This is a genomic window from Faecalitalea cylindroides (genome assembly GCF_028321995.1).
GTDB classification, from domain to species: Bacteria; Bacillota_I; Bacilli_A; order Erysipelotrichales; family Erysipelotrichaceae; genus Faecalitalea; species Faecalitalea cylindroides.
The window spans coordinates 1-57,671 of record NZ_JAQLXG010000015.1 but is presented as its reverse complement, the minus strand read 5'-3'; the positions used below and the strand labels follow the sequence as shown (position 1 = coordinate 57,671).

The following is a 57,671-nucleotide window of genomic DNA, read 5'->3' as shown; positions in this document are numbered from 1 at the left end:
GAAGAAATGAATGCAGCAACACAGGTGCGAATTTGGCAAGTACATTTTGGCGATGTGATATCAAATATTCCGGCAGACATTCAAGCCCGTATTGATGTGATCAATGAAAGAATTCGTAAGATGAATACATCTTTATCATTTGAAAATCAGACTGTGGAATTAAACGGATATGGTGAAAAATATGCAGTCACTCTTGAAGACACAAATGGGATTTTATCCGACTATGTCTTAAATTCATCGATTGCAGGTGTGCATGTTGAAAAAAATGGAAACACATTAAGATTATGGGTGGAAAAAGGAAGTGCAGAATCAGGTACAATCACATTTGATGGATTGTATTCTAGAAATGAAGCAAACAATAATTGCATTGCATATTTTAATCCACAAAATCAAACGTTGGCTTCTTTTGGTAAAACAACTCCTAGGCAGGCGTCATTTAATTATCGTGTAAAAGAAACTGAAGGAAGAATACAAGTCAACAAGATTGGAGAAGCTTTAAAATCCGCGACTGTAACGACTGAAGAAAAAAAGACAAAAACGGCTTTTGAATACGAAGAAATCGGTCTGGAAAACACGCAATTTGAAGTGATTGCGGCTGAAGATATTAAGGATCCAGCTGGCGATATAGTGTATAAACAAGATGAAAAAGTTGATACGATCACTACAGATCAAACCGGTGTTGCCTTAACCAAAGATCTTCCTTTTGGAAAATATATTCTAAAAGAAGTGCAGGCTACTGTAGGCTATGTGCAAAATAAAGATCCAATTGAAGTAGAGCTGCAGATTAGTGAAGATGGTCAAACCGTTGTTCAAAAGGACATTAAAAATGAGCGTGTCAAAATTGCGCTGGATTTAGAAAAAGTATCTGCTTCGACAAAGAAACCTCTTCAAAATGCACTGTATGGTTTGTATCTTAAAGAAGATTTAAATGGAGTAGATGGCATTGTTCTTCCAAAAGATACTTTAGTTGAAACAAGTTATTCAAATGAAGATGGAAAAATTTTCTTTGATGGTGATTTTCCTCTCGCATTGTATGAATTAAAGGAAATTGAACCATGCCCTGGTTATGCACTAAATACAGAAATTATTGAAATTGATGCAAGAAATCCAAAAGATACGGATACGATTCATATAGAGAAGGTTTTAGAAAATGATTTTAATACGATATCTATATGTGTAAATAAAGTCGATCAAAATAACAATGTGATCAAAAATAACCGTTTTGAATTTGGTTTGTATAAAGATAAAGAATGTAAAGAGCTGATTGAATCAAAAATTAATGAAGATAATGCAGGTTATGTTCAATTTAATGATCTTGATGTAGGTACATACTACATCAAAGAAATAACAGCACCAAACGGATATAAGTTATCCGATGAAGTTGTTTGTGTTCAAGTAAAGGAATATGGTCAAGTATTGATCAATGAAAAAGAAGTTAAAACTGATGAAGAGAGAGTGTATTCTTTATCATATAAGAATGAAAGAATACCTGAAATTCAAACAGGGTTACAAAACAATACAACATTGTTTGTTGCCTTGATTGCTATATCAGGAGCGACAATTTTGATCTATTTGGTTCGTAAATATAAGGCGTAAGTTTATCTTACGTCCTTTTTGTATGTTTTAGATTGCGATACTTGCAATTTTACTGAAAATAAACTAAACTTTCTTATATGAACGGTGCTGAAAAAAAACGTTCTTTTTTTAAAGACGCTGCTTATAACATAAAACGTACCATGGAATTAGATCCAGCTGCACATTCAAAATTAGAAGTATTTTGGTTATATCCCCATATCAAAGCTTTAGGTTTTCATCGTATAGCACATTGGTTTTGGGTTAGAAACCATACTTTTATTGCACGTTGGATTTCAAATATTGCTCGCAATTGGACGGGTATCGAAATTCATCCTGGAGCTACAATAGGCCGTGGATTGGTTATTGATCATGGCATGGGCGTTGTCATCGGAGAAACGGCTGTTATCGGCGATGACTGCCAGCTTTATCATGGCGTTACGTTAGGTGGAACAGGTTCTGTTCATGTTAAAAGACATCCCACTTTAGAAGATGGAGTTTATGTTGGTTCTGGGGCAAAATGCCTGGGTAATATAACGCTTCACAAAGGAGCTAAAGTAGGAGCCAATGCCGTTTTATTAAAAGATGTGCCGGCTTATGCAACGGCTGTTGGCGTTCCGGCTAGAATTATTGAAAAGAAGTAGTGAGGATTCTATGTGGAAATATCGTTGTAAAACGCATTTGTTATCGCTTCTAGGAGCATTTATCGTAGGATGTGTGGTAACAGCTATCTTTTTCTTTACAAATACTGAAACATATTTACAGATATTGCCTGCTGATGTATATAAGTTTATTTCTGAGAATATTTGGCTTACATGTGCAGCAGGAGGTTTATCTTTTGCCGGTGTCATTAATATCATCTTGATTGCTCAGATGTTGATGTCACTGTATAATCTAAATCCTTTTATCTTTATTATTTTGATCATGTTTGCCGCAGAACCTTTGGTAATTCTAGGAATTGTATTGGTCGTTCCAGCGATTATTGTTTGTATCTATGGTATGGTCAGCTTGTATAAAGAACGTGGCAAAGAGATGAAAGCCCACAATTTTTCTCAAGATGAAGAACTTGTAAGAATGTATAAATTGCATCATAAATTGGATGAGAACGTTAAATCATTAGCTGAAAATTGTCGCAAGAATGTCAATAAGATGACATATCTATACATTTTAGGGATTGTCGCCTTGTTCTGTGTTTTATTCTTTATTCAGAATATCATGATTGCAACTCTGGCTTTTTTGTTCTATATGTTTTTATTCAATATATTGTTGCGGTATCGAGCTTCCTGCTTGATTCCAATAACTTCTCTATTATATGACAAGTGTGATCCTGAGGCCTGTGCTTCAGCAATTATCTACTATTCAACAAAGAACAAAAAAGTAAAGCTTAAATCTCAAACATTGTTTGCTCAGTGTCTAATTTATTTAGATGATCCACAATTAGCTCAGGATATTTTGATCAATTATCCACGAAAAGATGCTGCGAGCTCTTTATCATACTGGTCTTTGATGGCAAATATTTATTATTTAATGAAAGATGAAGACGGATTGAACCGCTGCAAAGAAGAAGCTCAAAAAATTCAACTTGGTTTTGGTCAGACCGGTGTCATGATCCAAAATGAAGAATTGGCTTCTATTCAAAATAAAATCGATTTGATGAATGGAGAATTCAGCACTTGTAAGAAATATTATCTAGATTCGTTAAATAAAGCTCGTTTTACTTTCCAACAAGTTGATTCTTGTTATTACATCGCATTGATCTCATTTGTAGAACAGGATTATCCACTTGCGAATATGTATTTCGATCGAGTAATTAATTTAGGTAATAAAATGTGTTATGTTTCAAAAGCTAAACACTATCAGTCCAAGATGGAAAATATGAATCTTGATATCAATGAAGGCTAGAAAGCCTTCTTTTTTTATGCATTTTTTACATACCATATACCTAGGTATAAATTGATCAAAGTCGAAAACAAGATTTCACTTAGTGAAGTAACATGACCTAGTCCAAACAGAACTAAGGTGCAAATTGAAAATAATAAAAATAAATATTGAAGGTGTTTTTGTAAAGAAGTATCTACATAACACGCAGGATCAAAATAAGCTCGAATCCATTCTAAAATAAATAAGAAGACAGCAGCTACAGCTATCCATACATGCAAATCATTGATCCAAAATACCAGTGTATCCGAGTAGGGAATAATACAGGATATGCACATAGCTAAACAGATGATCTTATGGAGATGCTTGTGATAATAAATACGATATTTATTCCAGATATGTTTAGAATAGAAATAAAATCCCAAAGCACTTGAAATGGCCCATAATACAAGATAGATGGTATGGCCTAATTGGTTTCCTATATAGCTTTGATTATCGTAAGATACATCGATCCAGAAGAAAGGAAGGATGTTTAATAACGGATTGATAATCAAAAAATGAAGATAAACGTAAGATTTTTTAAATTTCATGAAAAAATTTTACGTTTTTTTTGTCATTTTGTCCAATTGAAGTGTGATAGAAAATAGGAGCGCAAAAAAGGAGGTGTTTTGATGCAAGATTGGGTGGACGTAATCGAAAGAAATGATCAAAGAATGAAGTTGAGACTTAAATCGAACAAATTGTTGGATGTATCACTGTTTGAACGATTTGAACATGACGATCTATGTTTAAGATGTGTTTTAAATGATACCGCTTCTGCAACGATAACTTATGCTATACAGGATTTTCTTTCCCTTGATGATTTTTTAGATCAATATACATTCAAAAAAGAAGAAGGATATACATTTTTAGAGAATCTTTTTACCAGTGCCGTTGCGGTCAATCGCAATAAACCTGTATTGGTAGATCCTGAGTTTATATTTGTGTCAAATGTTGGTGATCGATTTGCCTTTGTTGGCATTCCTCTTGTGATTGATGAATGGTTGATACAAAAAGATGTATGGATCGAAATCGTAAAATATTTGATCAATCACTTTAAGAGTGAACATGCCTATGAAATCAATGGATTCTTGATCAAATTTGTAGAGTCATCTGAATTTTCATTGCCCAATCTCATTCTTGCAATCAAGGCTTTACATGATTCGTATTATCCTAAAAAGCTGTTTCACTTTAAACGCAATAACAGTTTCGTGTTAAAGCGTCCCTTAATACCTAATACGATCATCAAAGAGTGCGTACAAGAGTATGGTCACCTGCCACAAGAAGAAAAAACTCAATTAATAGGCTCATTTGATGAGTATAAGGTGTATTTAAGTGATGGGACGACAAATTATCCTTTGATAGGAGAAACAGTTCTTATAGGACGTTCTATGGCTTGTGATATTCGCATTGAATCTTTAGAGATATCTTTGAAACACGCAAAACTGACTTGTGTCGATGATCGATGGTATATCCAGGATCTTAAAAGCAAGAACAAGACATATTTAAATGAAAAATTGGTCCAGCGAAAGATGCGATTAAAAGATGGCATGGTCATATCTTTTTCGCAGAAACAGTTTACCTTTCATGAAAAGTAATCATGATCTTGAATGATAGATATTTAATTCAGGAACAGATTCAAAAATCATCGTGGATCAATGTATATGTCGTAGAAGATCAGTTGACATCCAAGTTGTATATTGCCAAAGAAGTCTTAAAAGAGGCAAATCCAATCTTGATTCACCAGTTTCACGTTGAAGTTGATGTTTTAAGTCAACTTGAACACAAACACTTTCCTTCAATAATCGATGTGTTCGAAACGCGAAATAGTATGATCTTGATCGAAACCTACTTTAAAGGTATTGATCTGGGTCAATGGCTTTTAAAACATGACAAGATATCTCAAAAACTAAAGAAAAAGTGGATCTTAGATTGTATAGACATGTTACAACATATTCACGAAAAAGGATTTTTATATATCGATCTAAAGCCCGAAAACTTGATCATTGTGGATGAAGAAATTTATCTGATTGATTTCAATGCCTGCCTTGAAAAGACTTCTCATCAAGCAATCTTAGCTTCCAAGGTTAATATGGCTCCAGAATTTTTAGAAACAGGATATTTAGATCAGACCAGTGACATATATGGAATGGGAGGGATATTATTAGCATTATACTCACGTGGTCCTTGTAGAAAGCTTGCACAAAAATGTCGAGATACACTTCCTTCTAAACGTATTCGCTCAATGAAGCAATTAAAGCGATGCTTTCTGCTATGTTGTAGAGCTAAGTATATCTTAAGTATTATCATTTGTATTTTGTTGTCTGTCTTTCTATTTAGTTTACTTTTTAGATATACATTAGCTACTCCATTATCTAAATATCTGGATACTAAAAATTCATCAGATTTGATCAGTGCCTATCAATTCACACTTAATCAGGCAGAGGGAACTTATCAACAAAAAGTTCAAGATACGCTTTATTTATGGATTGATAATGGCTGGATCTCAACATCTGTATTAGAGGATGAGAAAGTGGCTCGCTTTCTTTTGAAACAAGCTATTCAATCACAAAACATCTCCTGGTGCTCCTATATCTTAAACTTGTTGAATGATGATGTGAAAGATCAATTGATTGACTTGGTCTTGTTGACAAACGTCTATATTGAACAGACCCAGAACATTCAATATGAACACATCCATAGATTTTTGAATGATCTAAAGACAAAAACACTAAGTACATCGCAAAAAATGGAAAATATGTTTTTGATATTGAATGTCATCAATGAATGCGAAATTATTTTGAAACAACAGGATCTGGATATTCTGTATAAGCTTCAATCCAATCTGTCAGATCAACAAAATGAGATCTTACGTTCTTTGGCAAATGCGTATCTTTCTTATGGATTGATCATACAAGATGAAGATCTAGAATTTAAGATTCCTTCGTTTTATACAGAATTATTTAAAGATGATTTAGAAAAGTTAGAAATAATACAATTTTTAGGAGGATAAGTATGATTGAATATATGTTCTATTCTACGATCGCACTCTCGTATATCGAACTGGATAAAGATACATTAACCGAACCAGACGATGTCTATGTAACACTTGATTCTTCGATCGATATTGAGAAAAGCTCGTTTTGGTATCAAGGAGAAAAGATTCGACCACAAAATGGCAAGATCTTCTTTCATGTGTATGAAGAAGATGGGTCTATATTTCGCTATATTCTAAAAGATAGTAATGGAAATGTATTAGAAGACTCCAGTAAAACGATTACGCTGGATTCAATCAATCCTGAAATAGAAGTAAAAGTGAATGAGCATTTAATAGAGGATACTCTTTATCTTGTTGATAAAACACCATTATCCATTACTTGTACGGATACACATCTTGAGAACTTTGATGTTTATGTGGATGATGTGTTGATGGAAGAAGATGATCAATTGGAAGTTGAACCAGGTGCTAGACAAATTAAGATCGTTGCATCCGACAGTTTTGGACACGAGACGATTCGTTTGATTGATGTTAAAAGGATTAATGTTCCAGTCATTGACGTTAATCAAGATTATGATGCTTATACACTAGATCCATCTTTTCATTTTGATTTTAATGAAGTGATAAAAGAATCTTTTTCCTTGATCATGTATGTGGACGGGATCAAGACTCGAGAATTCGATTGCAAAGATCTAGAAGAGTTAGAAATTAAATTGGATAAGACGGGAGATTATCTATTTCAGCTTGTTCTTCCACAAGCTTTGTATTTAAATTTTCAGATTGAGGATCACGATCAATATCTGATTCATTTTTCCAATGATGAATTGTATTTGAATATGATTCCTGATACATATCAAACAAATGAAACTGTGTTCGTGAATATGAATTGGAACCCTCGTTATGTAAAAAATACATATTTAGAAATATGGAATGGTCGATATTGGATTCGTCGTGATATTATTGATCAAATTGTTTTTGCTGCCATTCCAGGTCAAAGTATTCAATACTATGCTAGAGCTTATGTTGAGGATATGTTTTCTAGGAAAGTAGAGAAAGAAGTAAGTGTTTTGGTAGATTGCCAACCACCAGAAATCTCACTGCAAGGAAATGGACAGATCTTAAAAGAAAATGAATTAAATATCTTGGAAAAAGATACGATCATAGAATATTTATCCAGCGAAAAGACAAAAGTAACCATGAAGTTTAAGATCAATGATCAAGAAATGCAAAATATCACTTTAAATCAGGCCTTTTCACAACTAAAAAAAGACGATGTGCTGTATGTGGATATTCTCGCAAAAGATGAAGTAGGGAATCTGAGCAGTAAAACATATCTTATTAAAAAGGAACCAATTGTATTAACAAATCCAATCATAACAACATCTTATGAAACCTCCTCTTTTGATCCGTTTAATCAAGATATTGCTCATATTGATCATATTTGGAAAGTCGATGAATCTAACAATTTGATCCAACATGAAACTGTTAAAAAAATCAATGATATGACCAAACCGACAATTCGTTTTATTCGTAAAAATGATAATACGATTCGAATCATCTTGATGAAGGGAGCCGAGTATTCAAATGATTGCTTTCAAAAAATCATGATCGATGATAAACCTATAGACTTATCGCTTTTAAAGAAAGATAAGTTTGGTAACTATTACTATGATCATGTTTTTCATACTTCGCATTGTACGATAAAAGCTATTGCGACAGATGCTTCTGGAAATAAGACCAGTTTACAGGAAGAGTTTACCTTTTCGCTATATCAATGGCTCATTCCAGCTTGTTTGATTACTTTTGTGACATTATTAAGCTTGATCGTTTATCAAATCAGGAAACGTATTCATGGCTAGAATCTTTTTGGTTTTTAATTGTACTTGTTCTCATTATGAAATAAAAAATAAGTTATATATCAAAGATCTAAATTTTGAACTGAAAAAGAATATTTTGAATTTATCTTACCAAAAGGAAACATATCAACTTTTAGATCAAGAATCGATTCGTCTTGGACCATATGTTATTGTATTTGATTTAGCTAAAAAAGAAACATGGTTTTTATACCCTTTAGAAGATGAATGTTTGATTGGTCGTGATGATAGTTGTGATATATGCATCTTATCTTCAAGGGTATCTAAAAAACATTGTCGCCTTGTGCAAAATGAGGATCTATTTGTGATTCATGATCTGAATAGTACGAATGGGATCTTTGTGAATCGTAAAAGGATCAAAGAAAAAACATTACAGGGTGGAGATGAAATCATCATTTATGATATTTTGATATATTTTGTCGAAGGGTATTTGGTAATTAATAAAAAACCAAAACATGAAGTAAATAAAGTAAGATCTCAATTCAAGAAGGATCAATCTTTGAGTTTGAAAAAAGGCCTATGTAGATTTCCGCAAGATATCAATTCTTTAACAGTGCGTGTAGAGATGCCTATCATAAAAGAACCAATCAAAAAAGCAGGTGTTTTTGCAAGTATCGGTTCTTCGATTTTGATCTTGTTTTCTAGTTTATTATCTTGTATAGCTTTAAAACTGTTTTCTGATATCGCTCTTGAGAGCATATTTTCAACAATGTTTACAAGTTTATCAATGAGTGTAGCTTTCTTTGTGTATGGCTTGATCAATCGTCAACTCACCTATAAGTCCCAACAAAAGCTGAATAAAGATGAAGAGAAGCTGTATTTGGAATATTTAGAACAACTAAAAACAGAATTGGATGAATTCAAAGAAAAAACAGCACATCAAATCATACAGGATCAAAAAATATTTACTGGTTTTTCAAAGAATTCTTTTGGGATTTATGAAAACAAGGAACTTTTGATGGCGGTTGGTATGCAGAAAAACAATGTAATTGATTTTGAAAAACAAGATGCAAGTTATTTGTATAAGATGCAGACATTATTTAAAAAAAGAGAACAGTTTATCGCAGATTATGATGTTCAAATAAATAAGAACGTATATTTCAATGAATTTAATAAGCTTTGGATACAAAGGAAATGGGATCAATCAATCCTGGATATGATCATGATGCAATATAGCTGGTTAAATCTTAATCATTTTAGAAAAATCGTTTTTCTAGTTCATGAACGAAGTGAAGTGAAACGATATCTAGATCATCCAGCAATCATTAAAGACAAAAGGCGTCTTATTGCAACAAATTCAAAAGAAATCAAGGAACTAAGTTCCTTGATCAAGGGATTGCCTTATATCTATATCGTATCCAATGAAAAATTGATCGTAGATATTCCTTCGGAACATTTTTCTTTGATTTATATAGGAAATGAACCATCTATATATCCATATGATCGCATATACACAGATGATTTATTAACTATTGAATTTTCAAGAGATAAAATTCGCAGTTCAATAGAATATTTTTATCAAAATAAACCAACATATAGAGCTGATGATCTACATCCTGATTTTGAACATGATTCAGTTTGTTTAAAAGTGAAGATGGGATTGGATGACAATCAAGAAATCATAACAATTGATTTTTCCGAGAAAGCACATGGACCACACGCTCTGGTAGCGGGTACAACTGGATCTGGAAAATCTCAATGGCTGTCTTATCTATTGATGATGTTGATCGTACAAAACTCACCAGAATACCTTCAATACATCTTGATTGATTTTAAAGGGGAAGCATTTGGACAAGCCTTTTTAAAGTTTGATCATTGTGCGGGTATTATCAGTAATCTTGAAGAAAACGCAATGAATCGCTTTGTCTTAAGTATGGAAAGTGAAATTAAGCAACGACAGCTGTTGTTGAAGAAAATGATGAGCGAGTATCCAACAAAATTAAGCCATATTGATGTATACAATGAAATTTATCAAGATAAAATTTCGCATTTATTTGTAATTGTGGATGAATTTGCCCAATTAAAATCTCGTTTTTCACAACATTTACATTCTTTGATTGAAATGGCACGAATTGGACGTTCTTTAGGCATTCATCTGATCTTATCGACACAAAAACCTTTAGGTATCGTTGATGATCAAATTTGGGCCAATGCCAATCTTAAAGTTTGTTTAAGAGTGAACAGCGAAACAGACAGTCGTGAAATTCTTCATAATGATCATGCATCCAAGTTGGTTGAACCTGGTGAATTTATCATGCAGGTTCAAGATGCAGAAAGAAAAGGAAAAGCTTTTTATCTATATGAAGAGATATCAAACAACAGAGATTTTACGATCGTAGATAGTATGGATCATGTTCTTTATTCTAAAAACGAAAAGAAAGAAACTTTATTTCAATATTTATCCAATCAATTGTTGAAACAGGCAAAAGGACACCATTGGATCGTGTGTCCTGATTTGAACACATACCAGAAACTTAATGAAGGCTTTCTATTGATTGACATGCCACAGAAACAAAGTCAAAGAATTTTTGATTTCAAGGATCCTTTTTTGATCTATACCAAAAATATAAATCAAATTATGCAGTCAATTTTATCTTGTATTCAAAGTAAGAATGTTTATCTAAAGGGATTTGATGTTTATAAAGAGTATGTTGATGAAGTATTGGATGAAATCGGTTTTTGTATTAAAAGTCCTCTATTAAAGGAGAATGACTTTTTGATCATCGATAATCTAGAAGATTTTAAAGAAGTAAATGCACTGCAATGCATTGTAATCGTGATTATTGACCAGTTGAATTTTAAAGATATTTCATTGATCAAATCTTTTACAGAACGTATGGCATATCAGATCAATGATATCGAAAGTCTACGATATTTCTTTGATGGCTATCCAATTCATCAAAACACACAACATCCACAAATTCTATATGAACATGCGGTATATGAATGTGTCTTAAACAAGGGACATCCTTTGAAGAAGAAAAATAAAAAACAAATCTTAAAACTAGAAAACTCAGATAGATTTTTATTGGGATTTGATGTTGAAACAAAAAGACCAGTGTTTCATAAAAACGATAAACAGATCTTGTTTTGTTACGAAAAAGTAGAGGCGATAGAAGTAATAGAAAGAATTTTGTCGCAATGGAAAAAATCAAATGATCAGCTGACCATTAGTAAACAATTAGATGAAACTGCAGATGTATATGTATTAAAGAGTTCTACGATGAATTTGGTTACGTTTGAGAAGATACAAAACAAAATGAATCTTGTATGGGTAGGAAATGACTTTATAGAAAAAGGATTTATGATCAAGAGAAAATTTCCGTTGTTTCAAGGAGAACTGTATTTTTGGCATGAGAATGAAGTATTCAATGTTAGAGAGGTAAGACAAAATGGAGTTGATTCATATTAAAGTTTTTAATCAAGAAAAAGCGTATGACGTATGGATCGAAGAAGACTGCAAGGTCAATGACTTTATTGAAGATGTCATTCAGTTGTGGTTTAAAGAACAATACGCCTATGAACATTTCCTCTATCACATTGATGAAAAAAAGATATTGGTTTCTCATTTAAGCTTTAAGGAAAATCATGTAATACATTCAGATCAATTGATCTTATTTTGAAGAAAGGAATAGACAAATGCAGATAAGAGTAGATTATGAACAAGTTCATCAAAGTGCATCCATGATCAAACAAAAGGCTGCACAATATGATGAAACGATACAAAAAATATATTCACGTATGTATCAAATGCAAAGTGTATGGCAGGGAAGTGACAATCAAGCCTTTATCGATAAGCTTGAACAGTTTAAACCTCAATTAAATCGTATGACAGAGATAATTGAACAGTATGCTTTGTATTTGCAGAAGAGCGCTGATAATTATCAAGCTTTGTTGCAGGACAGGATCATGAAAGCTAAGAATTTAGCATAGAAAGGGTATTTATGAATAATGTACAAATTTCAAGTGATGATGTTTTACAATATGCAAATCAATTAAGCATGATGGAGCAGGAAATACTACAAATTTTCCAGGAAATTAAATCGAAAATGACGTATGTAGAAACGATTTGGTCATCGCCTGCCTCAAAGAATTTGATGAATCAATTTCAACGTATGTATCCTGTTTTTGATCAATACGTGCAGGCTTTGGGTGAATATGCTCTATATCTAAATCAGACGGCATCCAGCTATGCAGAAAATGAAGCTAATTTGACAGCGGCAATGAGTGCAAATGGATAGTTCTTTGATGTATTATCAAAATTTGAAACAGTCTTTGAATGCTTTGAAAAGTAAAATTGCAGATACTGTAAGTGATGTCAATGAAAGAAGTTATGTGCTTCAAGCTATCGATGAATTGTGTTTGTTATGTGATCAACAGATTCAGGAGATAAACATACATGTTCATCAACACAGATAGCTATCGTATGTTAGGTTTGCGATTTCAAGCTTTAAGAAATGATTCGATTCACGGAAATTATTCCAGGCAAATTTTGATTCAAAACAAATTAAAGGCATTACAGTCTTATTTTATAGAGACTGCCAATCTATTTGAAGAACACGAAAGTGGAAATACCAGTTTGTTTACAAATGGTCAGCTTAGGACCTCACACTATGAAAATATTAATATTCCAGCCATATTAACGAAACAAGATAAAAAGTCGTATTTTGGTTTTGGTGCGCAATACAATATCAAGGAAGCCACTCTTGGTTATCATAATGACTTAATTGATGCCAGTTTGCGCATGAACATAGGAGATGCCAAAGCAAATGTGGATGCCGAATTTTCATTGTGGAAAGATAAAAAATGGAATCCTAGATTTGAAGCGGAACTGGATGCAGATGTTGCATTAGCCAGTGCCAATCTTCAGGCTAAAGTAGGTGGTTCTAAGTTAAATGCGACTGTAGATGCAAGAGGAGCTGTAGGAGCCTTGTATGCAGATGCTACCTGCGTTTTATCGATGGAAGAACAAACAATCAAGGCAGGTGTTGGAGCCTGCGCGCTTAGAGGGGAAGCAAGTATCGCATTTAATATTTTTGGTGTAAAAGTAACGCTGACCGGACAAGGTTCGCTTGGAAGTGCGGAAGCAAATTTTGAATATAGCCATCGTAACAGAGAATGGATCATTGGATCAAAACTTGGCTTTATCGCAGGCCTTGGTTTTAAGATACGAGTAAATTATTAGAAAGGAAATTTATGAGAGAATTATTACCACTTGGCAGTGTAGTGGCCTTATATAATGGAACAAAGAAGTTAATGGTCATCGGACGCATTCAAAAGGCAGTAGAATCCGATGAGGTGTATGACTATTCAGCTTGTCTTTGGCCTCAGGGATATATAAACAAAGACTACGTCTATTTATTTAATCAGGAAGATATACGCTGTCTATATCATATTGGACACCAGGATACAGAAGAGTTTAATTTTCGCTTTATACTGGATGAAGAAATGAAAAAAATCGAAAAATAAAGAGTCAGTCGTTATGACTGACTCTCATCTGTTTTGGATAATTCAGGAAATTCAACTAGATATTCTGGATTGTTTTCTCTTAAGTAATCAAATACAGTTTGATCATGAACTGTAAAATTATATTTGTTTAGATAGTATACAAGACACTGTGTGCTAAAGTCTGAACTTGAGCTTAGATTTTCAATGATCTGATCTTTGATGTTCTCGTAATCGTTATCCACTAAAATAGCTACATAAGCTGTTGTCGTTCCACTACCGCTCTCAGATGTGAAAACTTCATCGGCAACACCAGCATCTTTCTGTTTATACATTGTGTTGATCAAACGTGTTGGAAGATCTGTGGACTGCGTTGTAATAAGAACTTCTTCATTTGAATAGCTGGCAGAATCACTGGAATACTCTTCGTAGACCTTATCCAGTTCTGTTCCATCTTGAACCGCTTCAAGTGCTTTTTGGGCTGTTTTTTCATCATCGCACTGAATGATCTTTACAACACTTGGTTTGTATTCACTGCGAATATCTGATTTTGCATCATCAAAGTATTTTTCGGTTAATTTCTCATATTGGGCATTTGGAATCAAGACTTTATCAATATAATCGTCTTTACCTTCATAACCCGCACTGATCAATTGATCTTCGATATCTGGAGTGTTGCTTTCTAATTCAGCATAGGAATCTTGTGCAGCCTGTTTGATTTCATCGCCACGGCCAATTTCTTCATCTAAAATAGCTTGACGAATCAATTCAACGCTCATGTTGCCACCGCTGGCTGCTTTTAAAAGATCATATAAATCACCTTTTGTGTATGTCGTATCTCCAATTGTCATAATAGATTCGCTGGAATCAGAAACAGTGGATTGGGCACCTCCACAACCTGTCAATAATAAGGCTGTACCTAACAGAAGTAGAGCTTTTCTTTTCATTATTCATTCTCTCCTTTCTGTGTGCTGATATAATCTTCAATTTTCTTCTGAACATCTTCATCGTTAAATTTAATGTCTAAGTTTTTTGCGTTTTCTTCAACGATCGTTACAGATAATCCTTGATTATTTTGTAAGAATGCATATAGCAACTGATCTGTCACATCCTCGTTTTTAGATTCATGGATCTTTTCGATATCTGTTTCATCGACATGAACTTTATATAGGCTGATAGCTCCTGTTGTTGAATCTGTAACAGTGATCCAGTCACTTGTTTGTCCTTTTTCCAACTCAAGTGCAGCTGAGATCACACTAGAATCGAGTGTAGTTGAAGAACTGGAAGAATTCGAATCGATATATCCATAGAAACCATCATTAGCTGCGGTTGTCTCATCTTCTGAGAATGCGGTTGCGGCATCCGCAAAGCTTCCGTCTTCTAGAGCCTGATCAATATTGTCTTTCTTTTTCTGTTCATCATCTGTTAATTCATCTGCGTCTGTTACACTCATAGAGATGATCGATACAGTTCGAGGACTGACACTTTCTACAGCTTTCTTATATTCGTCAAAATGTTCATCGACATAAGCTTTATTCATTTCTTTTTCTTTTACGCTTGTAAGGCAATAATCATCCAAGTCATCAATAGACTTATAGCCATAACTAGCTAATTCAGCTGCAAGACTTGCTTCATAATTGGTGCTGTTTGATTGTGCATTAGTACGAATTGTAGATTCAAGGGTGCTTGCATCTTCTTTTAAGCTGTCTGTTGTTTCAATTGTCTGGTTAATAACAGCATTGCGATACATATTGTATAAAAGCGTACTGTCAAAACTTTCAAGTTCATTATAAAGATCGTCAGCCGTGACATCTTTACCATCAATACTTGCGACAACTTCTTTACCATCCATTGTTTTACCAGATACGTTATAACGATTGGCATCAAAAATAAAGTATCCAATAAATGAAATTAGAATAACGGCAATTACGACAACAAACCAGTTATTCCTTAAAAATTCACCCATATTACTTCCTCCTTTGAAAATCTTTTAAATTATACGAAAAATCGCTATAAATTGCAATGAAACCCCAAATCGTATTAATTGAGATTTAAAGGAAAGTTTGTTATTATAGTATAACGAAAAGAGGAATACATATGTCAGAATTAGTGATTAAAGATCTACATGTTTCTGTAGAAGATAAAGAAATATTAAAGGGCTTGGATCTAACGATCAAAAGCAAAGAAAGACACGCTCTAATGGGGCCAAATGGAAATGGGAAAAGTACTCTATTAGCTGCCATTATGGGAAATCCAAAATACACTGTCACAAAAGGATCAATTGAACTTGATGGACAGGATGTTTTAAACATGGAAGTGGATGAGCGCAGCAAGGCTGGTTTATTTTTGGGAATGCAGTACCCTAGTGTAGTTTCTGGGGTAACCAATTCAGATTTTTTAAGAAGTGCCATCAATGCTCGTCAGGAAAAACCTATCTCTTTATTCAAATTTATCAAAGAAATGGATAAAGCAATCGAACAGTTGCAAATGAAACCGGATTTGGCTCATCGCTTTTTAAATGATGGTTTCAGTGGTGGTGAAAAGAAACGTAATGAAATCGTTCAGATGATGATGTTAAAACCATCAATTGCGATGTTGGATGAAATTGATTCTGGTTTGGATGTGGATGCCTTGAGAATTGTAAGCGATGCGATCATCAAAACGCAGGAAGAAACAGATATGGGCTTATTGATCGTGAGCCATTATGCTCGCTTCTATGAATATTTAAAGCCAACTCATGCACATGTTTTATTGGATGGAAAAATTGTTGTGTCTGGACAAGCAGATCTTGTTGATAAAGTTGATCAGGAAGGCTATGAATGGATCGAAAAAGAATTTGGTGTTTTCGCTAATAAGGAAGATAAAAAACAACCAATTTCTCTTGGTTCATGCGCCGTTAAAAAGGTGGCGTAGTTATGGAAAGAACATTTCAGGATACATTTAAGGAACAATTAAGTTCTACAAATGAAAAAACAATTCTAAATGTCCTTTCTCAAGCTTCAGGATCTTTGTTTTATGAAATTACAGAAGCAACAGATATAGATTTAGAGATCTGTATTGAATCCTCTGCTAATCTAAAGCTTTTTGTATTGAATCGATCCAATGGGGATGTAAATCTGAACTTAACGATCCACGTTGATCAGGATGCAACTTGCCAGATGGGTCTATTGGATCTTCAAGATGGCAAATTCAATTGGAAACAATATGTGGATTTAAAGAAAGCAGGAGCAGAGTTTAGTATTTTATCTGGCCAGTTGTGTATGCCGGATACGACAAAGATCTATTCAATGGAAGTATGCCATGAAGATGGCAATACATTTGGACAGATGCAAAACTTTGCGGTTCTTTTTGATCGTGCTCAATATGAAATGGTTGCCAATGGAAATATCAAAAAAGGGTGTGCCCAGGCACAGTCTCATCAGACAACAAGAGTTTTAACATTAGGAAAAGACCATACTGCAAAAGTGATTCCTTTATTGTTGATTGATGAAAATGAAGTAAAGGCAAGCCATGCACTTTCAATTGGACAGCCAGATGAGGAACAACTTTATTACTTATGTTCAAGAGGCCTTTCTAAACAACAGGCAATGGGTCTGTTGAGCGTTGGGTATTTCTTGCCCGTTCTTGATCTTGTCGAAGATAAAGAACTTTACGAATCCTTAAGAACTTACATGGAAAGCAAGGTGGGATTATATGGACGTCAATAAGATCCGTGAAGATTTTCCCATCCTTTCAAGAAAGATGAATGATAAACCTTTGGTTTATCTTGATAATGGGGCAACTACACTTAAACCTCAATGCGTAATTGATGCAGTATGCAATTATTATACATACCTTGGAGCGAATGCTCATCGAGGTGATTATCAGATGAGTGCTCAAGTGGATGAAGCATTTGAGAATGCTCGTATCACAGCTCAAAAGTTCATTAATGCCAAATATAAAGAAGAAATCGCTTTTACATCAGGTTCTACGATGGGATTAAATGAAATTGCGATCATGTTGACACAACAGGTATTAAAGTCTAATGATGTTGTATTAACTTGTGAGAGTGAACATGCTTCAAATATCCTTCCCTGGCAGCAGGCTGGAATAGCTAAAAATATCCAAGTAGAATACATAGAACTTGATCATGAAGGTAAAGTTACGATCGAGGCGGTTCAAAACGCTATTCATGATGGTGTTAAGATCATTACTTTGGCACATGTTTCAAATGTATTAGGCTTTGAAGCTCCTATTGAAGAAATTTGTAAGTTAGCTCATGAAAAAGGCATTCTCGTTGTGGTTGATGGAGCGCAGAGCACCCCTCATATCGACATTGATGTACAAAAGTTGGATTGTGATTTTTTTGTGTTCAGTGCACATAAATTGTGTGGTCCAACAGGTGTTGGTGTGATGTATGGAAAGAAAAAATGGATGGATATGCTTGAACCGGTTTTCTTTGGTGGAGAAAGCAATGCTCGTTTCAATAAATGTGGTGACTTGATCTTGAAAGAGAGTCCACTTAAATTTGAAAGTGGGACCCAGCCAATTGAAGGTGTGATTGGGATGGCTGCCGCCATGGATTACCTACAAAAAATTGGCAAGGATAATATCCATGCCCATGAAGTGATGTTAAAAGAGTATTTCTTGGAACAAGTCAAAGATTTAGACAAAGTAATCATATATAATGCGAATGCTAAAAGCGGAATATGTACCTTTAATATCATGGATAAAGGAAAGATGTTGTTTGCACAGGATGTAGCTGGATACTTAGATTCACTTGGAATTGCAGTACGATCAGGACAACACTGTGCTAAATTATTGCCGGATATATTACATACGCCGGGAACGTGTCGAGCCAGCTTCTATATCTACAACACAAAAGAAGATGTCGATAAGCTCGTTGAAGGATTAAAGAATGCCACAATTGAAAATTGTGTAAATATTTTCTTTTAAAGGAGGCAAAAGTTCTATGGCTTTAGATCCAACAATTTTAAGAGATATAATCATGGATCACTATGAATATCCTAGAAATAAAGAATTAACAGAAAAAGATGGATATATGTCTAGACACATGGCTAGTGATTCATGTATTGATGATATAACAGTACAGTCAAAGATTGAAAATGGGATTATTGAAGATGTACGTTTCGATGGAGTTGCCTGCACGATTTCGACTGCATCCACTTCTATCATGACGGAACTTGTCAAAGATAAGTCCATTGAGGAGGCCAAAGAAATCATCGATAACTATTTTAAGATGATCGATCAACAGGAATATGATGAAGATCTTCTAGAAGAAGCTGTTGCTTTTTCAGGAGTAGGAAAACAGGCAAATCGTATTAACTGTGCTACGATTGGTTGGAAAGCCTTACGTGATATGATCAATGAAAGTGAGGAGAAAGACCATGAGTGATTCAAAGAACCTGGATTTGAAGAATGAATACGAATATGGTTTTCATGACGAAGACGTCAGTGTCTATAAAACAGAAAAGGGATTAAATGAAGAAACTGTACGCATGATCTCTAAGATCAAAAATGAACCGGAATGGATGTTGGATCTAAGATTAAAGGCGTATCATTCTTTCGTGGAACAGAAAAATCCTAACTGGGGACCTGATTTAAGCCAGATCAATTTTGATGATTATACATATTACATCAAACCAAGTGATCGCCAGCAACAAAACTGGGAAGAAGTTCCTGAAACAATTCGAAACACATTTGATCGTTTAGGAATCCCAGAAGCAGAACAGAAATATCTTGCCGGTGTTTCCACACAATACGAAAGTGAAGTCGTATATCACAATATGTTGGAAGAAGTGGAAGAAAAAGGGGTAATTTTCTTAGATACGGATACGGCTTTAAAAACCTGTCCAGATATTTTTAAAGAGTATTTTGGAAAAATCGTGCCATATACAGATAATAAGTATGCTGCCTTGAATACAGCTGTTTGGTCAGGTGGATCTTTTATCTATGTTCCTAAAGGCGTAAAACTAGAGAAACCACTACAGTCATATTTTAGAATCAATTCTATGCAGATGGGACAGTTTGAGAGAACTTTGATCATTGTCGATGAAGGAGCAGATGTACATTATGTTGAAGGCTGTACAGCGCCTATTTATTCAAAAGATTCTCTTCATGCTGCCGTTGTAGAAATCTATGTACATAAAAATGCGAAATGTCGTTATTCTACAGTTCAAAACTGGTCAAGCAATATTTTGAATCTAGTAACCAAAAGAGCAAAGGTATTTGAAAATGGGCATATGGAGTGGATTGATGGAAATGTTGGTAGTCATATCAATATGAAGTATCCAGCTTGTATTTTGGCTGAACCTTACGCAAAAGGAACGACGATTTCAATTGCGGTTGCCTCTAAAAACCAGATTCAGGATGCCGGCAGCAAGATGATCCATTTGGCAGATCATACGACTAGTACGATCGTATCTAAATCGATTGCACGCAATGGTGGGGAAGTTAACTATCGTGGATGGGTCAATCATTCACCTAAAGCAGCGCATGCTAAATCTAAAGTAGAGTGTGATACTTTGATCTTAGATAAAGTTTCTCGTTCGGATACAATTCCTTTAAATATCTTTAAGAATGATACTTCACAAATTGAACATGAAGCGACTGTATCGAACATTAGTGAGGAACAGTTATTCTATTTGATGAGCCGCGGTTTATCTAGAGAAAAAGCTACGGAAATGATCATTATGGGCTTCTTAGAACCATTCACACGTGAGCTTCCAATGGAATATGCAGTTGAGCTTAATCAATTGTTGAAGTTAGATATGAGTGATTCTATTGGATAGAAAAGTATTGATTCAAAAAAGAAATCAAATTCAATCACCTATAAGAGAAGAAAAAGAAAAGGCCATAGTGGAAACACTGAAGCCTTTTTTAAAAGGAAATATAGGTTTATATGTACCTATTAAAGGCGAAGTGGATATCTTTAGACCATTTAAACATCTATCTGTGTATCTTCCGGTTGTGACATCTAATACAGATATGGAATTTGTTAAGTATGAGGATAACTTACAAAAAGGTTCTTTTGGTGTCCTAGAGCCTGTAGGAAATTTTATAGATAAGAATCTAATGGATGTAATCGTTGTACCTATGGTCGGATTCAATCATACAATTCGAATGGGTTACGGAAAAGGCTACTATGACCGATATCTGAAAGATTTTTGTGGCTTGAAGATCGGAGTTGCCTTTGATATACAGGAGGATCTATCGATCTTAAAAAAAGCACATGATGTAGAGATGGATATGATCATTACCGAAACAAGGAGGATCTTAAAATGCGAATAATGTTTTTTGGCGACAGCAATACATGGGGATATGATCCAGAAACAAGTCTTCGATTTACAAATCGATATACACAGCTTATTCAAAGCAAGTTAAACGATGATGTGATCATAGAAGAAGGCCTAAATGGAAGAACGCTTTGTCAAAACGATCCCTATGATCCAGATCGTAACGGATGCTTGGATATCAAACGCTGTATAAAATCGCATTTGCCTTTAGATATTCTTGTCATTATGTTAGGTACCAATGATGCGAAAAGAATGTATAATACAAATGCATATTCTTTGGAAAAAGGAATGAATGCTCTTTTGGATAAAGTTTTTGATCCATCACTGTATAAAAAGGGATTTGATATTCCTAAGGTATTGATCGTATGTCCGCCACGAATGAATCCATCCTATATCAAGGATCCTAAAACATTTGCCAACTTTGGTAAAGAAGGATTTAACATGATAGAAGAGGCGAAGGATCATTTAGCTGAAGTGGCCAAATCATATGGTGTTGATTTTATTGACACAAAGATCATGGCCGGCGATTATGATGGTTTACATCTACAAAGTAAAGAGCATAAAGAATTAGCTGAACAGTTAATCATTAAAATAAGAGGGATGAAATCATGAGCGCATATACGAACTCGATAAAATTTTGGGAAAGTTTTCAAAAGGTACAGGAAGAATTAAAGAAATGTCTTTCTTTAAAGAAATATGAACGATTAAATGAGCTTGTAGAAGGATTGGATGAAGAAGTCTATAGTTATACAGGTGCTCATTTCTTCGTTGAGAATCTATATGATGAGTACGAAATGACTTTTGACACAGGTCCAAATAAAACAACACAATATCTTTGTTCCTTGTTTTCTAAAACGGCTCCAGAGTCTATCAAAAAGTCTTGGATCATTAATGCCTGTCTTCCACCACTTTCGCAAAAAGCTATACAGGCAGAAGTGCAAATCAAAGATCAGTCTTATACTCTGGCAGATTTTCATGTGTTTTATAAAGTTGTAGAAAATACTCAGACCATTGCATGTCAATTATATTGTCCAGCCTATCAACAGATTAAGAATCCAGAAAATAAAAAAGAAATGAGCATGTATTTAATTGAGTTGGCAATTGGGCAATGTGCATATGAAGCTTACTTGTCTTCTGTGGATTTTTTAGATGTTCCACCTCAAGAAGATCAGCCTTTCTGTAATTTGGTGGATTTATTCGAAAAAATCATGGATATCGTAGAAAAGAACGAATGGAAAGAATATAACAGTCCATTGGAAATCTACTCTGTCTATCAGCCAATTCAGGATATTGGACATGATTCTTTACGTAAGGATATGAAATATATCTTTACTACACACCCTTTGTTGATTGAAGAGACAATTGAAAATAAAAAAGATGTGTTGTTGGATCTTTCCAGCAAAGATGGTGAATATGGATTTGTCTATTTTTCCAATATGTTCCACAATAAAGAAGATGCATTGTTTAGACAGAGTCTATCAAAACAATTAGATGATCAGATTTCTAAATTGAATGCTGGAAAGGTGATTGGCGGAGCAATTGGAAAAAGCTATTCTTATATTGACTGGATTGTTTATGACAAGACGAATTTCATAAAGGCTTTGGAAAGTGCAAAAAAACAGCTCAATAAATCTGTTGAGCTGCATTATGAATCATTTAATGATATCTTAGATTAGTTTTGAATATCAGCGCAGGCATCCAGCAGGCGCTGTTTTCTTATACCTTTTAATTCCATATCAGGATTTTCTAAAAAGCGTGCCAGCACATCGGCATCTTTTAATAGTTCACAAAGAGGGGAATCATAGATCTCTTTTTTAGAATGCTGACCAATCGCAAAACAGATATCATCAATTTCGTTGACCTTGAACATCTTTGTTTCACTTAAGTATTTATGGGCATAAATACTGGATAGTTTTGCGTGCTGACTATGAGGACAATTATCGATAAATTGCGCATAATCATGAAACAAGGCGGCAATTTTTGCCTTTTCCGGTTTGATTCCGCGGCTTATTGCCAAAAAGGTGATGCATGTATCGACACTTGCAGTATGGCTGATAGCAGCTATGCGCAAGGGTTCATATTGGATTTCTGCAAATTTTGAGTATACGTAATCTTTAACTAGTTCATATCGTCTCATCTTGTTCACCTATACTATTATACGATGATTTCTTTTAAAGCGGGAATTTTTTCGTATAAAGTATGTGCGATACCATCGTTTTCATTGGATAACGTAATCTCATCTGCAACTTCCTTGAGTTCATCAACTGCATTTTCCATAGCAATCCCATGTCCGGAATAGGTAAGGATCGAAATGTCGTTTTGACCATCACCAAAGGCTATTACTTCTTCTGGTTTGATGTGAATAGGGCGTAAAATGGCATCAAGTGCTTTTGCCTTGTCGATACCTTTGGCCGTAAATTCAAAATAGAATGGACTGGTAAACATACAAGAAAATTCATCTTTAAAAGGTTCTTTTATCTTTTGATAGTTTTCCAGCAGATAGTCTGGATCAGCAAAGGTTAAGATCTTGTTGAGGCGAAAATCTACAAATTCACTTAAATCATCAACTTCGCAGAGTTTATAGTTACCACCTCTAGATTCGTATTCCATGACATTAAATGGTTTGTTATCCAATGTGATCCAACCATCAAATACGTTGGTTACATACATATAATCATCTTTATCAATCATAGGTCGTACACGATCAAAATGTTTAAGATGATCCAATATTTTCTTTGCCTCTTCAATGCTTAAAGATTGATTAAACAAGATTTCATCTGTTTGACAATCAAGACCGATGGCTCCATTATATGAGACAAAATATCCATGATTCTGGTCCATTTCTAATTCATGGGCCAATTTTCTCAACCCTTTAGTCGGCCTGCCAGAGGCTAGGATTAATTTGATTCCCATAGCCTGGGCTTTTAATAAGGCTTCTTTTGTCATTGGTGTTATTTCTTTTTTGTCATTTGTTAAAGTTCCGTCAATATCAAGTACGATAGCTTTAATGCTCATTTTTTTGCTCCTTTTAAATAAATAAAAAAGCACTTATGTGCTTTTTGTAGGTTTACTCAGTAACAACTGTTACGTTGTTAGCTTGCTGACCGCGATCGCTTTCAATTACATCGTAGGTAACAGTTTGTCCTTCTTCAAGAGTTTTGAACCCTTCTGCATTGATTGATGAATAATGAACAAACACGTCTTTGCCTTCTTCGTTAGTAATGAAACCATACCCCTTTTCGGCATTAAACCATTTTACTTTTCCTGTGCTCATACATTTACCTCCTGGATTATTGCCATAAATTATGATTGTTTTGATAGATAGGGGTGTATTGTTTATACATATATCTAGGCAATCTAATAAATACTGATAATCCTCTACACACTATTATTTTAGCATTCATAGTCCATTTTGTCCATGTTTTATGCAGGGGCTTACAGGAATGAAAAGTGTGAGAAATGTTAATAATTTTTTAGAAAAAATAGATAGTCACTTGTGCTATTTTTTACTATAATTAAGATATATGAAGGAGGAATCATTATGTTAATTCCTGATGAAAATCTTGGGTATGTCGTTTCTAGAACTTTACGAGTTAAGCCGCATGAACTGACCCCTGAATTGATGACAAAAATTACACGTTTAGAAGCACCTAATCATGAGATTCGCTCACTAGAAGGACTGCAATTTGCAGAGAATCTTGAATATATGGATGTTTCAAATAATCAGATCGAAACTTTAGATCCTATTCGTGATCTAAGAAACCTTGAAATTCTTGATGTTTCCAGCAACCAGTTAAGAGATATTCAGGCACTTCATGGATTTAGACAATTAAGAAAGTTGAATATTTCCAGAAATAATTTATATACGATGGATGTTTCGTCAATTGCGGCCATGATTGATCTTGAATCTTTGAATCTTGAAAAGGCAAAGGTCGATTCATTAGAATATCTGGAAAGGTGTAAGAAACTTCAGGAAGTAAGTATCAATACGGAAAACGGTCCTTTTAGTTATGCAATCTTAGGAACGCTTAAACAGCTGAAAAAATTGAATATGCGAGGTATGCGATTATTCAATATCGAGGATTTGACATATTTATCAAGTGTAGAAGTGTTGGATCTTTCAACAAATTTAATGAGTGATTTATCTCCGCTGTTGTCAATGGAGAGCTTAACAGAATTAAATCTTTCAAACTGTCCTTATATCAGTGACTATTCCGTTTTAACTCAATTTCCAAATCTTAAGAAATTAAATATTTCTTTTAATAAAACAAAAGACTTTAGTTTCTTAAAAAATTTATCTAGTCTGGAAGAACTGGCAATGGAACAAACTGGATTCAGTGATATGACTTTATTGAACCAAATGAGTAATCTAAGAAAACTTGATGTTTCAAAAAATGAATTAAGCAATGTTCATAAATTCAAAAATGCTTCAAATTTAGTTGAATTTAGGGCGAGATTCTGTCAGTTAACAGATATTGATTTTTTGAAGAAAGCTAAGAAACTAGTCACATTGGATTTGTTCTCAAACCGCATTCAAGATATTTCATTATTGAAAGGGGCAAATGAAATGGTGGAATTGAATGTAGGTAGAAACGCAATCAAAGATATCACTTGTCTAAAAGATATGAAACAATTGGAAATCCTTTCCTTAGAAAACAACAATGTTACCGATATTACACCATTAAAAGAATTAGAGAATTTATGTGATGTTGATCTTTACAATAATATCATTACAGATTTAAGACCGTTAACAAATTTGAAACTGATTTCTTATTTAAGATTGGACCATAACGCGATCACAGATTTGAGCCCTTTGGCTAATTTACGCTTTTTACGTTCATTGACATTGAAGGCAAACTACATAACGGATGTAAGTCCATTAAAAGATCTGACTTTGTTAGAGGCTCTTAGATTGGATGATAATCCTATCGAAGATACTTCTGTTCTCGAAAGCATGGAGTTCTATGAAAAATACACAAAATAAGCTGCTTAGGCAGCTTTTTTTAGTGCCTGATTAAAAATAGTATTATTTTAAACTAGGTACTTGACAATACAAAGTAGTATGTTTATTATAATAGTGTAAGAGGTGATACATATGAACCCAAGAGCTGTAATATATTGTTCAAAACATGGATCAACAAAACAAATTGCGAAAATGATTGCAGATAAATATAATCTGCCTTTGATCAACATCATGCACATTAATGGTTATTCGTTTCAAGAAGTGCCGGTTATCTTTTGTGGATGGATCAAAAAGGGAAAGATCCAAGGTCTGGTTAAAGCGGAGAATTTGTTCTCCTGCATTGAAATCGTAGCGGTTGGATCAATGCCATCTAACGAGAGCTCAAGACTAAAACTTAAATATGAAAACAATATTGATAAACAAATCTTTACGTATGTTCAGTCAAAACCATACATTGAGCCAACATTAAAAGAAAAAATATGGATCTCATTATTTGAACCTACTTTGCAGAAACGATTCATCAGAAAGGAAATCAGGATAGAACATGAATACACAATTTAAAAAAGGTGTTCTAGAATTGATCGTTCTTCAATCAATATCTCATAAAGATCTATATGGATATCAGTTAGTTACTAAAATATCTGAAGTAGTCGATGTGAATGAAGGTACGATTTATCCTCTTTTAAAAAGACTGTTGAACGATCATCTACTAGAGTCATATCTAAAAGAATCAACGGAAGGACCTCCACGTAAGTATTATCATATTACGGCAGCAGGAATTTCCAAATATCAGGAACTTTTGAAAGAATGGAATGAATTCTCAAAACGAGTTAGTGACTTTTTGGAGGAAGAGAACAATGAATAAGCAGGAGTTTTTAAATCAATTAGAAAAGAAATTGGACCGTATCAATGAAACTGAAAGAAAAGATATTCTTATGGAATACGGAACATATATCGATGACAAAATGGCAACAGGTGTCTCGGAAGAAGATGCGGTTTCTGGTTTCGGAGATGTAGATGAATTGGCTGAGGAAATCCTAGATGCTTATAAGATCAATACGGATAATGTGCAAACAAAGGTTGATAAGACACTGGACAAAGTTTATGTTCGTTCAGAAAGTTTATTAAATCGTTTAGGGAATCTCTCAGTGAATGATTTCTTCCATATTGTATTTGATGCTTTCGTACTATTGATTATCTTATTTATAGGAAAAGTCTTGATCGTGGATCTTTTAGGAAATCTATTTATATCGTTATTATTTAGCTTTTCAGGAGGATATTTATATTTTATTGAAAACTTGTTAGAATTTTTATGGGCTGTTGTTTACTTTTTAGCGGGTGTCTTCTTCTTTTTCTCCGTTATGTCTAGACGAATCAATCGTTATAAAAATAAAGCCAGCATTCGTCAGGTCGGTGTTATGGAAGATATAAAGAATACTTGGAATCAGGAATCTCGTACATTAGTAAATGGTAATGATGATAATGAAGAAAAACTCCCACCTTTACCAAAAGATAGAGCTCCTCTTTATCATCAGCGTATGAAAACACCTCCAATTAATAATGAGGGAACTCATATTCTTGCCAAGATATTGATCGTCATGGTAGCTATTCCGGTTGTCATTGCCTTGATTTCATTTAGTGTGATATTCTTCGCAATGATTTTTGTCAGTATCACAGAACAGGCAACAAGCATTGGATTATATTTGATATTCTTAGGTTTGATTTGTGGTTCCATAAGCATACTTTGGTTTTTGATTCATGTATGGCCTAAAAAAAGAGGTGATGACTGATGCGTAAAATAATGATATTATTTGTGGCTTCCATAGTGATTGTATTAAGTGGATGTTTTGTATTCGCTGCTGAAGTAAGCCATATAGATGTAATCGAAACAGTGGAGAAAAGCAAATCTAAAACTGAATCAATTGTTATTAATGAAAAAACGAAGAATGTGGTCTTAGATACGTCGTTATATGACCAGTCCAATTATTCAATTGTCAATGACATCTATATTGTTGAGAGCCGTCAGGATTCAACACTTGCTCCAAATGAAGTAGTTCTAGAATATAATGATAAGTTTGCAACAGAAGTTAGTGAACTAGGAGATACGACCACTATTAAGTTTTCATCTGAACTTACTTGGATCGACATAAATGGTAATAGTTTATCGAACTTTCAAGATTATCTAGATGTATGGAAAAACAAAACAGTAACACGAAAAAGTATCGATCCAGAATACTTTAATATTAAAGTTCGTTATGGATCAAATGTGCGAATACTTGACTCAGATAGTCAAGAGTATCAGAATGAATATTTAGATACAGGGGAACAATATTATTGATGATTTGTAGGAAAGAAGAGAAACTGTTAAATAGTTATCTCTTCTTTTTTTACATTCTGTGCTAAAATGTTTCTAGCGAGGTAGTTATGAAAAAACATTCAATGGAAAAGGATTGGCAAAATTTATTAGACAATATCTTGTTTTCTGGAACGAATGTGATTCGTGATGTTTTGGATGCCGGTAAGGATGTATATAAGACCTGGTTCAAAACAGATGCAATCAACAATACTCCTTTGCATAGAAAGAAGGAGAGGAATAGAGCAGATGGAACAGAAGATCTTATCAAGTAGAGCACGATTTGCTCAAATCTTATCCATTCTACATAAACATCATATTGAAAAAGGAATCGATCCTGTAAAGTTTCGTGAGATATTGGAAGACCTTGGTCCAACTTTTGTAAAAATTGGACAAATCATGTCAACGCGACAGGATATGTTTTCAGAGCGTTATTGTAAAGAGTTGATGAAACTTAGAAGTTCTGTTACACCTATGGATTTTGATACAGTACAAACAATCTTAAATGAGGCGTATCAAAAATCTTGGACAGAAATTTATGAAAGCATTGATATGGAGCCTTTAGGCTCTGCTTCGATTGCACAGGTTCATTTCGCTCAATTGAAAAATGGACAGTCTGTTGTCTTGAAAATCCAGCGTCCTTATATCTATGAGCGAATGGAACGAGATGTAAGCTTATTACGAAAAGCTGTCAAGGTATTGAATCTTTCTGATATCGTAAGTTCAGTAATTGATCTAAATATGGTGATCGATGAATTTTGGACGGCGGCAAAGCAGGAAATGGATTTTACCAATGAGGCAATGTTTGCCAAACGATTTAAACGTCTTTTTAAAGATTGTAATTTTGTTTATGCACCAAAAATTTATGATGAGTATACAACACATCAAGTTTTGGTCATGGAATATATTGAAGGAATTGAAATATCAGATACAGAAAAGTTAGATAGTGAAGGGTATGATCGAGTAGAGATTGCTGACAAGCTTGCATACAACTATATTTCACAAGTCATTGAGTATGGTTTCTTTCATGCAGATCCACATTCAGGAAACTTGCGAATCCGAGATGATAAAATCGTATGGATCGATTTTGGAATGATGGGAATCTTGGAAAGAAGAGATCGTGAATTGATGAAAGACGCAGTTCGAGCTTTGGCTTTACGCGATACTACTAAATTAGTAGATACGATCTTAACGCTGGGTATTGTAAATCAGGAGATTGATTATCCGGCTTTTACCAATGAAATTGAAAGGTTTATGAATCAATATTTAAATCTTTCTTTTTCGGAAATGGATTTAGGTGTCATGGTTCAAGATGTCTTTACCATTTGTCATCATTATCACATTGCTTTACCAAAGGGCATCTCAATGTTGGCAAGAAGCATGATGACAATAGAGGCAACCTTGAATGATTTGAATCCTTCGTGTAATATGATGAAGATCATCGCGAATCACAAAGCGACCTTAACACATGTAGATTTAGGAAAAGAAGCTAAAAAAATCGCATCAAAATCAATTGACGCATTTGTTAAAGGACTAGATTTAAGTGTACAATCCAGTGATGTATTAAAGATGGTACAGCGTGGTCAAGTGAAAGTGAACTTAAATCTTATGGGTTCAGAACAACCAATTGCCAAGATTGATAGAATGATCAATAGACTTATCATCTGTATTTTGATTGCAGCTTTATTGATGGCATCATCTTTGATTTGTACAACGGATATGGATCCTAAGATTTTAGGTATACCGGCTTTGGGATTTGTTGGATTCATGAGTGCACTTGCAATGTCAATTTGGTTATTTTTCAAGATGTTGCAGCTTCATCGAAGAAATAAATCATTTTAAAGGGGAGTTTGAATGAAGAAAAAAATAGGAACTTATATTGTATCGCTGATCATCATTGTTCTTACATTAGGATATGATCAATGGACAAAGCATATTGTAGAACAGAGCATTCAATTAAATGAGAGAATAGAAGTTATCAAAAACTTCTTTTATCTTACATATGTTCAAAATACAGGGGCAGGCTTTAGTTTATTCGAAGGCTTTGGTATGACGTTCTTTGCGATCGTAACAATCGTTGCCTTGATTTTGATTGGTTATATATACTTTATGGTAAATGACTATCGCTATCAGCTTGCCTTGGCACTTGTCTTTTCCGGGGCAATAGGAAATTTTATAGATCGCTTAGTGCTGGGATATGTTCGAGATTTTTTTAGTTTTTACATTTTTGGATCGCCTTTTCCTGTCTTTAATGTTGCCGATATATGTATCACGATAGGGTTTGCGATACTGTTGATCATTTATATATATGATGAATATAAGGAGAAAAAAAGATGGAAACAAGGGAATTTATCATAGATGATGAAAATGCCAAGATCCGTGTTGATAAGGCAGTTGCATCGCTTTTAGATTTTTCAAGAAAGCGAGTTAAGGATATTTTGGATGAAGGAAATATTTTAGTGAATGGAAGTCCCTGCAAGGCAAGCTATATATTGCAGGAAGGGGATCATTTGTTAGTTAATATTCCAGAAGTTCAATCTCTGGAAGTGTTGCCGGAGAATATTCCTTTGAATATTGTATATGAAGATGACGATGTAATCGTGATCAATAAACCAAAAGGAATGGTCGTTCATCCTGCCTTTGGACATGTTTCTGGAACATTGGTCAATGCTTTGATGTATCATTGTAAAGATCTAAGTGGTATAAATGGTGTTATGCGTCCAGGAATCGTTCATCGTATTGACAAGGACACATCCGGCCTTCTTGTTGTCTGTAAGAACGATAAAGCACATCTGGCTTTAAGTGAACAATTATCGAATAAAACTTGTCATCGAGAATACTTGGCTATCGTCCATCACCCATTTTCTCATGAACATGGAACGATCAATGCTCCAATTGGCCGCGATGAAAAAGACCGTCAGAAGATGGCAGTAACGGCCAATAATTCCAAGGAGGCAATCACGCATTTTACTGTGCTGGAAAACTTTAAAGACTATGCTTTGGTGCGTTGTCGTCTTGAAACAGGACGAACACATCAGATTCGTGTCCATATGCAGTATATAAAACATCCAATTGCCGGAGATCCTAAATATGGTCACCGTAAGACAATTGATACCAACGGGCAGTTGCTTCATGCTTGTAAACTGGAGTTCATTCATCCAACAACAAAAGAATACATGAGTTTTGAGGCAGAGCCAGATCAGACTTTTAAAAATATATTAGAAAAATTAAGGAAAGGAGATTCTGTATGAAACGAGCCGATGTATTAAGCTGGGATGAATATTTTATGAGCATGGCTCATTTAAGTGCCAAAAGGTCAAAAGATCCTAGTACGCAGGTGGGAGCGTGTATAGTGAATTCACAAAAAAGAGTTGTCGGTCTTGGATACAATGGTTTTCCTAAAGGATGCGATGATAATGAATTCCCATGGGGTAGAGATGGCAAATTTTTAGATACGAAATATCCTTATGTCGTACATGCTGAATTAAATGCGATCCTTAACAGTATACAGGATCTAAATGGTTGTACGATTTATGTCTCTTTGTTTCCATGTAATGAATGTGCAAAGGCAATTATTCAATCAGGTATCAAATGTGTAGTATATGAAAGCGATAAGTATGCTGGAACTGAAGCTAATATTGCTTCTAAGAAAATGTTTCGAGATGCTGGGGTTGAACTAGTTCAATTAACATATGAAATTACAGTAGACGTAAATGTAAAAAAGAGTGTGCAAAACTTATAACCGCTTTCATAGGTTTTTGGGTAGTATATTTATAAAATCATGTTACAATATTATCATGATTTTTATTACAGGGGATACGCACAGGGAATTGGATATACATACGATAAATCCCAGGGAGTTTGTTGAGGGAAGAACGTTAACTAGAGATGATTATGTAATCATCTGTGGTGATTTTGGCTGTATCTGGGACGGAGGTTCTGGTGATCGATTTTGGTTGAACTGGTTAGAATCTGAAGGCTGGAACACTTTATTTATTGATGGAAATCACGAAAATTTTGATGTATTAAATCAGTATCCCGAAGAAACTTGGCATGGAGGAAAAGTTCATCGTATCCGTTCAAATATTTTTCACTTAATGCGAGGGGAAGTATTTGACATAGAAGGGAAAAGTTTCTTTACGTTTGGTGGTGCCAGTAGCCATGATGCTCAATATCGTACAGAACATCAAACTTGGTGGAAAGATGAATTACCAACAACTTCTGAAATTGAACATGCATATCAAACACTTGAGAAGCACGATTGGAAAGTGGATTATGTATTGACCCATGATATCTATCGTTCTCATCCTTTGGGAAATAAATATACATGTGATATGTCTTTATATGGGGACGGGTATCATAATGTACCCGATTTTTTGGAAAGCATAAAAAATAAGCTTGATTATTCATATTGGTTTAATGGTCATTATCATACCGATGAAGTGCATTTTACAAATCAAAAACCTTGTATAACATTGTTTGATCGAATCATAAATATAGAAAAAGTAGATGACTTTATAAATGAAAAAACAGGATATAAGCTAGATAATTAGACTTATGTCCTGTTTTTCTTAAAAATCAAATGTTAAAGGATTGTAGCTTGTTCTATGGTTTTCGTTCATGCTGTTTAGAATTTGCATATCCTTATCTTCTAATGTGAAATCAAAGACAAAAAAATTTTCTTCTAAACGAGCCGGATTTTTTGATTTTGGTATAGGAATTATATTTTGTTGAATGTTCCATCGCAATAATATTTGAGCTGGGCTCTTATTATATTTTTGTGCTATTTCTTTTATTTTTTGATTTTCCATGTTTCCTCTTAATAATGGCCCCAAGCCATGGTTATTATATTGTTTTCTTTACAGAATGAAAGCAAGTCTTCATCATGCATCAGTGGTGTATGTTCAATCTGATTTATCATTGGTGCTATGGTACAGTGGGATAATAAATGTTGGAGTTGTTCTTTTTCAAAGTTGCATACTCCTATAGTTTTGACTTTATTTTGTTTATATAGATATTCTAAAGCACGCCATGTTTCCAGTGTTCGGCTTTTATTAAGTCCTGGTCAATGAATTAAAAATGCATCAAGATAATCTGTTTTTAACTTTGACAAAGAATCATAAAAACTTGTAATTGTGTTTTTATAGCCTTGGTTGCTGTTATCAACTTTGCTGATAAGAAAAATATCATTTCTATCTATTAGATTTGCTTGAATAGCATTGCCTAATGCATCTTCATTATGAGACATTTGAGCAGTATCAAATAATCTATATCCAATATTATATGCATATTTTATAACGTCATTCATCTGTGCACCTGGTTCGATTTTAAAAACACCAAGGCCAATCTAAGGAATTGATATATTATTCTTTAATTTAATCATATGGATCACCCTTTTCATGAAATGAATTATATATTGTATCTTTTTGTAATTCAATGTTTAAAAAATACAAAAAAAGCTGTATCTTCATTAAAATGATACAGCAAATATTTTTATTATATAATTCCTTCTAGATTGTCATCTATCGTTTTCTTTAGTGTATCGAATGAGTTGTTGAATTTAGCCTGATCATTTTCGTTTAGTGGTAGACAAACAACTTTTTCGATTCCGTTTGAACCCACAACACTTGGTGTACCGATAAAGTATCCTTCACGACCATATTCACCATTTTGGTATGCCGAAACAGGTAAAATAGCACGTTCGTTATTCAATACACAAGTTACGATTCGTCTTAATGCCAAACCAATACCATAGTATGTAGCTTTTTTCTTTTCAATGATGTGATAAGCTTTATCACGTACGCTTACATAAATATCTTGAAGTTCAGCGAGTGAAATATCTTCTTCATCTAAGTATTCTAATAGATGTTTACATCCGATATAGCAATGAATCCAAGGGACGAAACTTGAATCTCCATGTTCACCCATGATATAAGCGTGGATGTTTGTAGAAGCAAAACCAAGTCTTTCAGATAAGGCAAAGCGTAAACGAGCTGAATCTAATACTGTACCAGATCCAATAACGTGGTTTTTAGGAAGTCCACTTGATTTCCATGCGACATAAGTCATGATATCAACAGGGTTGTTGGCAACGATCAAGATACCGTTGAAGTTATTATTTTTTAAAGATTCGCATACGTTCTTTGTGATACCAGCATTGATCTTAACTAATTCAAGACGAGATTGTCCTGGTTTTTGAGCAGCACCTGCTGTTAAAACGACGATATTTGTATCGTGTGAATCAGCTTCATAAGAACCTGCAGTAATTTTCATTTTACCTTGTGCATATAATAGCCCATCACTTAGGTCCATCTGTTCTCCTTCAGCTTTGTCAGTGTTGACATCGACTAAGACTAATTCATCGATTCCTTTTTCGTTCAGTAATGAGTAAGCAAAACTCATACCGACAAATCCGGTTCCTACCAGCATTACTTTACGTTTTGAAATTTTTTCTTGTTGCATAATTATATATATCCTCCTAACGTATTGAATTTAATTATATTATAGCGATTTCATAGTATTTTCACAACAAAAACGATTGGATAAATCGAATTAATTTAATAAAACTTAAATAAAATTCTTGTCATATAATACGTTTAAATGAAGAAAAAAATAAAGAAAAATGCAAAAAAACAGTAAAACAATCCGTTTTACTGTTGCTGGCTCTGTGATTGAAGTGTAATATTTACTTCCTGTTGTTGACCATCACGTTCAATGACCATCGTTACGGTATCACCGATCTTGTGTTCATTTAAGATAGCTTTTACTTCACTTGAAGAGGTGATGTCCTGTCCATCAAATTTAACGATACGATCATTAACTTGAAGTCCTGCTTGATCAGCCGCTCCACCTTCAACTACTTGGACAATATAACATCCGGCTTCCATATTTCCTTGAGAATAATAGCTTTGTCCTGAGTAATCATATAAGCTGACATTCAGTGCCGGCCTTGAAGTGACAGAACCATTTTCAATCAATTCATTGATGATATCGATCGCTCCATTAATTGGAATAGCAAATCCTAGACCTTCAACACCGGTTGAACTTTCTTTGGCATTTACGATACCAATCAAGTTGCCTGAAGCATCAAATAATCCTCCTCCGGAGTTTCCAGGGTTGATAGCGGCATCGGTTTGCAGCAAGGTCATCGTTGTATCACCGATCGTGATTTGACGATCTAACGCGGAAATGATACCTGTTGTAACGGTTCCACCTAATTCGCCTAATGGATTACCAATAGCGATAGCTGCATCACCAACTTCAAGAGAATCGCTGTCACCGAATGTAGCAGGCGATAAGCCTGTAGCATTGATTTTTAAAACTGCTAAATCAGTTTGTGAATCTGAACCGATAATTTCAGCTGAATATTCTTGACCATCTGTGGTACGAACAGCGATGGCTGTTGCATTTTCAATTACATGGTTGTTAGTAATGATATAACCATCTTCACTCATGATCACACCGGATCCAGCACCTTGTGTGATGTATTGTTGTTGTAACAATCCTCCGCTTGAAGCAACTCCCTGTGTCGTTATTTCTACAACGCTAGGTCCACATTTTGCAGCTATATCGCTCACATCATTGATAGCGGCTGTAGAAGAGTTTCCGGATTGCTGGTTAATAGTGACTCCAGAAGGTCCTGTCATATTGTTGGCGAGCATGGCTCCACCAAAACCACAGGCGCCAGCGGCTACAACAAAGGCAGCAGCACCAGCTATATATTTAGGATTGATAGAGTTCTTTTTCTTTTGGAACTCTGGTGGCGTTTGAGAATTTTGATTCATAAAATACTCCTCCTTATTTAATACAACGTTAGTATACGCCAAAAATATGGATTTTTCTTTTCAGATACGTGTGAAATTTTGTTTTTTTTATTAAAAAATCGGTAAAAAAATGGTCTAAATGTAGTTATAAAACGTAAAAAAGTGCTATAATGTGCCTGTTAACAGAAGGAGGTATTTGTTCTATGCCTGTTAAGAAAACAACACAAGTAACGAAAGAAGATAAAACTGTGAAGGCTCCTGCAAAGAAGGCGGCTACCAAAACAACTACAGTTAAGAAGACTGCAGCTAAAAAGAAGGAGACATCTGTTGAAAAAGAAACAAAAACGGTTAAACAAACACCAACTGCGAAAACAACAAAAACAAGCAAAAAAACTGCAGCGGCAGACAAAGAAGTTAAAGCGCCTGCAAAGAAAACAACTTCTAAAAAGGCTTCTGAAGTGGTATCTAAGAAAGTAGAACAAAAGAAGGAAATGCCTAAAAAAGAAGCACCAAAAAAAGAAACAGTTAAAAAAGCGACTCCAAAGAAAACGTCAAAGGCTGTAAAGCTTGCTCAATATAACAACTTTGCGATTGATACATGTATTGATATGGCAAGAGCTATGGGCGTTGACATGGGCTATGATCAATATGCAAATATGTTGTTGGAAATTACGGATCTAAAGACCATTGCCAACAATATTATTGATAAATATGATTTAAAGACGAAAAAGTTTACTTTTGATGAAGATGGATATGATATTGATTTGATCGAAGTATTAGTATCAAAAATTGCTGATACAGTTGATATCAAAGCACAGGATTTCATTGAATTAGGTGGTATCGCCAAAGAATGTCTGGCTTATGAACTATCGGATGATGCTAGTGCAAACAATGATGAATATCATAAAGAATTTGATCTAGTCAAGAAGATCTTAATGATTGCTCAAAGAAAGGATCTTTATACAATGGAAGAACTAGCTTCATTGTTGAAGATGGATATGACAGATACTATCCTGCACTATATGGATGTTGCGTATAATGTATTAAAGAACTGGCAGTATGATGATGTTAAGTATTATGAAAACTTTATTTATGCTGTGTTATCTCACTTTACAGATTTACACGATAAATATGCAAATCGTGCAATGATGGATGTCGCTGATCTTTACATTGAACATGGAGATTATGGCTTGGGAGATGCCAACTATGGATACATCATTCGCGAAAATCAAATCAAAGACTATATCTATTATCGTTATGCCAATGTATACGTAGACATTGATCGTGAAAAAGCTCGATCAATTGCTCAGTCTGCATTACAATATGTTGATTCTCGTTATACATACTATCCAAATATTATGAGCATTTTGGAAGACTAAGTCTTCCTTTTTTTTTAGATATCTTGTTGAATGGTAGTTTTTATCTTGATTTTTATAAAATGATTGGTATTATATTTCTTGCGAATATTATTGAGGAGGTAATTATGGCAACTCAAACAAAAATACCTGAATGGGTTTTTCAATGCTTAGACCAATACGGAAACTGTGCATGTGGCCGTGCAATTACTAAAAAGTTCGGTAAAGATAAGTTATTATCTGCACTGGAAAAAATGGGATATCCATGCGACCTTGAAGTTTTAAGTGATCAAAAAGATAAAAGCGCTTATCCAAAAGATGGAACATATATCCTAGTTTCAAAAAATCGTCAGGAATTGATTGTAGAGGATGAATAAGAGGTATCTGAAAAGATACTTTTTTTCTTAAGGAAAGATAACAATGAAGAAATTAATAATTACTATTTTTACAGCCGTTTCAATGGTTCTTTGTCTAAGTGGATGTTCATCTGCAGAACAAACAACTTCGATTCAGTCAGTTTCTGTTGAGGATATTCCAGCTTATACAAATAGTCCATATGTAGTCATCAATGAGAATGTGCCGGATTTTGATTTATCGAAAAAGCAGGATAGTTATCAGATCTATAGCGAGCTGGATGATTTAGGTCGAACATTAGATGCAGAAGCTTGTTTAAGTAAAGATATGATGCCAACTGAAGAAAGAAATAATATTTCTTCGATTCATCCTTCGGGATGGCATTCCATTCAAGATGACAGCATTCCAGGTGGTTCTTTATACAACCGGTGTCATTTGATAGCTTATCAGTTAACTGGGGTAAATGATGAAAGAAATTTGATTACTGGAACACGATATTTAAATGTAGAAGGTATGCTGCCTTTTGAAGAGATGGTAGCCGATTATATTCGAGAAACAGACAATCACGTATTATATCGAGTTACACCTTATTATGAAGGTGATAATCTTGTGGCGAGTGGAGTTTTTATGGAAGCCTACTCACTCGAAGATAAAGGAGATGGTATTTGTTTTCATGTATATTGTTACAATGTAATGCCGTCGGTAGAAATTGACTATAAAACAGGAGATGCTGTCATAGAAAACTCAAATATAGATACGCAGACACAAAAAGATTATATCTTAAATATTAAAAGTAAAAAGATCCACCTTCCTGAATGCAATGGAGTGCAAACCATGAGCGATAAGAATAAAAAAGAAGTTCATGCGAGCATTGATGAACTTCAACAGGAAGGATATTCGATTTGCAGCAACTGTATTCATTAGAGCTTTTTAATGATTTCTTGAACGAATTCCTGTGTTGTACTATGTCCTTTTAAATCTGGAGTCAGTACTTTTTTCTCAAGGAATACTTCATTTAAAGCATTTCGGATGTTTTGTGCGACATTTATTTGGCCAAGGTCATCTAACATCATGCATGCCGATAACAACAATGCACTTGGATTTGCGATACCTTTACCTGCAATATCTGGAGCACTGCCATGAACTGCTTCATACATCGCATATTCGTCGCCTTTATTACAACTTGGCAATAAGCCTAATCCACCAATCAAACCACTGGTTAGATCCGAGATGATGTCTCCGTATAGATTTGGCATGACCATGACATCAAACTGCCAGGGATTCATGACCAACTGCATACATGTGTTATCAACAATCAAGGAGTTAGATTGAATCTGAGGATATTCCTTTGCGATATCTTTAAAGATTTCTAGAAATAAACCATCGGTTTTCTTGAGAATGTTTGCCTTATGAACACATGTTAATTTTTTTCGATTATGTTTAACGCAATATTCAAAAGCCGCCTTGATGATTCGAGAGCTGGCTTTTTTTGTGATGATCTTATAGGCGATTATGGTATTATCGTCGATGACTTCCTCTTTTCCTACATATAGATCTTCGGTATTTTCGCGAAAGGTAACGATATCAATGTCTTTAAAATATGTATCTAATGCAGGATTGGATTTAGCTGGACGTATATTGGCCCATAAATCATATTTGGTTCTTAAAGTTACATTTAAGGAACGAAATCCTTTTCCAATGGGTGTTGTGATAGGAGATTTTAATAAGACTTTATTTTTTTGAAAGGAATCAAGAGCTTGTTGGGGAATATATTCCTGGCACTTGTTAAAGACAGCTTCACCAACATCAAAGATTTCATAATCAAGGTCTGCTTTGGCATGATTTAAAATTTCAATTACGGCATCTGTAATTTCTGGGCCGATTCCATCTCCTCTAAATACTGTGATCGTTTTCATGATTATCATCCTCCAATTTCTTAAGCGAACCAACATAAACGTTGGCTGGTCGTATCAGTTTTCGATTTGATTGACGATTTTCTAGATGATGTGCGATCCATCCGGCTGTACGACTGATACAAAATAATGGTGTAAATAGAGATTCGCTGATGCCTAACATAGAATAGGCAAACCCACTGTAGAAATCCACATTGGCGCAGGCAGTTACACCTTTTTCTTTTTTCATAACGTCAATAGCAGCGTTTTCAAAGGCCTCCAAGGTATAGAAAGTATCCAACTGACCTTTTTCTTTGGCCAGTTTTTTACACTCTGCTTTGATGCATTGACATCTAGGATCGCTGATCGTATAGATCGCATGACCGATTCCATAGATTAAGCCACTTTTATCAAAAAAGTCTTTATTAAGTAATTGATAGGCAATGTTTTTCATAAGCTCAGGGTCTCTTGAATGTTGGGTTACTTTAAGGATTTCTTTCATCTGCTGGTAAACTTTTGTGCTGGCTCCACCATGTCTAGGTCCTTTTAAAGAGCCAATTGCAGCACTGATGCATGAATAAATATCAGTTCCAGTACTGGAAATAACGACATTGGCAAATGTAGAATTATTTCCACCACCATGATCAGCGTGCAAGACCAAAAGCGTATCCATGACACGAGCTTCCTGATGAGTGTATATATTGGATCCACGAGCCATTACAAGAATATTTTCCGCAAGACTTTTATTGGGCAATGGGTATTCACAGATTTGTTGCCCAGTAAAAAAAGAAAACGTAATTAAAGGAATCTGCGCCAATATGGAGAGTCCTTTAAGCATTCTTTCTTCTAAGGTGTCTGAATCTGGATTTGGATCTTGTCCATATAGTTTTAAAACTTCGATCTGTACACCGTTTAAAATGCTGGTGGTTTGATACTTAGGATCAATGTTACAAAGATTTCGCTTCTTAAGAAGTTCCTGTGTAAATAAAGATAATTCTTCTGCATTCGGAAGTTTTCCATAGATCAATAAAAAAGCAATTCTTTCATAGTTGCCTAATTGGGCAAAGTTAGGATCATTGATCAAATCTTGGACGGAATAGCCACGATAGATTAGTTTTCCATCAACATTGATCTTTTTTCCATGGATATATTGATAACCGACAACATCACAGATCTTAGTCAATCCAACTTTGACTCCCGTTCCATTATCATTTCTCAAACCTGCTTTTACACGATATCTAGGGTATAAAGAAGCATCGATATAATTCTCTTTTTCACTTTCCATATATATAGCTTTCAAAGTTTTCATAGCATTACCTTTCATTTTGTTTCATTATTATATCATAAACTTTCAAATTGTTACATTTTTTGTTATAATTAACGACATTAGGAGGAATGCTCATGAATTTAACACAAAAAATCATTAAAGAACATTTGATAAAAGGAACTTTAGAGCCAGGTAGTCCAATTGAAATTAAAATGGATCAGACATTGACGCAGGATGCGACTGGTACCATGGCATATATGCAGTTAGAAGCTATGGGAATAAAAAGAGTTAAGACAGAGATATCGGTCTCGTATGTTGATCATAACACGCTACAGAATGGATATATGAATGCAGATGATCATGCCTATCTTCAAAGTGTAGCAGCCAAATATGGAGTATATTTTTCTCGTCCAGGAAATGGGATTTGTCATCAGGTGCACTTAGAGCGATTTGCTAAACCATCAAAAACGTTAATAGGATCGGATTCACATACACCAACAAGTGGCGCCATGGGATGCTTAGCGATAGGGGCCGGTGGTTTGGATGTTGCCAAGGCAATGGCAGGAATCGGATATCGTCTAACAATGCCAAAAGTTGTCCAGGTCAATCTTCATGGAAAACTTTCGCATGGAGTATCTAGCAAAGATATTATTTTAGAATTGCTAAAAAGATTAAGTGTTAAAGGTGGAGTATCTAAAGTTTTTGAATATACCGGAGAAGGTGTTAAAGGCCTATCGGTTTATCAAAGAGCAACGATTACAAATATGGGAGCTGAATTAGGGGCTACAACTTCTATCTTTCCAAGTGATGAAATCACACTTGCTTTTTTAAAACAACAAAATAGAGAAGAGGATTATATTGAACTAAAAGCCGATGAAGATGCGACTTATGATGAGTATATTGATATTGATCTATCTTCATTAAGACCAATGGCTGCATGCCCAGATTCTCCAGACGCGATTAAAAACATCAGCGAATTAAAAGGCATTAAAATCGATCAGGTAGCGATTGGTTCATGTACCAATTCTGGATATGAAGATTTGATGAAGGCAGCTACAATTTTGAAAGGAAAAACGATTGCCCCAAATGTAAGCCTGGTTGTTTCTCCAGGATCACGTCAAGTCATGATGAAATTGATTCAAAATGGAGCTCTAGCTACTTTTATTCAAGCTGGGGCTAGAATCTTAGAGTGTGCTTGTGGTCCTTGTATCGGCATGGGACAATCGCCTAAAAGTGATGGTATTTCATTAAGAACGTTTAATCGTAATTTTTATGGACGTTCTGGAACATTAAGCGCTGGCATTTATTTGGTATCTCCAGAAGTTGCAGCGGCAAGTGCTATTGAGGGGAAATTTGTTGATCCAACCGAATTAGATTATGATGATACATTTGAAAAAGAACCTGTTTATATCGATGACAGTATGATCATAGCTCCAGTAGAAAATACAGACGATATAGAAATCATTCGTGGACCTAATATAAAACCGCTGCCAATCAATGATAGAATGGATCAGATCATTGATAAGAAAGTGATCGTAAAATTACCGAATAATATAACGACAGACCATATTGCGCCTGCTGGTGCCGAAGTTTTGCCATATCGTTCGAATATTGAGAAACTTTCTACATTTGTCTTTAAGAATAATAAACCACATTTTGCCGAAATATGTAAAGAAAATCATGGCGGGATCATTGTGGCAGGAGAGAACTATGGACAAGGATCTTCTAGAGAGCATGCGGCTTTAGCTCCAATGTATTTACAGATCAAAGCGGTTATCGCAAAATCATTCGCCCGTATACATTTGGCAAATTTAATTAATTTTGGAATCCTTCCACTCGTTTTTAAAGATAAGGAAGACTATGACTTCATTGATGAAATGGATGAATTAATGATTGAAGATACTTCAAAATTATATGAAACAGATGAAATCAAAGTTTATGATAAAACCAAAGATAAATATTTTACTGCCTTAACTTCTCTTTCAAACGAAGATGTAGATATCTTAATGGCTGGTGGGGCGTTAAATTATATTAAAGACCAACAATAAAAGAGCTGGATTCCAGCTCTTTATTCGTATATATCAAAATAATCCTGATAGATATCGAAGTTTTCATCTGAATGGATCTTTGCGGCAAAGAAAGCATTTTTATCATTTAAAACTTCACGGGATACATTGACGATCGGTTCTTTGAATTTATAGATTCCATCCTCGTTTACACGCCAAATGTTTTCATTATGGTGTCTAGCAGGTGAGAATTTTTTTAACATAGTTGCGATTGCAAGTTCTTCTGGATACATACACATCTTAAAGTTATTGGAACAATAGGCAAGGTTTTCTGCTAAGGCAACAGCACTTTCGTGTCTTAATACGAACCATGGATAACTCAATACTAGAACATCATCCAATTTTTTTTGCTTGAAATTATGAATGACACCAGCTGTAAACTTGTTCATGCCTTGAATGATCTTTGATTTTTGAAAGTCCATCGAATTTGTAAAGAATGCATACTCTTCAAATCGGGTCATAAGTTCTGGATCTTCTTCACTTGTTTTTTCAACATAGTAGATATCTTGTTCAGGATATTTGTTTAGATAGTCTTCCAAATCCTTTTTCTTAGTAATAGGGATCATCCCGTCTGTCAAATTAATGAAGGCATCATACTTAAATCCGTTTTCCTCTTCTTCCTCTAGAGCATCTGCGATGGAAATGATCATACCGCGTGGTAACGATAGATCTCCAGGCAAGGCAGCTTCCTGCTTATGGACTAAGTGCATGCTTGGTTCATTACCATAGGCAAGCATGAGCTCATCTCTTAAATCGTCATCATTCACGATGACATAACAATCATCACCGGCTTCTAAGATTGTATCTAGATTTTCTGTGATTTCATCATAATTTTTTTTCATATAATGTATCAAATATGCTATTTTCATGGTTTTCCTCCATTTTGAATTTTGTCTTCAGTAAAACAAGTATAACATATTTTATAGAAGTTGACTTAATATACTTGTACCAATTGAGTTATTGGGCATAGAGAATCCAAAGTTATCCAGGATCGTAGCTCCAATTGTCGCAAAATTGTTTTGGTCTTTTAATTGCTTTGATTCTTTGAAACGTTTGGAATATATCATCAAAGGTACGATTTCCTTTGTATGGTCACTTCCTTTGCAAGTTGGATCATTACCGTGATCGGCTGTGACAATCAGAAGATCATTTTGTGTAAGCTGATTGATCAATGTCTTTAAGTTTTTATCAAATGCTTCAAGTTCTTTGCCATAACCTATAGGATTTCTTCGATGTCCCCATTTCGCATCAAAATCAACCAGGTTACAAAAACATAATCCTGTAAAGTCTTTTTTTGTCAGTTCGATCGTTTGTTGCATGCCATGGATACTGGAATCTGAATGTAAGCTTTCAGAAATGCCCTGACCATTAAATATGTCACTGATCTTACCAATACCAATTACATCCAGCTTGTTTTCCTTTAGAACATCTAAACAAGTTTTATGAGGTGGTCGCAATGCATAATCTTTACGATTGGAAGTACGAATATATTGCCCGTTTTGGATGATATAAGGCCTTGCGATCACACGTCCAACCTTCCATTCAGGGCGCATCGTCAGTTCTCGAGCAATCTGGCAACAGCGGTAGAGTTCATCGAGTCCCATGATTTCTTCATTGCCACAAATTTGTAATACAGAATCCGCACTGGTATATACGATCATCTTTTTTGAATGGCTCATAGTTTCCTGTGGTGCCAGTTCTTTTAGAATTTCGGTTCCACTGGCTGCCTTGTTTCCGATGATTTCATGTCCGGTCTGTTTTTCTAACTCCTGGATCAGTTCAACAGGGAATCCGGTTTCAGTAAATGTAATGAAAGGTTTATCCACATAGATGCCCATCATTTCCCAATGACCGGTAATCGTATCTTTTCCAACACTGGCTTCAAACATTCTTCCGTAATAACCTGTTGGTTCTGAATCTATTTTGGCATGGATCGTTGGATGTAACTGGCCTAAACCAAGTTTCATCATCGTATCGATGTGAAATGGATTCATGATCAGATCAATGTGTCCAAATGTGTCTGCACCTTCATCGCCATATTCTTTGGCATTTGGCATTGCGCCAATGCCAAACGAATCGACAATGATCAAAAAAATTCGTTTAAATTGAGTCATGTCATTATTATATAAAAAAACTGTGAGTTATTCACCCACAGTTTCCAAAATTGTTTTTTCTAACGCTTTTGCGGCCAAAAGACAAGTGTTTAAACACTTTGTTTCTTTGGTATGATGAATGGGTTTTACATGGGCGCAGTCCATGTTTCCAAGCTCTTCTTTAAAGTTGCGAACACATTTTTGTGTATAGGGCCTAATTTCATCCAACTGGTCGTGTGCTTTTGTCTTTATGACCATTTTTGATAAAGCAGCTACACTGCCTACAAGAGCTCCACATGTAGAGCCAACAAACATACCTCCACCAAAGCCGGCAATCATTTTCATGTCTTCATCATGAAGATCAAGATGATAATATTCATTGGCAGCACGAATGAGTGTTTCAGAACAGTTATATCCAGATGTATAATATTTTTCAACTACGGTTTGAAATTCTGTCATATTAACGGTCCCACCCGAAATCTTTTAAGATTTCTTCTATGTTTTCTTCGAATGTACCAAAAGTGATACCAAGATTTTCTAATTTTGAAGAGTCAAGACGATAGTCTCTGAAACGTTCACTATACCTTTCTTTATTAGGAAGGATGTATTTTGCGATTGCCTCATCGCTTGCCTTAAGTTCTTTGGCGATATAAACTGCCGTTTCATATGTCGTCATCTCGTTTTTGCTGGCGACATGATAAGTGCCTGTATCTAATGTAGTGATCTTTTCAAATTGTTGAGCCAATTTTTTAGCATATGTCATGCATCTTCTTTCATTGCATGTAAACAATGTTGGTGTTTGATGCAACAATGCATTCATAACGTTTTTAATGATACTTGGGCTGGCTTTGACTTTATCAAAGCTTAATCCCATCATCCAGGAAAAACGTAAGATCAAATAGTCATCCAATTGTTCATGAATCAGATCTTCACATTCGATCTTGTTTTTACCATATACCGTTACAGCGCTGACGGATTCTTCTTCATTAAAAGGTCCATGGTTTTCTTTACCATTAAATACTTGTTCCGTTGAACAGAAAATCAAACGGGCCTGATTTTTTTTGCAGGCTTCAATGATCTTTTGTGTGGATTCCACATTGATCTTATGTGCTAATTCCGGATTTTCTTCACATACAGCTGTTGTTGCATTAGCGGCTGTGTGAAAACAGATGTCAAATTGTTTATCTTTTAAGAAAGCTTCGACTTCTTCTGGTTTGCTTAGATCGGCATCTTTTCTTGTCATCGTTATCCAGTTGAATTTATGATGGTTTTCTTTACGGACATAGCTTGCGATATAACCATTCGCTCCGGTTACTAAGATTGTTTTCATTTGTTTTCTCCTTTAACTGGTTGACTTAATAACACGTGTGCACCTTTTTGTAAGGTGATTTCTTTAGCGTTTGCCGGTACAAACATACTATCATAACGTGGTAGTGTGATGGTCGTACCATTCCATATGATATCTGTATCTTCATCCACATTGGTCAAGATTACAAAATGTGTATCACTTGTAATTGTCTGATTTTCTGTAGCAAAGATTTCATCGACAGTAAAGAATGGAGTATCGCCAATTCTTCGTGTTTCTTCTTTCGCTTCTTCAAAATGAGGCTGTAAGGCAAAATTTGTTACATCAAATGATTCTTTTAAATGCAGTGGTCTTGGGTTGCCATTGGCATCTTTTCGATCGTAGTCATAAAAACGATATGTTGTATTGGAATTTGTTCCTACTTCAATGGCCCAGATATCTTTTCCAAGAGCGTGCAGCATACCAGCTGGGATGGTTATATAGTCACCTTTTTTAACCGGCCATTTTTGAAGATATTGCTCTAATGTATTATCCTCTAAGGCTTTTTTGATTATATTGGCATCATCCACATTTGTTCCAGCAACCAATGTAGCACCTGGTTTAGCATCAATGATATACCAGCTTTCATATTTACCAAAATCATTGGAATGCTTTTTTGCGTATTCATCTTCTGGATGTACTTGAATGCTCAAGGCATCTTCTGTATCTAAATAAGCCAGGCGCAGCATTTCATGAAGTGTATATCCTTTTCCTAACATTCCTTCCATATCCTGATCGATCAATTCTTGTAGAGTTGTTTCTTCAGGCAGGTTGGTAATTTTATTTGTACAGTAAGGATGAGCTGAAACTTCCCACCATGTTCCGTATTTTCTATCGTAGTTACGATGTTTGCTGAGATGATCAGACCCCCATATTGTATAGTCTGGGATTGGTTTCAATAATAATGGCTTCATTTTATTCACCTTCAAATTCTTTTAAGATATTTAGAGAAGAACTCGTTCCAATGCGGGTAGCTCCTGCTTCAATCATTTCTTTACAAGTTTTCCAGTCGCGGATTCCTCCTGCAGCTTTTACTTGAACTTCACCTTCTACAGCTTCAACCATGATCTTAACATCTTCTATGGTAGCTCCACCAGTTCCAAAACCTGTGCTTGTTTTGATAAAGTCTGGTTTCACTTCTTTGGCGATCAAAGCTAGTTGGCGAATTTCATCTTTTGTCAAATAGCAGTTTTCAAAAATAACTTTTAATAAAACCTGTCCTTCTGTACAGATTTTTTTGAATTCTTCCATTTCATGACGAATAAAGTCCCAATCATGCATCTTAGCTTTACTTATGTTGATTACATAATCAATTTCATCAGCGCCCTGTTCAATGGCCCATTTGCATTCAAATAGTTTTGTATCCAGTCCGCACTGTCCTAATGGGAATCCAATAGCAGCACCTACATGAACATCGGTTCCTTGTAATTGTTCTTTACAGAATTTAGTCCATTCTGTGTTAATAGCGACCATGGCAGCTCCAATTGTCTTTGCTTCCGTACATAGTTTTTCTAAGTCGGCATTGGTTGCATATGCCTTTAAAAAAGTATGGTCAAAATATTTTGCAAGCGATTGTTTTGTTAAGTTTTCTGTTTTCATCACATTCTCCTCCTATTGATAATTTTAATAGAATTAATTCGTAAATTCAAGCAATGTTATAACATTTAAATCATAAAAAGTATGCTATACTGTCGAGGGTGATAAAATATGACAACTTTAGATAGAAGCATAGAATTTAAAAAAGTTTTAATGGTAATCACAAGAAAAACGATAAAGAGAGAGACTCCATTAAAAGAAGGATATAAATATACACCTTTTAGCAAAGAACTTTTAGATTCATGGTGCAGGCTTCATGTAAAAACAGGCTTATTTGAAACGATGGAACAGGCAAAGAATAAATTAGATGAGATGTTACAACAAGATGAAGACTTCTTTAAAGAGAACTTTCTTTTTGTGGTAAATGAAGCCAATGAACTGGTAGCCAGTGCTGGATTATGGACAGGAAAAGATTTTGATGGAAATCGTCTTCGTTTGCATTACATATCTGTTGATCCAAACGAGCAGCATAATGGAATTGCGCATGCGATGATTTCACGTTTATGCATCAAGTATGATTCGATTCCAGGTAAGTATCCATTGTATTTAGCAACACAGAGCCAGTCTTATGGTGCGATTGCTCTGTATAGTCGAATGGGATTTACACCTTACTTAGGTGAGTATAATGGATGTTCTCAAGAAAAAAATGAAGCGGCATGGGAATATACAACAGAAATTTTAAGAGAAAAGGTTAAATAATAGGGAAGAAAGGTTACTTTTAGCAGTTATATCTTGACTCTGCTAAAGAGTTGCGTTATACTAGCATACGCAAGGCTAGAGTGCTAAAAGGAGTGATATTATGGCCAGAAAAAAACAATTTAAGGCTGAATCAAAACGATTATTAGATTTAATGATCAATTCAATTTATACGCATAAGGAAATCTTCTTACGTGAGTTGATTTCTAATGCAAGTGATGCGATCGATAAATATTATTATTCAAATGCCGGACATGTAGATCCATCTACATTTGAAATTCGTATTGAACCAAATAAAGAAGCTCGTACATTAACTATTTCAGATACTGGTATTGGTATGTCTAAAGAAGAATTGGAAGAAAATCTAGGTACCATTGCCAAGAGTGGGTCTTTGGCATTCAAAGAACAAATGGAAAACAACAAAGAACATGAAAATGATGTGGATATCATTGGTCAGTTTGGTGTTGGGTTCTACAGTGCATTCATGGTTGCCAAAGAGTTATGCGTAATTTCTAAAAAAGATGGCAGCGATGAAGCTTATAAATGGATCAGTGATGGCGATTCAGGATATACGATTGAACCAGCTGAAAAAGAAACAACAGGTACTACAATTATCTTGACTTTAAAAGATGATACTGAAAATGACGATTATTCTAAATATTTGGAAACATATACGCTTAAAGATTTGATCAAAAAATATTCAGATTATATCCGTTACCCAATTAAGATGAATGTTGAAACCAGCAAGATCAAAGAGGAAACAAAAGATTCTGATAAACCTGAATATGAAACTGTTATTGAAGATCAGACATTGAATTCCATGGTTCCATTATGGAAACGTCAAAAATCTAAAATAACCGATGAGGAATACAATCAATTCTATAAGGATCATTTCTATGATTATGCGGATCCAAAACGTGTGATTCATTTTAGCGTTGAAGGAAATGTCAGCTTTACTGCTTTATTGTATATTCCAAGTCATGTACCACAAGGCTTCTATCATCAGGACTATAAGAAAGGCCTTCAGTTGTATTGCCGTGGTGTATTTATCATGGATCATGCAGAGGAATTGTTGCCAGATTACTTGCGCTTTGTCAAAGGCTTAGTGGATTCCCAAGATCTTTCATTAAATATCTCTCGTGAAATGTTGCAGCATGATCATCAGTTAAAGGCGATTGCTTCTCGAATCGAAAAGAAGATATTAAGCGAATTAACAAACATGTTGACAAAAGAACGAGAAACATATGAAGAATTCTGGAAGGAATTTGGTCTAAACATCAAATTTGGTGTATATAACAACTATGGAATGGATAAAGATAAACTACAAGATTTATTATTGTTCTATTCCAGCAAAGACCAAAAACTTGTTACATTAAATGAGTATGTAAATCGCATGAAGGAAGACCAGAAGGACATCTATTTTGTTTCTGGATCAGATGTGAATTTAATCGATAAGTTACCAATTGTTCAAACATTGAAGAAGAAAGATTACGAAGTTCTATATTTAACAGATGAAGTCGACGAATTTGTTATGCAGACATTGATGACATATCGTGAAAAGACATTTAGAAATGCAGCTCAAGGAGACTTGGATCTAGATTCTGAAGAAGAAAAACAAGAATTGGAAAAAGCTAAAGAAGATAATAAAGAACTATTGGAATTCATGAAAGAGTCGTTGCATGATCAAGTTGCAGAAGTTAAACTTTCCAATCGTTTGATCGATGATCCAGTATGTTTGACTGCTGGAGAAGGCTTATCTTTTGAAATGGAAAAAGTCTTTGCGAATATGCCAAAGGATAATCCAATGATGCCAATGAAGGCTACACGTATTCTTGAAATCAATCCAAATCATCCGATTTTTGAAACATTGAAAGAAGCATTTAGTTCAAATAAAGATAAGGTTGCAGAAATTGCCGATGTTTTATATAATCAGGCTCTATTGATTGAAGGATTCAAAATCGAAGACCCAATTGCATACTCTAGAAAGATCTGTGAATTACTAGTAAAATAGCCGGAATGTATTTTCCGGTTTTTTTGTTATAATTTAGAAAAGGAAACATATATGATTATTCGAAAATATCAAAGCTTAGATTGTGAAGAAATGGCACAGTTATTTTATGATACCGTTCATACGATAAATAGAAAAGATTATTCTAAAGAGCAGTTGTATGTCTGGGCAGATGGAAAGGTTGATATAGAATCTTGGAATCAACGTTATTTATCATCTCACACACTTGTTGCGATAGAAGATAAAAGGATCGTTGGTTTTGGAAATATCGACGATCAAGGCTATCTAGATATGTTATATGTCCATAAAGAGTATCAAAATAACCAAATTGCGACCAAGCTCTGCGATCAATTAGAAAAGTTTGTAACAGGTAAGATCACAACATATGCTTCCATAAGCGCAAAAGGTTTTTTTGAAAAAAGAGGGTATAGAGTCATTAGGGAAAACGAAGTGATTCGAAAAGGAATCACGTTGACAAATTATTTAATGGAAAAAGAATGAGCATATACATGTTCATTCATCATAATAAGGTTTATACTTAAGTTAAGGAGATGATGATCATGAAAAAAATATTATTTATTGTTGGATCATTGCGCAGGCATTCATTCAATGCTCAATTAGCTGGCTATGTAGAAGATAAAATTAAGGATAAAGTTGAAGTATCATATTTGCAGTATCGAGATATTCCTTATATGAATGAAGATTTAGAAAACCCAGAACCGGTAGATATTCGAAGAATTAAGAAAGAAGTTATGGAGGCAGATGGGGTTTGGATCTTTACCCCTGAATACAATGGATTTATTCCTGGTGTTTTGAAAAATCTTCTAGACTGGTTGTCAAGAAGAATCGATCTACAGGCCGAATGGAATCAAACAGCTCTTGCCAATAAACCTGTTACATATTCTGGAGCTGCCGGTAAAAGTGGCTCTGCAAAGGCACAAGCTCAGCTGGAAGTATTATTACCGTTTATCTTAATGGATGTTGTTAATAAACATACCGCAAAGGTTCAAATCAAACCAGAAGATCATAAAACGCAGCTCTTGACGTTAAATAAAGAAGAAGAGGAAATGATCGATCTTCAGATCAATGATTTCTTATCTCATTTAAATGTGCAGAATTAATATTCTGCATTTTTTCTTGAGTATCCTTTAAGTTTTAAATATACTAAGTTCATGGTAAAAAATATTATATTTGATATCGGCAATGTTCTTGCAACATTCAAACCAAAAGATTTTTTAATGGATCTTTTTAAGGATCCTACACTTGTGGATCAATTTTTCGAAGTGTTCTTTACAAAACTTTGGCATGAATATGATCAAGGATTATATACTAAAGAACAGATGGTACAAAAAGGTTTACAGAAGATGCCGGATCAAAAGGAAAAAATTAATAAAATGATGGATGTATGGACATCATATGTCGTTGGGATTCAAGAAAATCTGGATTTGATTCGAATCTATCAAAAAAAGGGATATAAAGTTTATATACTTTCGAATCTTCCAGAAGATTCATATGTTTATTTGAAAGAACATTATGATTTTATAGATCAAGTTGATGGGGGAATCTATTCATATCAACATAAATTGATCAAACCGGATGTTAAGATCTTTGAAGCATTGTTGGAGAAATACGGCCTAAATGCAAATGAATGTATCTTTATAGATGATACTGAAGTAAATATCAGGGCTGCTGAAACACTTGGCTTTTATACGATATGGTTAAAAGATCATACACAGCTGGCTACATTGTTAAAGGAGAATTTGAATGAAGTGTAAAGTAGGGAAAATATGTGGAGGATGTGCATATCTTTCAAAAAGTATGGAAGAACAGGCATCCATTAAGAAAGCTCAGGTTGAAGAACTGGCTCAAAGAAATCATCTTAAATTAAGAGTAGGGGATGTTTTAACCGCAAAAAATACGACACATTATAGAAATAAGGTAATTGTTGGCTTTGCGAAGAATAAAGGGAAGGTTTATTCTGGCTTATATGCAGCCAAATCGCATCGTGTAGTGGCTTGTCAAAACTGTATGATGCATCCTGATATAGTGAATAAAATCATTGTTAAGATCGAAGAATTGGTCAGTTCAATGAAAATTGAATTATATAATGAAAAAACACGCACCGGTTTATTGAGACATGTATTAATTCGCTATGCTCATAAGACAGATGAAGTGATGGTTGTTTTTGTCACCAGCAAGAAGATGTTTCCTTCTAGAAGAAATCTTGTCAATGCGCTCGTAAAGGAATTTAAAGAAATCAAAACGATCGTACAAAATGTAAATCCAAGAAATACAAGTATAGTCCAGCAAGATGAAACGATTCTTTTATATGGGGATGGAATGATTACGGATGAATTATGTGGTTTAAAGATTTCTTTCTCAAATCGCTCTTTCTATCAAATTCATTCGGAACAGTGTGAAGTACTCTACGATATGGCTCGAAAAATGTGTGATTTAAAAAAGACAGACACAGTATTGGATACATATTGCGGTGTTGGTACGATTGGATTGACTTTGGCATCTAGTTGTAAGAGTGTTACTGGTATAGAAATAAATCCTGAAGCTATTGAAAACGCTAAATTGAATGCGAAACAGAACAATATCAAGAATGTCAAATTTATCTCTATGGATTCGACAAGATACATGATGGAAGCAAAGAAATTTAGAAACCATTATGATGTAATTATTTTAGATCCACCTAGAGCTGGTACAACAAAAGACTTTATTGAAGCTTCTACCTCTCTTCAGCCAAAGAAGATCTTGTATATCTCTTGTGATCCAAAAACAATGATGCGTGATCTTGTCATGTTTAGACAAAAAGGATATATGACAAATAAGATTGAGCTTGTGGATATGTTCCCGTTTACTGAACATGTGGAGACGGTCTGCTTGATGTCTAGGAAAGAGAAATAAATAGCGAAAAGTAGCGTATTTACGGGCTTTTTTGAGATTAGTAGGTAGCTCATGAAAGTCCGTAATTCTTATATTGAAACATATCTACTGTAAAAACGGTCAGAGGGTTTAGGCTGTGGATTAGATGTCGTGGGTTGTGGCACTAGAATAGATGTTATCTAAGGTGCAAACTCAATTTGAGTGAGTGATTTAGATGTTGTCTAATCCGGCAACTCGACCGTTGGCTGAATAGTAGGCAGTGGATTAGATGTTACGGAAGGAGGAGTTTTCATGGAAGATATTTTTACAGGTGATATTTTTGAAAAAATTGAACCGCCGCATGGGGTATCTTTCAAGATTGTGGGGACTGCATTACCTACAAATTTATTGCAGAGAAATGGTTTCTCACGAGAATCGGCAACATATATCCGGAATCATAAAGATGAATATGTTGTTCATGATGGTAGTGGTGGTGAATTAAAATTAAAAAGCTCGTTGCTTACATGTGGCAATACGAGCGTAATGACAGAAGCAGCCAGCATTAACTTTAATGTTCCGGGACTTTTTCTGGAGGAGGACGCCTAATGAAGAAAATTGAAGGTTCACCTAAGAATCTAAAACAATTATTACAGAATACGAAATATTCTATTCACTATTATCAGCGTGAATATATGTGGCAGCGTAAGCACATAGAAGAATTGATTGATGACCTTATATCAGAATTCTTGGAATATTATAAAACAGATGACCCAAGACAAGCTGTAGCTGATTACGGTGCATATTTCATGGGTTCTATTGTTCTGGCCGGAAGAGAAAATGCAATCATTGATGGCCAGCAGAGATTCTCGTCTTTGACACTATTGTTGATGTACCTTAACAACAGATTAAAGACCATCGGCCAGAGTTATAACATGATTGAGACTATGATTTTCTCAGAATCCTTTGGTACAAAGTCTTTCAATATCAACGTTGAGGACCGTCAGGATTGCATGAATGCAATTTTCAACGATACTGATTTTGATACTACCGGTGCCGGAGAATCTGTAAAGAATCTATATGGTCGATATCAGGATATTCAGGATGTTTTCCCAGCTGATATTACAGATGATATGTTGTTGCATTTCTGTGATTGGGTTGCGGAAAAAGTATTCTTTATTGAAATTGTAGCAACAACTGAGCAAGATGCTCATAAAGTGTTTGTTACAATGAACGACCGTGGTTTGAGCCTTACATCTACAGAAATGTTAAAGGGTTATATTCTTTCAGAAATCAAATCCGATTCTTCACGCGAAAAGATGAATGGTATTTGGAAAGATAAAGTTCTTACATTTTCTTACATTGAAGAAGGACGACGACAAGGGTGATGAGACATTTATTAAGGCTTGGCTTAGAGCTCACTATGCGGAAACAATCCGTGAGACAAAAGCCGGTGCTGTAAATAAAGACTTTGATATCATCGGTGGTTCCTTCCACAAGTGGGTACGAGATGAACGTGATAAGCTAGGTCTTAATGGCTCTGATGATTTTGAGTTGTTCATAAAGAAATTTGCAAAATTTGCTGAGGTTTATGAACGTATTCGTAGGGCAGAAACAACATTTGCTGAAGAAACAAAGTATGTATATTACAATGCGCAGGTTAACTTTACATTACAGCCACAGTTATTATTAGCGCCCGTATGCTATGAAGATTCATGGCCAATTATTATTGAGAAGATTAATCTGGTAGCAAGATTTATTGATGTTTTGATTGTATCCAGAGTTACGAATTATCGCTCTGTAGATTACAGTACAATTAAAAATTTTGTTTTCAATGTTACTAAGGATATCCGCATGACAGACATACCTACATTGAAACAGAAATTAGAACAGCAGTATATCAATCTTGCATTTGACCCTGCAGCAGCATTAAGCGATTTAAGACTGAACAGCTTTACTAAGAAATACATCAAGAATATCCTTGCTCGTATCACTGGATATATTGAAGAACAGACTGGTGTTGCATCAAATTATTGTAATTACATGAATACTCAAACAAAGAACCCGTTTGAGATTGAGCATATTATTACAGACCATTATGAATGGTTTACAGCAGAGTATTCTGACCAAGATGACTTTAGACGTTGGAGAAATAGCATCGGTGCTTTACTGCTTCTTCACAAGAGCATCAATGCAAGCTTAAACGATGCAAAATATGATTATAAGCTTAAGAAGTATTGTTCTAATGAAGGCAATATCTATACGGAATCACTTGGTGAATTAGCGTACCAGAATAATCCTAAATTCAAGAAGTTTATTGCTGATAATAATCTTGGATTTAAAGCATATGCATCATTTGGCAAGAATGAGATTGCTGAGAGAATCGCAGTTCTCGTTGATTTGGTAAAACTTGTTTGGAATGATGACCTGTTTCATTAATTGAGGTGCTGGATATGGAAATAGGTTTAGCTGGAGAGTTAATTATTAAGTGTCTAGATTGTGGCTCTGAATACAGAATAGATATTGATTCTCTTGATGAAGAATGCTTTGCTTATGAAAGAAACATGGGAGATGAAGTTGAACATGATTTCTATGGAGAATGCCAATGCGAAGATTGTGGAAATGTAATGCGTTTTACCATCAAGGCATTTGAATATCCAGTTGGTGCTTTGAACTATTGCAATGAAGAAAGCGATGGTTGTGAAATCTTAGAATCTCCGGAAACAGTAGTTAACTATTATGATTCGGATTTTGATTATTATGAAGAAGAAGGTATCCGTCAGCAAGTAAGCGGAGCCTGTGCAAATATTGAAAGAGTTCTAAGAGATAAAGAAGCTATTTACAATATTACGCCAAGAGAGTTCGAGGAACTTGTTGCAGAGGTTTTTTCACAGCAAGGATATAATGTTGAAATTACACCAGCAACGAGAGATGGTGGTTGTGATATTATCGCAACAAAAGAAATTAGTGGAATCCCCTATATGATTCTAATTGAATGTAAAAAGTACAGTGCAAGGCACAAGGTTGATGTTCAACTGGTTAGAAGTTTATTGGGAGTTCAATCTGACAGGAAAGCAAATAAAGCAATTCTTGTGACATCTTCCTTGTTTACAAGAGACGCAAGACAGTTTGCTGAGCGTCAGGAGCATTTGATTTCATTAGTTGATATTAACGATTTGATGGATATGATGAGAAATGCTCGTTAAATACTAGGTTGAGACGATGCCTTCTATGTGGGAATAGTTCTACGACGACAAATTCCCTAAAAGGCTAGTCCCGGCTTGAGGCAGTGGCGACAGAAGTGCTGCTTATATATAGTAGCAACTAGGAAAACTCGATATGTTCCCTACAACGAGAAGGGTTTAGGTTGCGGATTGAATAAGGGCAAAATGTGCCGATTGATATGTTTCCGAGAACAATCGAAAATCGGCTCAAAAAGGGGCGATATGTTCCGAGATTGCGACATCAATCAGCACGTATCGAGCCATATTGAAAGCATCTGTGTTTTAACAAAAAGAGAAATAGGAAATGTAAATAAAAAGAATTATAAAAGATAGAATATAAATTGTTTAAAAATGATAAAAATCTCATATTACAGATAAAGTCTCGATAGAAGTATTCTTCATCTGTATATGAGGTTTTTTTGCGCAGGAAAAACAAAACATAACTATTGATTGATGATTTTCAATGATTATAAATCGGAGACAAGATAGCTAATTCTTATTTTATCCTTTGGGTTCTTTTTAAAAATAAGTTTTGAATTTTCATTGATATAATCATAAATCTTTGTGGTTGTTTTATAATTTTTTATTAAAGCAACAATATTATTTATATCACTGGTTTTATATAGTAAAAAAGTAAATGATTGTTTTATTGAGTATTCCGTTAACTGAAGTCCATCCTGTACGATAGAGAAGTCCACTCAATCCGCTTATGAAGTCCACTATTTTA

At 34.7% G+C, this 57,671-nt stretch carries 63 protein-coding genes and 1 pseudogene (1 of these 64 running past the window's edge); 46 read left to right on the top strand and 18 right to left on the bottom strand.

The genetic code is table 11. The features are described from left to right. The 3 genes from PND65_RS08360 to PND65_RS08350 all read left to right on the top strand — a co-directional run. Positions 1-1,596, top strand: partial view of an MSCRAMM family protein gene (locus PND65_RS08360; protein ID WP_271991356.1) — the 3' portion only. 396 nt of this gene lie to the left of the window's left edge; the window shows 1,596 of its 1,992 coding nt (coding positions 397-1,992); its start codon lies off the left edge, out of view; its stop codon occupies positions 1,594-1,596. Between the two features lie 77 nt (positions 1,597-1,673). Beyond that, positions 1,674-2,216 carry a serine O-acetyltransferase gene (cysE, locus tag PND65_RS08355; RefSeq protein ID WP_022355594.1) on the top strand — a complete coding sequence of 181 codons (543 nt, stop codon included), beginning with the start codon at positions 1,674-1,676 and terminating at the stop codon, positions 2,214-2,216. Positions 2,217-2,226: 10 nt separating this feature from the next. Then, positions 2,227-3,474, top strand: coding sequence for a hypothetical protein (locus PND65_RS08350; RefSeq protein ID WP_271991358.1), 1,248 nt, complete (start codon positions 2,227-2,229; stop codon positions 3,472-3,474). A gap of 14 nt (positions 3,475-3,488) precedes the next feature. On the opposite strand, the gene PND65_RS08345 is transcribed toward PND65_RS08350, so the two are convergent. After that, positions 3,489-4,040: a hypothetical protein gene (locus PND65_RS08345; protein ID WP_271991359.1), complete on the bottom strand. Its 552-nt coding sequence runs from the start codon at positions 4,038-4,040 to the stop codon at positions 3,489-3,491. 81 nt (positions 4,041-4,121) lie between these two features. On the opposite strand from PND65_RS08345, the gene PND65_RS08340 reads away from it, so the two are divergent. Genes PND65_RS08340 through PND65_RS08295 form a run of 10 tightly spaced genes read left to right on the top strand, consistent with a single transcriptional unit; the run spans position 4,122 to position 13,830 of the window. Continuing rightward, positions 4,122-5,087: an FHA domain-containing protein gene (locus PND65_RS08340; protein ID WP_271991362.1), complete on the top strand. Its 966-nt coding sequence runs from the start codon at positions 4,122-4,124 to the stop codon at positions 5,085-5,087. Between the two features lie 2 nt (positions 5,088-5,089). Then, complete coding sequence (locus tag PND65_RS08335) at positions 5,090-6,502, top strand: protein kinase family protein (protein ID WP_271991364.1); 1,413 nt, start codon at positions 5,090-5,092, stop codon at positions 6,500-6,502. Positions 6,503-6,504: 2 nt separating this feature from the next. Further along, a complete protein-coding gene (locus PND65_RS08330; protein WP_271991367.1) occupies positions 6,505-8,346 on the top strand; it encodes a hypothetical protein in 1,842 nt (613 codons plus the stop codon). Then, entirely contained in the window at positions 8,339-11,773 is a 3,435-nt protein-coding gene (locus PND65_RS08325; protein ID WP_271991369.1) for an FHA domain-containing protein, read from the top strand. Before PND65_RS08330 ends, PND65_RS08325 begins: the two co-directional genes overlap by 8 nt. Then, on the top strand, positions 11,754-11,984 hold the full coding sequence (locus tag PND65_RS08320) for a hypothetical protein (protein WP_087319534.1): 231 nt from the start codon (positions 11,754-11,756) through the stop codon (positions 11,982-11,984). Before PND65_RS08325 ends, PND65_RS08320 begins: the two co-directional genes overlap by 20 nt. Before the next feature lie 16 nt (positions 11,985-12,000). Continuing rightward, the gene (locus tag PND65_RS08315; protein ID WP_015535840.1) at positions 12,001-12,294 is read left to right on the top strand and encodes a WXG100 family type VII secretion target; all 294 of its coding nucleotides are present in this window, start codon (positions 12,001-12,003) and stop codon (positions 12,292-12,294) included. A gap of 11 nt (positions 12,295-12,305) precedes the next feature. Next, complete coding sequence (locus PND65_RS08310) at positions 12,306-12,602, top strand: WXG100 family type VII secretion target (protein ID WP_087158343.1); 297 nt, start codon at positions 12,306-12,308, stop codon at positions 12,600-12,602. Then, positions 12,595-12,780 carry a prefoldin domain-containing protein gene (locus PND65_RS08305; RefSeq protein WP_022355585.1) on the top strand — a complete coding sequence of 62 codons (186 nt, stop codon included), beginning with the start codon at positions 12,595-12,597 and terminating at the stop codon, positions 12,778-12,780. Before PND65_RS08310 ends, PND65_RS08305 begins: the two co-directional genes overlap by 8 nt. Beyond that, positions 12,761-13,546, top strand: coding sequence for a hypothetical protein (locus PND65_RS08300; RefSeq protein WP_087158342.1), 786 nt, complete (start codon positions 12,761-12,763; stop codon positions 13,544-13,546). Before PND65_RS08305 ends, PND65_RS08300 begins: the two co-directional genes overlap by 20 nt. Positions 13,547-13,557: 11 nt before the next feature. Beyond that, complete coding sequence (locus PND65_RS08295; RefSeq protein WP_035400932.1) at positions 13,558-13,830, top strand: DUF4176 domain-containing protein; 273 nt, start codon at positions 13,558-13,560, stop codon at positions 13,828-13,830. 11 nt (positions 13,831-13,841) lie between these two features. Here the strand turns inward: PND65_RS08295 and PND65_RS08290 are convergent, their stop codons facing one another. Then, entirely contained in the window at positions 13,842-14,753 is a 912-nt protein-coding gene (locus PND65_RS08290; protein ID WP_271991371.1) for a peptidylprolyl isomerase PrsA family protein, read from the bottom strand. After that, the gene (locus PND65_RS08285) at positions 14,753-15,772 is read right to left on the bottom strand and encodes a peptidylprolyl isomerase (RefSeq protein WP_271991372.1); all 1,020 of its coding nucleotides are present in this window, start codon (positions 15,770-15,772) and stop codon (positions 14,753-14,755) included. The genes PND65_RS08290 and PND65_RS08285 overlap by 1 nt, the downstream gene beginning before the upstream one ends. A 131-nt stretch (positions 15,773-15,903) precedes the next feature. Here PND65_RS08285 and sufC point away from each other — a divergent pair, with 131 nt between their 5' ends. The 8 genes from sufC to PND65_RS08245 are packed head-to-tail and all read left to right on the top strand — an operon-like array spanning position 15,904 to position 22,777. Further along, complete coding sequence (gene sufC / locus PND65_RS08280; protein ID WP_022355582.1) at positions 15,904-16,719, top strand: Fe-S cluster assembly ATPase SufC; 816 nt, start codon at positions 15,904-15,906, stop codon at positions 16,717-16,719. A 2-nt stretch (positions 16,720-16,721) separates the two neighbouring features. Further along, the gene (locus PND65_RS08275) at positions 16,722-17,513 is read left to right on the top strand and encodes a SufD family Fe-S cluster assembly protein (protein ID WP_271991375.1); all 792 of its coding nucleotides are present in this window, start codon (positions 16,722-16,724) and stop codon (positions 17,511-17,513) included. Then, entirely contained in the window at positions 17,500-18,741 is a 1,242-nt protein-coding gene (locus PND65_RS08270) for an aminotransferase class V-fold PLP-dependent enzyme (RefSeq protein ID WP_271991377.1), read from the top strand. Before PND65_RS08275 ends, PND65_RS08270 begins: the two co-directional genes overlap by 14 nt. A 16-nt stretch (positions 18,742-18,757) precedes the next feature. Beyond that, positions 18,758-19,201, top strand: coding sequence for a Fe-S cluster assembly sulfur transfer protein SufU (sufU, locus tag PND65_RS08265; protein ID WP_015535832.1), 444 nt, complete (start codon positions 18,758-18,760; stop codon positions 19,199-19,201). Continuing rightward, positions 19,194-20,597 carry a Fe-S cluster assembly protein SufB gene (gene sufB, locus PND65_RS08260; protein WP_015535831.1) on the top strand — a complete coding sequence of 468 codons (1,404 nt, stop codon included), beginning with the start codon at positions 19,194-19,196 and terminating at the stop codon, positions 20,595-20,597. Before sufU ends, sufB begins: the two co-directional genes overlap by 8 nt. After that, positions 20,590-21,096, top strand: coding sequence for a 5-formyltetrahydrofolate cyclo-ligase (locus tag PND65_RS08255; RefSeq protein ID WP_271991379.1), 507 nt, complete (start codon positions 20,590-20,592; stop codon positions 21,094-21,096). Before sufB ends, PND65_RS08255 begins: the two co-directional genes overlap by 8 nt. Beyond that, complete coding sequence (locus PND65_RS08250) at positions 21,087-21,713, top strand: GDSL-type esterase/lipase family protein (RefSeq protein WP_271994352.1); 627 nt, start codon at positions 21,087-21,089, stop codon at positions 21,711-21,713. Before PND65_RS08255 ends, PND65_RS08250 begins: the two co-directional genes overlap by 10 nt. Beyond that, positions 21,710-22,777, top strand: coding sequence for a hypothetical protein (locus PND65_RS08245; protein ID WP_022355577.1), 1,068 nt, complete (start codon positions 21,710-21,712; stop codon positions 22,775-22,777). The genes PND65_RS08250 and PND65_RS08245 overlap by 4 nt, the downstream gene beginning before the upstream one ends. Here PND65_RS08245 and PND65_RS08240 read toward each other — a convergent pair. From PND65_RS08240 to PND65_RS08230, 3 genes are read right to left on the bottom strand one after another with little or no spacing between them, the layout of a single operon-like run. Further along, positions 22,774-23,238 (bottom strand): HD domain-containing protein, encoded by a 465-nt coding sequence (locus PND65_RS08240; protein ID WP_035400916.1) that lies wholly within the window; start codon positions 23,236-23,238, stop codon positions 22,774-22,776. The two genes, PND65_RS08245 and PND65_RS08240, sit on opposite strands and share 4 nt — an antisense overlap. Before the next feature lie 17 nt (positions 23,239-23,255). Continuing rightward, complete coding sequence (locus PND65_RS08235) at positions 23,256-24,116, bottom strand: Cof-type HAD-IIB family hydrolase (protein WP_271991384.1); 861 nt, start codon at positions 24,114-24,116, stop codon at positions 23,256-23,258. Positions 24,117-24,168: 52 nt separating this feature from the next. Then, positions 24,169-24,375, bottom strand: coding sequence for a cold-shock protein (locus PND65_RS08230; protein ID WP_022355574.1), 207 nt, complete (start codon positions 24,373-24,375; stop codon positions 24,169-24,171). A 267-nt stretch (positions 24,376-24,642) separates the two neighbouring features. Between PND65_RS08230 and PND65_RS08225 the strand changes: the two genes are divergently transcribed. The 11 genes from PND65_RS08225 to PND65_RS08175 all read left to right on the top strand — a co-directional run bounded on the left by PND65_RS08225 (position 24,643) and on the right by PND65_RS08175 (position 32,970). Then, positions 24,643-26,085 (top strand): leucine-rich repeat domain-containing protein, encoded by a 1,443-nt coding sequence (locus PND65_RS08225; protein WP_035400910.1) that lies wholly within the window; start codon positions 24,643-24,645, stop codon positions 26,083-26,085. 111 nt (positions 26,086-26,196) lie between these two features. Continuing rightward, entirely contained in the window at positions 26,197-26,625 is a 429-nt protein-coding gene (locus PND65_RS08220) for a hypothetical protein (RefSeq protein ID WP_271991386.1), read from the top strand. Next, positions 26,609-26,929 carry a PadR family transcriptional regulator gene (locus tag PND65_RS08215; protein ID WP_015535819.1) on the top strand — a complete coding sequence of 107 codons (321 nt, stop codon included), beginning with the start codon at positions 26,609-26,611 and terminating at the stop codon, positions 26,927-26,929. Before PND65_RS08220 ends, PND65_RS08215 begins: the two co-directional genes overlap by 17 nt. Next, on the top strand, positions 26,922-27,854 hold the full coding sequence (locus PND65_RS08210; protein ID WP_022355571.1) for a DUF1700 domain-containing protein: 933 nt from the start codon (positions 26,922-26,924) through the stop codon (positions 27,852-27,854). The genes PND65_RS08215 and PND65_RS08210 overlap by 8 nt, the downstream gene beginning before the upstream one ends. Beyond that, a complete protein-coding gene (locus PND65_RS08205; RefSeq protein WP_271991389.1) occupies positions 27,854-28,402 on the top strand; it encodes a hypothetical protein in 549 nt (182 codons plus the stop codon). Before PND65_RS08210 ends, PND65_RS08205 begins: the two co-directional genes overlap by 1 nt. Before the next feature lie 86 nt (positions 28,403-28,488). Continuing rightward, entirely contained in the window at positions 28,489-28,692 is a 204-nt protein-coding gene (locus PND65_RS08200; protein ID WP_035400897.1) for a hypothetical protein, read from the top strand. After that, positions 28,667-30,259 carry an ABC1 kinase family protein gene (locus tag PND65_RS08195; protein ID WP_271991391.1) on the top strand — a complete coding sequence of 531 codons (1,593 nt, stop codon included), beginning with the start codon at positions 28,667-28,669 and terminating at the stop codon, positions 30,257-30,259. The genes PND65_RS08200 and PND65_RS08195 overlap by 26 nt, the downstream gene beginning before the upstream one ends. A gap of 12 nt (positions 30,260-30,271) precedes the next feature. Then, positions 30,272-30,775, top strand: coding sequence for a signal peptidase II (gene lspA, locus PND65_RS08190; RefSeq protein ID WP_022355567.1), 504 nt, complete (start codon positions 30,272-30,274; stop codon positions 30,773-30,775). After that, positions 30,751-31,668, top strand: a complete 918-nt coding sequence (locus tag PND65_RS08185) for an RluA family pseudouridine synthase (protein WP_015535814.1) — start codon at positions 30,751-30,753, stop codon at positions 31,666-31,668. Before lspA ends, PND65_RS08185 begins: the two co-directional genes overlap by 25 nt. Further along, entirely contained in the window at positions 31,665-32,159 is a 495-nt protein-coding gene (locus tag PND65_RS08180) for a deoxycytidylate deaminase (protein WP_271991393.1), read from the top strand. Before PND65_RS08185 ends, PND65_RS08180 begins: the two co-directional genes overlap by 4 nt. A 55-nt stretch (positions 32,160-32,214) precedes the next feature. After that, positions 32,215-32,970: a metallophosphoesterase family protein gene (locus tag PND65_RS08175; RefSeq protein WP_022355565.1), complete on the top strand. Its 756-nt coding sequence runs from the start codon at positions 32,215-32,217 to the stop codon at positions 32,968-32,970. Between the two features lie 18 nt (positions 32,971-32,988). Here PND65_RS08175 and PND65_RS08170 read toward each other — a convergent pair whose 3' ends face one another. From PND65_RS08170 to PND65_RS08155, 4 genes and pseudogenes are all read right to left on the bottom strand, one after another. Then, positions 32,989-33,228, bottom strand: a complete 240-nt coding sequence (locus tag PND65_RS08170; protein WP_271991395.1) for an aldo/keto reductase — start codon at positions 33,226-33,228, stop codon at positions 32,989-32,991. Between the two features lie 8 nt (positions 33,229-33,236). Then, a pseudogene (locus tag PND65_RS08165) lies at positions 33,237-33,725 on the bottom strand (aldo/keto reductase). A gap of 188 nt (positions 33,726-33,913) precedes the next feature. Beyond that, positions 33,914-34,879 carry an L-lactate dehydrogenase gene (locus tag PND65_RS08160; RefSeq protein ID WP_022355562.1) on the bottom strand — a complete coding sequence of 322 codons (966 nt, stop codon included), beginning with the start codon at positions 34,877-34,879 and terminating at the stop codon, positions 33,914-33,916. Positions 34,880-35,067: 188 nt separating this feature from the next. Beyond that, the gene (locus PND65_RS08155; RefSeq protein ID WP_271991398.1) at positions 35,068-36,201 is read right to left on the bottom strand and encodes a S1C family serine protease; all 1,134 of its coding nucleotides are present in this window, start codon (positions 36,199-36,201) and stop codon (positions 35,068-35,070) included. 182 nt (positions 36,202-36,383) lie between these two features. On the opposite strand from PND65_RS08155, the gene PND65_RS08150 reads away from it, so the two are divergent. The 3 genes from PND65_RS08150 to PND65_RS08140 all read left to right on the top strand — a co-directional run bounded on the left by PND65_RS08150 (position 36,384) and on the right by PND65_RS08140 (position 38,813). After that, positions 36,384-37,559 (top strand): neurofilament protein, encoded by a 1,176-nt coding sequence (locus tag PND65_RS08150; RefSeq protein ID WP_271991399.1) that lies wholly within the window; start codon positions 36,384-36,386, stop codon positions 37,557-37,559. Positions 37,560-37,663: 104 nt separating this feature from the next. Further along, on the top strand, positions 37,664-37,912 hold the full coding sequence (locus tag PND65_RS08145) for a hypothetical protein (RefSeq protein WP_022355559.1): 249 nt from the start codon (positions 37,664-37,666) through the stop codon (positions 37,910-37,912). A 43-nt stretch (positions 37,913-37,955) separates the two neighbouring features. Next, positions 37,956-38,813: a DNA/RNA non-specific endonuclease gene (locus PND65_RS08140; protein WP_271991401.1), complete on the top strand. Its 858-nt coding sequence runs from the start codon at positions 37,956-37,958 to the stop codon at positions 38,811-38,813. Here PND65_RS08140 and PND65_RS08135 read toward each other — a convergent pair. Further along, positions 38,810-39,805, bottom strand: a complete 996-nt coding sequence (locus PND65_RS08135) for an isocitrate/isopropylmalate dehydrogenase family protein (protein WP_087158330.1) — start codon at positions 39,803-39,805, stop codon at positions 38,810-38,812. The two genes, PND65_RS08140 and PND65_RS08135, sit on opposite strands and share 4 nt — an antisense overlap. Then, positions 39,783-41,090, bottom strand: coding sequence for a citrate synthase (locus tag PND65_RS08130; protein ID WP_271991403.1), 1,308 nt, complete (start codon positions 41,088-41,090; stop codon positions 39,783-39,785). Before PND65_RS08130 ends, PND65_RS08135 begins: the two co-directional genes overlap by 23 nt. 86 nt (positions 41,091-41,176) lie before the next feature. Here PND65_RS08130 and PND65_RS08125 point away from each other — a divergent pair, with 86 nt between their 5' ends. Next, positions 41,177-43,096, top strand: coding sequence for an aconitate hydratase (locus PND65_RS08125; protein ID WP_204714879.1), 1,920 nt, complete (start codon positions 41,177-41,179; stop codon positions 43,094-43,096). A 20-nt stretch (positions 43,097-43,116) separates the two neighbouring features. On the opposite strand, the gene PND65_RS08120 is transcribed toward PND65_RS08125, so the two are convergent. The 6 genes from PND65_RS08120 to deoC are packed head-to-tail and all read right to left on the bottom strand — an operon-like array spanning position 43,117 to position 48,151. Further along, positions 43,117-43,983, bottom strand: coding sequence for a hypothetical protein (locus tag PND65_RS08120; protein WP_022355554.1), 867 nt, complete (start codon positions 43,981-43,983; stop codon positions 43,117-43,119). A gap of 51 nt (positions 43,984-44,034) precedes the next feature. Then, a complete protein-coding gene (locus tag PND65_RS08115; protein WP_271991407.1) occupies positions 44,035-45,228 on the bottom strand; it encodes a phosphopentomutase in 1,194 nt (397 codons plus the stop codon). A gap of 27 nt (positions 45,229-45,255) precedes the next feature. Further along, the gene (locus tag PND65_RS08110; RefSeq protein ID WP_022355552.1) at positions 45,256-45,666 is read right to left on the bottom strand and encodes a C-GCAxxG-C-C family (seleno)protein; all 411 of its coding nucleotides are present in this window, start codon (positions 45,664-45,666) and stop codon (positions 45,256-45,258) included. A gap of 1 nt (position 45,667) precedes the next feature. Beyond that, complete coding sequence (locus tag PND65_RS08105) at positions 45,668-46,537, bottom strand: SDR family oxidoreductase (RefSeq protein WP_204712402.1); 870 nt, start codon at positions 46,535-46,537, stop codon at positions 45,668-45,670. Continuing rightward, on the bottom strand, positions 46,534-47,466 hold the full coding sequence (locus PND65_RS08100; protein WP_195375791.1) for a type I phosphomannose isomerase catalytic subunit: 933 nt from the start codon (positions 47,464-47,466) through the stop codon (positions 46,534-46,536). Before PND65_RS08100 ends, PND65_RS08105 begins: the two co-directional genes overlap by 4 nt. Before the next feature lies 1 nt (position 47,467). Beyond that, positions 47,468-48,151, bottom strand: a complete 684-nt coding sequence (deoC, locus tag PND65_RS08095) for a deoxyribose-phosphate aldolase (protein WP_204714883.1) — start codon at positions 48,149-48,151, stop codon at positions 47,468-47,470. A 108-nt stretch (positions 48,152-48,259) separates the two neighbouring features. Here deoC and PND65_RS08090 point away from each other — a divergent pair, with 108 nt between their 5' ends. From PND65_RS08090 to PND65_RS08045, 10 genes are all read left to right on the top strand, one after another. After that, positions 48,260-48,847, top strand: coding sequence for a GNAT family N-acetyltransferase (locus PND65_RS08090; RefSeq protein WP_015535801.1), 588 nt, complete (start codon positions 48,260-48,262; stop codon positions 48,845-48,847). A 100-nt stretch (positions 48,848-48,947) separates the two neighbouring features. Beyond that, complete coding sequence (gene htpG / locus PND65_RS08085) at positions 48,948-50,855, top strand: molecular chaperone HtpG (RefSeq protein WP_271991409.1); 1,908 nt, start codon at positions 48,948-48,950, stop codon at positions 50,853-50,855. Between the two features lie 51 nt (positions 50,856-50,906). After that, positions 50,907-51,353 (top strand): GNAT family N-acetyltransferase, encoded by a 447-nt coding sequence (locus PND65_RS08080; RefSeq protein WP_195375788.1) that lies wholly within the window; start codon positions 50,907-50,909, stop codon positions 51,351-51,353. 59 nt (positions 51,354-51,412) lie between these two features. Beyond that, positions 51,413-51,973, top strand: a complete 561-nt coding sequence (locus tag PND65_RS08075; RefSeq protein ID WP_271994355.1) for an NADPH-dependent FMN reductase — start codon at positions 51,413-51,415, stop codon at positions 51,971-51,973. A gap of 51 nt (positions 51,974-52,024) precedes the next feature. Next, positions 52,025-52,627 (top strand): HAD family hydrolase, encoded by a 603-nt coding sequence (locus PND65_RS08070; protein ID WP_271994358.1) that lies wholly within the window; start codon positions 52,025-52,027, stop codon positions 52,625-52,627. Beyond that, a complete protein-coding gene (gene rlmD / locus PND65_RS08065) occupies positions 52,617-53,765 on the top strand; it encodes a 23S rRNA (uracil(1939)-C(5))-methyltransferase RlmD (RefSeq protein WP_271991416.1) in 1,149 nt (382 codons plus the stop codon). Before PND65_RS08070 ends, rlmD begins: the two co-directional genes overlap by 11 nt. A gap of 270 nt (positions 53,766-54,035) precedes the next feature. Then, positions 54,036-54,329 (top strand): hypothetical protein, encoded by a 294-nt coding sequence (locus PND65_RS08060; RefSeq protein ID WP_271991417.1) that lies wholly within the window; start codon positions 54,036-54,038, stop codon positions 54,327-54,329. Beyond that, on the top strand, positions 54,329-55,108 hold the full coding sequence (locus tag PND65_RS08055) for a DUF262 domain-containing protein (protein ID WP_271991419.1): 780 nt from the start codon (positions 54,329-54,331) through the stop codon (positions 55,106-55,108). The genes PND65_RS08060 and PND65_RS08055 overlap by 1 nt, the downstream gene beginning before the upstream one ends. Beyond that, on the top strand, positions 55,044-56,159 hold the full coding sequence (locus PND65_RS08050; RefSeq protein ID WP_271991421.1) for a GmrSD restriction endonuclease domain-containing protein: 1,116 nt from the start codon (positions 55,044-55,046) through the stop codon (positions 56,157-56,159). Before PND65_RS08055 ends, PND65_RS08050 begins: the two co-directional genes overlap by 65 nt. 14 nt (positions 56,160-56,173) lie before the next feature. Then, a complete protein-coding gene (locus PND65_RS08045; protein ID WP_271991424.1) occupies positions 56,174-56,926 on the top strand; it encodes a restriction endonuclease in 753 nt (250 codons plus the stop codon). Positions 56,927-57,671: the final 745 nt, after the last annotated feature.

Excerpts from the sequence above, each read along its gene's own strand:
- PND65_RS08330 (WP_271991367.1), top strand. The coding sequence starts at position 6,505 with ATGATTGAATATATGTTCTATTCTACGATCGCACTCTCGTATATCGAA.
- PND65_RS08175 (WP_022355565.1), top strand. The coding sequence starts at position 32,215 with ATGATTTTTATTACAGGGGATACGCACAGGGAATTGGATATACATACG.
- htpG (WP_271991409.1), top strand. The coding sequence starts at position 48,948 with ATGGCCAGAAAAAAACAATTTAAGGCTGAATCAAAACGATTATTAGAT.
- PND65_RS08290 (WP_271991371.1), bottom strand. The coding sequence starts at position 14,753 with ATGAAAAGAAAAGCTCTACTTCTGTTAGGTACAGCCTTATTATTGACA.
- PND65_RS08320 (WP_087319534.1), top strand. The coding sequence starts at position 11,754 with ATGGAGTTGATTCATATTAAAGTTTTTAATCAAGAAAAAGCGTATGAC.
- PND65_RS08160 (WP_022355562.1), bottom strand. The coding sequence starts at position 34,879 with ATGCAACAAGAAAAAATTTCAAAACGTAAAGTAATGCTGGTAGGAACC.
- PND65_RS08100 (WP_195375791.1), bottom strand. The coding sequence starts at position 47,466 with ATGAAGCCATTATTATTGAAACCAATCCCAGACTATACAATATGGGGG.
- PND65_RS08250 (WP_271994352.1), top strand. The coding sequence starts at position 21,087 with ATGCGAATAATGTTTTTTGGCGACAGCAATACATGGGGATATGATCCA.
- PND65_RS08115 (WP_271991407.1), bottom strand. The coding sequence starts at position 45,228 with ATGACTCAATTTAAACGAATTTTTTTGATCATTGTCGATTCGTTTGGC.
- PND65_RS08195 (WP_271991391.1), top strand. The coding sequence starts at position 28,667 with ATGGAACAGAAGATCTTATCAAGTAGAGCACGATTTGCTCAAATCTTA.
- PND65_RS08300 (WP_087158342.1), top strand. The coding sequence starts at position 12,761 with ATGTTCATCAACACAGATAGCTATCGTATGTTAGGTTTGCGATTTCAA.
- PND65_RS08310 (WP_087158343.1), top strand. The coding sequence starts at position 12,306 with ATGAATAATGTACAAATTTCAAGTGATGATGTTTTACAATATGCAAAT.
- PND65_RS08140 (WP_271991401.1), top strand. The coding sequence starts at position 37,956 with ATGAAGAAATTAATAATTACTATTTTTACAGCCGTTTCAATGGTTCTT.
- PND65_RS08060 (WP_271991417.1), top strand. The coding sequence starts at position 54,036 with ATGGAAGATATTTTTACAGGTGATATTTTTGAAAAAATTGAACCGCCG.
- PND65_RS08315 (WP_015535840.1), top strand. The coding sequence starts at position 12,001 with ATGCAGATAAGAGTAGATTATGAACAAGTTCATCAAAGTGCATCCATG.
- PND65_RS08220 (WP_271991386.1), top strand. The coding sequence starts at position 26,197 with ATGAACCCAAGAGCTGTAATATATTGTTCAAAACATGGATCAACAAAA.
- PND65_RS08050 (WP_271991421.1), top strand. The coding sequence starts at position 55,044 with ATGGTATTTGGAAAGATAAAGTTCTTACATTTTCTTACATTGAAGAAG.
- PND65_RS08275 (WP_271991375.1), top strand. The coding sequence starts at position 16,722 with ATGGAAAGAACATTTCAGGATACATTTAAGGAACAATTAAGTTCTACA.
- PND65_RS08305 (WP_022355585.1), top strand. The coding sequence starts at position 12,595 with ATGGATAGTTCTTTGATGTATTATCAAAATTTGAAACAGTCTTTGAAT.
- PND65_RS08130 (WP_271991403.1), bottom strand. The coding sequence starts at position 41,090 with ATGAAAACTTTGAAAGCTATATATATGGAAAGTGAAAAAGAGAATTAT.
- sufC (WP_022355582.1), top strand. The coding sequence starts at position 15,904 with ATGTCAGAATTAGTGATTAAAGATCTACATGTTTCTGTAGAAGATAAA.
- PND65_RS08215 (WP_015535819.1), top strand. The coding sequence starts at position 26,609 with ATGAATACACAATTTAAAAAAGGTGTTCTAGAATTGATCGTTCTTCAA.
- PND65_RS08225 (WP_035400910.1), top strand. The coding sequence starts at position 24,643 with ATGTTAATTCCTGATGAAAATCTTGGGTATGTCGTTTCTAGAACTTTA.
- sufB (WP_015535831.1), top strand. The coding sequence starts at position 19,194 with ATGAGTGATTCAAAGAACCTGGATTTGAAGAATGAATACGAATATGGT.
- PND65_RS08070 (WP_271994358.1), top strand. The coding sequence starts at position 52,025 with ATGGTAAAAAATATTATATTTGATATCGGCAATGTTCTTGCAACATTC.
- PND65_RS08075 (WP_271994355.1), top strand. The coding sequence starts at position 51,413 with ATGAAAAAAATATTATTTATTGTTGGATCATTGCGCAGGCATTCATTC.
- PND65_RS08345 (WP_271991359.1), bottom strand. The coding sequence starts at position 4,040 with ATGAAATTTAAAAAATCTTACGTTTATCTTCATTTTTTGATTATCAAT.
- PND65_RS08235 (WP_271991384.1), bottom strand. The coding sequence starts at position 24,116 with ATGAGCATTAAAGCTATCGTACTTGATATTGACGGAACTTTAACAAAT.
- PND65_RS08145 (WP_022355559.1), top strand. The coding sequence starts at position 37,664 with ATGGCAACTCAAACAAAAATACCTGAATGGGTTTTTCAATGCTTAGAC.
- PND65_RS08080 (WP_195375788.1), top strand. The coding sequence starts at position 50,907 with ATGATTATTCGAAAATATCAAAGCTTAGATTGTGAAGAAATGGCACAG.
- PND65_RS08200 (WP_035400897.1), top strand. The coding sequence starts at position 28,489 with ATGAAAAAACATTCAATGGAAAAGGATTGGCAAAATTTATTAGACAAT.
- PND65_RS08245 (WP_022355577.1), top strand. The coding sequence starts at position 21,710 with ATGAGCGCATATACGAACTCGATAAAATTTTGGGAAAGTTTTCAAAAG.
- PND65_RS08055 (WP_271991419.1), top strand. The coding sequence starts at position 54,329 with ATGAAGAAAATTGAAGGTTCACCTAAGAATCTAAAACAATTATTACAG.
- sufU (WP_015535832.1), top strand. The coding sequence starts at position 18,758 with ATGGCTTTAGATCCAACAATTTTAAGAGATATAATCATGGATCACTAT.
- rlmD (WP_271991416.1), top strand. The coding sequence starts at position 52,617 with ATGAAGTGTAAAGTAGGGAAAATATGTGGAGGATGTGCATATCTTTCA.
- PND65_RS08335 (WP_271991364.1), top strand. The coding sequence starts at position 5,090 with ATGATCTTGAATGATAGATATTTAATTCAGGAACAGATTCAAAAATCA.
- PND65_RS08185 (WP_015535814.1), top strand. The coding sequence starts at position 30,751 with ATGGAAACAAGGGAATTTATCATAGATGATGAAAATGCCAAGATCCGT.
- cysE (WP_022355594.1), top strand. The coding sequence starts at position 1,674 with ATGAACGGTGCTGAAAAAAAACGTTCTTTTTTTAAAGACGCTGCTTAT.
- PND65_RS08340 (WP_271991362.1), top strand. The coding sequence starts at position 4,122 with ATGCAAGATTGGGTGGACGTAATCGAAAGAAATGATCAAAGAATGAAG.
- PND65_RS08170 (WP_271991395.1), bottom strand. The coding sequence starts at position 33,228 with ATGGAAAATCAAAAAATAAAAGAAATAGCACAAAAATATAATAAGAGC.
- PND65_RS08090 (WP_015535801.1), top strand. The coding sequence starts at position 48,260 with ATGACAACTTTAGATAGAAGCATAGAATTTAAAAAAGTTTTAATGGTA.
- PND65_RS08135 (WP_087158330.1), bottom strand. The coding sequence starts at position 39,805 with ATGAAAACGATCACAGTATTTAGAGGAGATGGAATCGGCCCAGAAATT.
- PND65_RS08180 (WP_271991393.1), top strand. The coding sequence starts at position 31,665 with ATGAAACGAGCCGATGTATTAAGCTGGGATGAATATTTTATGAGCATG.
- deoC (WP_204714883.1), bottom strand. The coding sequence starts at position 48,151 with ATGAAAACAGAAAACTTAACAAAACAATCGCTTGCAAAATATTTTGAC.
- PND65_RS08350 (WP_271991358.1), top strand. The coding sequence starts at position 2,227 with ATGTGGAAATATCGTTGTAAAACGCATTTGTTATCGCTTCTAGGAGCA.
- PND65_RS08240 (WP_035400916.1), bottom strand. The coding sequence starts at position 23,238 with ATGAGACGATATGAACTAGTTAAAGATTACGTATACTCAAAATTTGCA.
- PND65_RS08045 (WP_271991424.1), top strand. The coding sequence starts at position 56,174 with ATGGAAATAGGTTTAGCTGGAGAGTTAATTATTAAGTGTCTAGATTGT.
- PND65_RS08205 (WP_271991389.1), top strand. The coding sequence starts at position 27,854 with ATGCGTAAAATAATGATATTATTTGTGGCTTCCATAGTGATTGTATTA.
- PND65_RS08110 (WP_022355552.1), bottom strand. The coding sequence starts at position 45,666 with ATGACAGAATTTCAAACCGTAGTTGAAAAATATTATACATCTGGATAT.
- PND65_RS08105 (WP_204712402.1), bottom strand. The coding sequence starts at position 46,537 with ATGAAAACAATCTTAGTAACCGGAGCGAATGGTTATATCGCAAGCTAT.
- PND65_RS08155 (WP_271991398.1), bottom strand. The coding sequence starts at position 36,201 with ATGAATCAAAATTCTCAAACGCCACCAGAGTTCCAAAAGAAAAAGAAC.
- lspA (WP_022355567.1), top strand. The coding sequence starts at position 30,272 with ATGAAGAAAAAAATAGGAACTTATATTGTATCGCTGATCATCATTGTT.
- PND65_RS08285 (WP_271991372.1), bottom strand. The coding sequence starts at position 15,772 with ATGGGTGAATTTTTAAGGAATAACTGGTTTGTTGTCGTAATTGCCGTT.
- PND65_RS08125 (WP_204714879.1), top strand. The coding sequence starts at position 41,177 with ATGCTCATGAATTTAACACAAAAAATCATTAAAGAACATTTGATAAAA.
- PND65_RS08150 (WP_271991399.1), top strand. The coding sequence starts at position 36,384 with ATGCCTGTTAAGAAAACAACACAAGTAACGAAAGAAGATAAAACTGTG.
- PND65_RS08210 (WP_022355571.1), top strand. The coding sequence starts at position 26,922 with ATGAATAAGCAGGAGTTTTTAAATCAATTAGAAAAGAAATTGGACCGT.
- PND65_RS08325 (WP_271991369.1), top strand. The coding sequence starts at position 8,339 with ATGGCTAGAATCTTTTTGGTTTTTAATTGTACTTGTTCTCATTATGAA.
- PND65_RS08120 (WP_022355554.1), bottom strand. The coding sequence starts at position 43,983 with ATGAAAATAGCATATTTGATACATTATATGAAAAAAAATTATGATGAA.
- PND65_RS08230 (WP_022355574.1), bottom strand. The coding sequence starts at position 24,375 with ATGAGCACAGGAAAAGTAAAATGGTTTAATGCCGAAAAGGGGTATGGT.
- PND65_RS08295 (WP_035400932.1), top strand. The coding sequence starts at position 13,558 with ATGAGAGAATTATTACCACTTGGCAGTGTAGTGGCCTTATATAATGGA.
- PND65_RS08270 (WP_271991377.1), top strand. The coding sequence starts at position 17,500 with ATGGACGTCAATAAGATCCGTGAAGATTTTCCCATCCTTTCAAGAAAG.